The 56,097-nt window shown below is 56.6% G+C and carries 53 protein-coding genes, 4 tRNA genes and 3 rRNA genes (1 of these 60 running past the window's edge); 42 read left to right on the top strand and 18 right to left on the bottom strand.

The window, feature by feature from the left end; all coding sequences use genetic code 11:
- The 3 genes in view from AC1M2H_RS22385 to nlpE are tightly spaced (at most 37 nt apart) and all read left to right on the top strand, a layout consistent with a single transcriptional unit that may run on beyond the window.
- Positions 1–414: the 3' portion of a YaeQ family protein gene (locus AC1M2H_RS22385; protein WP_480149104.1), read on the top strand. The gene continues 132 nt to the left of window position 1, outside the view; 414 of the gene's 546 nt are visible here — the last part of the coding sequence; the start codon falls outside the window, past its left edge; the stop codon is at positions 412–414.
- Positions 411–824, top strand: a complete 414-nt coding sequence (arfB, locus tag AC1M2H_RS22380; protein ID WP_480149103.1) for an alternative ribosome rescue aminoacyl-tRNA hydrolase ArfB — start codon at positions 411–413, stop codon at positions 822–824. The genes AC1M2H_RS22385 and arfB overlap by 4 nt, the downstream gene beginning before the upstream one ends.
- 37 nt (positions 825–861) lie before the next feature.
- On the top strand, positions 862–1,560 hold the full coding sequence (nlpE, locus tag AC1M2H_RS22375) for an envelope stress response activation lipoprotein NlpE (protein WP_480149102.1): 699 nt from the start codon (positions 862–864) through the stop codon (positions 1,558–1,560).
- Between the two features lie 63 nt (positions 1,561–1,623).
- On the opposite strand, the gene proS is transcribed toward nlpE, so the two are convergent.
- The 6 genes from proS to metN form a co-directional block, all read right to left on the bottom strand.
- On the bottom strand, positions 1,624–3,342 hold the full coding sequence (gene proS / locus AC1M2H_RS22370; protein WP_480149101.1) for a proline--tRNA ligase: 1,719 nt from the start codon (positions 3,340–3,342) through the stop codon (positions 1,624–1,626).
- A 112-nt stretch (positions 3,343–3,454) separates the two neighbouring features.
- Positions 3,455–4,162 carry a tRNA (N6-threonylcarbamoyladenosine(37)-N6)-methyltransferase TrmO gene (tsaA, locus tag AC1M2H_RS22365; RefSeq protein WP_480149100.1) on the bottom strand — a complete coding sequence of 236 codons (708 nt, stop codon included), beginning with the start codon at positions 4,160–4,162 and terminating at the stop codon, positions 3,455–3,457.
- Entirely contained in the window at positions 4,159–4,566 is a 408-nt protein-coding gene (gene rcsF / locus AC1M2H_RS22360; protein WP_480149099.1) for an Rcs stress response system protein RcsF, read from the bottom strand. The genes tsaA and rcsF overlap by 4 nt, the downstream gene beginning before the upstream one ends.
- A gap of 107 nt (positions 4,567–4,673) precedes the next feature.
- Positions 4,674–5,489, bottom strand: a complete 816-nt coding sequence (locus AC1M2H_RS22355; RefSeq protein WP_480149098.1) for a MetQ/NlpA family lipoprotein — start codon at positions 5,487–5,489, stop codon at positions 4,674–4,676.
- A gap of 75 nt (positions 5,490–5,564) precedes the next feature.
- Positions 5,565–6,218 (bottom strand): methionine ABC transporter permease MetI, encoded by a 654-nt coding sequence (locus tag AC1M2H_RS22350; RefSeq protein ID WP_041144154.1) that lies wholly within the window; start codon positions 6,216–6,218, stop codon positions 5,565–5,567.
- Positions 6,211–7,242 carry a methionine ABC transporter ATP-binding protein MetN gene (gene metN / locus AC1M2H_RS22345; RefSeq protein ID WP_480149097.1) on the bottom strand — a complete coding sequence of 344 codons (1,032 nt, stop codon included), beginning with the start codon at positions 7,240–7,242 and terminating at the stop codon, positions 6,211–6,213. Before metN ends, AC1M2H_RS22350 begins: the two co-directional genes overlap by 8 nt.
- 188 nt (positions 7,243–7,430) lie before the next feature.
- On the opposite strand from metN, the gene gmhB reads away from it, so the two are divergent.
- From gmhB to dkgB, 11 genes are all read left to right on the top strand, one after another.
- On the top strand, positions 7,431–7,997 hold the full coding sequence (gene gmhB, locus AC1M2H_RS22340) for a D-glycero-beta-D-manno-heptose 1,7-bisphosphate 7-phosphatase (RefSeq protein WP_480149096.1): 567 nt from the start codon (positions 7,431–7,433) through the stop codon (positions 7,995–7,997).
- 357 nt (positions 7,998–8,354) lie between these two features.
- Positions 8,355–9,894 (top strand): 16S ribosomal RNA (locus AC1M2H_RS22335).
- Between the two features lie 71 nt (positions 9,895–9,965).
- A tRNA-Ile gene (locus AC1M2H_RS22330) sits at positions 9,966–10,042 on the top strand.
- Between the two features lie 111 nt (positions 10,043–10,153).
- Positions 10,154–10,229: transfer RNA gene (locus AC1M2H_RS22325), tRNA-Ala, on the top strand.
- Positions 10,230–10,404: 175 nt separating this feature from the next.
- Positions 10,405–13,311 (top strand): 23S ribosomal RNA (locus AC1M2H_RS22320).
- A 196-nt stretch (positions 13,312–13,507) separates the two neighbouring features.
- A 5S ribosomal RNA gene (gene rrf / locus AC1M2H_RS22315) occupies positions 13,508–13,623 on the top strand.
- The 16S, 23S and 5S rRNA genes sit together here with 3 tRNA genes alongside, the layout of an rRNA operon.
- Positions 13,624–13,814: 191 nt before the next feature.
- A tRNA-Asp gene (locus tag AC1M2H_RS22310) sits at positions 13,815–13,891 on the top strand.
- Between the two features lie 149 nt (positions 13,892–14,040).
- Entirely contained in the window at positions 14,041–14,454 is a 414-nt protein-coding gene (gene tnpA / locus AC1M2H_RS22305; RefSeq protein WP_480148419.1) for an IS66-like element accessory protein TnpA, read from the top strand.
- Positions 14,451–14,801, top strand: coding sequence for an IS66 family insertion sequence element accessory protein TnpB (gene tnpB, locus AC1M2H_RS22300; RefSeq protein ID WP_191939720.1), 351 nt, complete (start codon positions 14,451–14,453; stop codon positions 14,799–14,801). Before tnpA ends, tnpB begins: the two co-directional genes overlap by 4 nt.
- Positions 14,802–14,831: 30 nt before the next feature.
- Positions 14,832–16,424: an IS66 family transposase gene (gene tnpC / locus AC1M2H_RS22295; RefSeq protein WP_480148900.1), complete on the top strand. Its 1,593-nt coding sequence runs from the start codon at positions 14,832–14,834 to the stop codon at positions 16,422–16,424.
- A gap of 156 nt (positions 16,425–16,580) precedes the next feature.
- Positions 16,581–17,384 carry a 2,5-didehydrogluconate reductase DkgB gene (dkgB, locus tag AC1M2H_RS22290; protein WP_480149095.1) on the top strand — a complete coding sequence of 268 codons (804 nt, stop codon included), beginning with the start codon at positions 16,581–16,583 and terminating at the stop codon, positions 17,382–17,384.
- 34 nt (positions 17,385–17,418) lie between these two features.
- Here the strand turns inward: dkgB and yafC are convergent, their stop codons facing one another.
- Entirely contained in the window at positions 17,419–18,321 is a 903-nt protein-coding gene (gene yafC, locus AC1M2H_RS22285; protein ID WP_480149094.1) for a DNA-binding transcriptional regulator YafC, read from the bottom strand.
- Positions 18,322–18,425: 104 nt separating this feature from the next.
- Between yafC and AC1M2H_RS22280 the strand changes: the two genes are divergently transcribed.
- The 3 genes from AC1M2H_RS22280 (at position 18,426) to AC1M2H_RS22270 (ending at position 21,369) form a co-directional block, all read left to right on the top strand.
- Positions 18,426–19,613, top strand: a complete 1,188-nt coding sequence (locus tag AC1M2H_RS22280; protein ID WP_480149093.1) for an MFS transporter — start codon at positions 18,426–18,428, stop codon at positions 19,611–19,613.
- 103 nt (positions 19,614–19,716) lie between these two features.
- Positions 19,717–20,514 carry an endonuclease/exonuclease/phosphatase family protein gene (locus tag AC1M2H_RS22275; protein WP_480152016.1) on the top strand — a complete coding sequence of 266 codons (798 nt, stop codon included), beginning with the start codon at positions 19,717–19,719 and terminating at the stop codon, positions 20,512–20,514.
- Positions 20,515–20,598: 84 nt separating this feature from the next.
- Positions 20,599–21,369, top strand: coding sequence for a class I SAM-dependent methyltransferase (locus tag AC1M2H_RS22270; RefSeq protein WP_480149092.1), 771 nt, complete (start codon positions 20,599–20,601; stop codon positions 21,367–21,369).
- Positions 21,370–21,410: 41 nt separating this feature from the next.
- Here AC1M2H_RS22270 and mltD read toward each other — a convergent pair whose 3' ends face one another.
- Both mltD and gloB read right to left on the bottom strand, forming a co-directional pair.
- Positions 21,411–22,778, bottom strand: a complete 1,368-nt coding sequence (gene mltD / locus AC1M2H_RS22265) for a murein transglycosylase D (protein WP_480149091.1) — start codon at positions 22,776–22,778, stop codon at positions 21,411–21,413.
- A gap of 71 nt (positions 22,779–22,849) precedes the next feature.
- Positions 22,850–23,605, bottom strand: a complete 756-nt coding sequence (gloB, locus tag AC1M2H_RS22260; protein WP_480149090.1) for a hydroxyacylglutathione hydrolase — start codon at positions 23,603–23,605, stop codon at positions 22,850–22,852.
- Positions 23,606–23,638: 33 nt separating this feature from the next.
- Between gloB and AC1M2H_RS22255 the strand changes: the two genes are divergently transcribed.
- Complete coding sequence (locus AC1M2H_RS22255; RefSeq protein ID WP_480149089.1) at positions 23,639–24,361, top strand: class I SAM-dependent methyltransferase; 723 nt, start codon at positions 23,639–23,641, stop codon at positions 24,359–24,361.
- Here AC1M2H_RS22255 and rnhA read toward each other — a convergent pair.
- A complete protein-coding gene (rnhA, locus tag AC1M2H_RS22250; RefSeq protein ID WP_480149088.1) occupies positions 24,358–24,825 on the bottom strand; it encodes a ribonuclease HI in 468 nt (155 codons plus the stop codon). The genes AC1M2H_RS22255 and rnhA overlap by 4 nt on opposite strands.
- Before the next feature lie 64 nt (positions 24,826–24,889).
- Here rnhA and dnaQ point away from each other — a divergent pair, with 64 nt between their 5' ends.
- A complete protein-coding gene (gene dnaQ / locus AC1M2H_RS22245; protein WP_480149087.1) occupies positions 24,890–25,621 on the top strand; it encodes a DNA polymerase III subunit epsilon in 732 nt (243 codons plus the stop codon).
- Positions 25,622–25,756: 135 nt separating this feature from the next.
- Positions 25,757–25,833, top strand: a tRNA-Asp gene (locus AC1M2H_RS22240).
- A 286-nt stretch (positions 25,834–26,119) separates the two neighbouring features.
- On the opposite strand, the gene AC1M2H_RS22235 is transcribed toward AC1M2H_RS22240, so the two are convergent.
- Both AC1M2H_RS22235 and fadE read right to left on the bottom strand, forming a co-directional pair.
- Positions 26,120–26,890, bottom strand: coding sequence for an amidohydrolase (locus AC1M2H_RS22235; RefSeq protein WP_480149086.1), 771 nt, complete (start codon positions 26,888–26,890; stop codon positions 26,120–26,122).
- A 223-nt stretch (positions 26,891–27,113) separates the two neighbouring features.
- A complete protein-coding gene (fadE, locus tag AC1M2H_RS22230; protein WP_480149085.1) occupies positions 27,114–29,558 on the bottom strand; it encodes an acyl-CoA dehydrogenase FadE in 2,445 nt (814 codons plus the stop codon).
- 238 nt (positions 29,559–29,796) lie between these two features.
- On the opposite strand from fadE, the gene lpcA reads away from it, so the two are divergent.
- Both lpcA and AC1M2H_RS22220 read left to right on the top strand, forming a co-directional pair.
- A complete protein-coding gene (gene lpcA, locus AC1M2H_RS22225) occupies positions 29,797–30,378 on the top strand; it encodes a D-sedoheptulose 7-phosphate isomerase (RefSeq protein WP_480149084.1) in 582 nt (193 codons plus the stop codon).
- A 135-nt stretch (positions 30,379–30,513) separates the two neighbouring features.
- On the top strand, positions 30,514–31,281 hold the full coding sequence (locus AC1M2H_RS22220; RefSeq protein ID WP_480149083.1) for a class II glutamine amidotransferase: 768 nt from the start codon (positions 30,514–30,516) through the stop codon (positions 31,279–31,281).
- On the opposite strand, the gene dpaA is transcribed toward AC1M2H_RS22220, so the two are convergent.
- A complete protein-coding gene (gene dpaA / locus AC1M2H_RS22215; protein ID WP_480149082.1) occupies positions 31,252–31,992 on the bottom strand; it encodes a peptidoglycan meso-diaminopimelic acid protein amidase in 741 nt (246 codons plus the stop codon). The two genes, AC1M2H_RS22220 and dpaA, sit on opposite strands and share 30 nt — an antisense overlap.
- Before the next feature lie 411 nt (positions 31,993–32,403).
- On the opposite strand from dpaA, the gene AC1M2H_RS22210 reads away from it, so the two are divergent.
- From AC1M2H_RS22210 to AC1M2H_RS22170, 9 genes are all read left to right on the top strand, one after another.
- Entirely contained in the window at positions 32,404–33,747 is a 1,344-nt protein-coding gene (locus AC1M2H_RS22210; protein ID WP_480149081.1) for a Na(+)-translocating NADH-quinone reductase subunit A, read from the top strand.
- 3 nt (positions 33,748–33,750) lie between these two features.
- Complete coding sequence (locus AC1M2H_RS22205) at positions 33,751–34,989, top strand: NADH:ubiquinone reductase (Na(+)-transporting) subunit B (protein ID WP_480152015.1); 1,239 nt, start codon at positions 33,751–33,753, stop codon at positions 34,987–34,989.
- Positions 34,982–35,776 carry a Na(+)-translocating NADH-quinone reductase subunit C gene (locus AC1M2H_RS22200; RefSeq protein ID WP_480149080.1) on the top strand — a complete coding sequence of 265 codons (795 nt, stop codon included), beginning with the start codon at positions 34,982–34,984 and terminating at the stop codon, positions 35,774–35,776. Before AC1M2H_RS22205 ends, AC1M2H_RS22200 begins: the two co-directional genes overlap by 8 nt.
- On the top strand, positions 35,769–36,407 hold the full coding sequence (locus AC1M2H_RS22195) for an NADH:ubiquinone reductase (Na(+)-transporting) subunit D (RefSeq protein ID WP_480149079.1): 639 nt from the start codon (positions 35,769–35,771) through the stop codon (positions 36,405–36,407). The genes AC1M2H_RS22200 and AC1M2H_RS22195 overlap by 8 nt, the downstream gene beginning before the upstream one ends.
- A gap of 3 nt (positions 36,408–36,410) precedes the next feature.
- Entirely contained in the window at positions 36,411–37,010 is a 600-nt protein-coding gene (gene nqrE / locus AC1M2H_RS22190; RefSeq protein WP_480149078.1) for an NADH:ubiquinone reductase (Na(+)-transporting) subunit E, read from the top strand.
- 11 nt (positions 37,011–37,021) lie between these two features.
- Positions 37,022–38,245 (top strand): NADH:ubiquinone reductase (Na(+)-transporting) subunit F, encoded by a 1,224-nt coding sequence (gene nqrF / locus AC1M2H_RS22185; protein ID WP_480149077.1) that lies wholly within the window; start codon positions 37,022–37,024, stop codon positions 38,243–38,245.
- A 2-nt stretch (positions 38,246–38,247) separates the two neighbouring features.
- Positions 38,248–38,463 (top strand): (Na+)-NQR maturation NqrM, encoded by a 216-nt coding sequence (gene nqrM, locus AC1M2H_RS22180; RefSeq protein WP_480152014.1) that lies wholly within the window; start codon positions 38,248–38,250, stop codon positions 38,461–38,463.
- A gap of 128 nt (positions 38,464–38,591) precedes the next feature.
- Positions 38,592–39,647, top strand: coding sequence for a DNA polymerase IV (gene dinB, locus AC1M2H_RS22175; RefSeq protein ID WP_480149076.1), 1,056 nt, complete (start codon positions 38,592–38,594; stop codon positions 39,645–39,647).
- Positions 39,648–39,652: 5 nt separating this feature from the next.
- Positions 39,653–40,096 (top strand): GNAT family N-acetyltransferase, encoded by a 444-nt coding sequence (locus AC1M2H_RS22170; protein ID WP_480152013.1) that lies wholly within the window; start codon positions 39,653–39,655, stop codon positions 40,094–40,096.
- 92 nt (positions 40,097–40,188) lie between these two features.
- On the opposite strand, the gene pepD is transcribed toward AC1M2H_RS22170, so the two are convergent.
- Positions 40,189–41,646 (bottom strand): cytosol nonspecific dipeptidase, encoded by a 1,458-nt coding sequence (pepD, locus tag AC1M2H_RS22165; protein WP_480149075.1) that lies wholly within the window; start codon positions 41,644–41,646, stop codon positions 40,189–40,191.
- Between the two features lie 257 nt (positions 41,647–41,903).
- Between pepD and gpt the strand changes: the two genes are divergently transcribed.
- The 3 genes from gpt (at position 41,904) to crl (ending at position 44,169) form a co-directional block, all read left to right on the top strand.
- Positions 41,904–42,362 (top strand): xanthine phosphoribosyltransferase, encoded by a 459-nt coding sequence (gpt, locus tag AC1M2H_RS22160; RefSeq protein ID WP_480149074.1) that lies wholly within the window; start codon positions 41,904–41,906, stop codon positions 42,360–42,362.
- A gap of 106 nt (positions 42,363–42,468) precedes the next feature.
- Positions 42,469–43,713 carry an esterase FrsA gene (gene frsA / locus AC1M2H_RS22155; RefSeq protein WP_480149073.1) on the top strand — a complete coding sequence of 415 codons (1,245 nt, stop codon included), beginning with the start codon at positions 42,469–42,471 and terminating at the stop codon, positions 43,711–43,713.
- Between the two features lie 57 nt (positions 43,714–43,770).
- Positions 43,771–44,169, top strand: coding sequence for a sigma factor-binding protein Crl (gene crl / locus AC1M2H_RS22150; RefSeq protein WP_426812979.1), 399 nt, complete (start codon positions 43,771–43,773; stop codon positions 44,167–44,169).
- Between the two features lie 42 nt (positions 44,170–44,211).
- Here the strand turns inward: crl and gabD are convergent, their stop codons facing one another.
- The gene (gabD, locus tag AC1M2H_RS22145) at positions 44,212–45,660 is read right to left on the bottom strand and encodes an NADP-dependent succinate-semialdehyde dehydrogenase (protein WP_480149072.1); all 1,449 of its coding nucleotides are present in this window, start codon (positions 45,658–45,660) and stop codon (positions 44,212–44,214) included.
- Positions 45,661–46,122: 462 nt separating this feature from the next.
- On the opposite strand from gabD, the gene AC1M2H_RS22140 reads away from it, so the two are divergent.
- From AC1M2H_RS22140 to AC1M2H_RS22125, 4 genes are all read left to right on the top strand, one after another.
- Positions 46,123–47,157: a TRAP transporter substrate-binding protein gene (locus tag AC1M2H_RS22140; RefSeq protein ID WP_480149071.1), complete on the top strand. Its 1,035-nt coding sequence runs from the start codon at positions 46,123–46,125 to the stop codon at positions 47,155–47,157.
- 75 nt (positions 47,158–47,232) lie between these two features.
- A complete protein-coding gene (locus AC1M2H_RS22135; RefSeq protein WP_480149070.1) occupies positions 47,233–49,107 on the top strand; it encodes a TRAP transporter large permease in 1,875 nt (624 codons plus the stop codon).
- A gap of 167 nt (positions 49,108–49,274) precedes the next feature.
- Positions 49,275–50,039: an SDR family NAD(P)-dependent oxidoreductase gene (locus AC1M2H_RS22130; protein WP_480149069.1), complete on the top strand. Its 765-nt coding sequence runs from the start codon at positions 49,275–49,277 to the stop codon at positions 50,037–50,039.
- A 46-nt stretch (positions 50,040–50,085) separates the two neighbouring features.
- Positions 50,086–50,505 carry an RbsD/FucU family protein gene (locus tag AC1M2H_RS22125; RefSeq protein ID WP_480149068.1) on the top strand — a complete coding sequence of 140 codons (420 nt, stop codon included), beginning with the start codon at positions 50,086–50,088 and terminating at the stop codon, positions 50,503–50,505.
- A 43-nt stretch (positions 50,506–50,548) separates the two neighbouring features.
- Here AC1M2H_RS22125 and AC1M2H_RS22120 read toward each other — a convergent pair whose 3' ends face one another.
- Positions 50,549–51,616, bottom strand: coding sequence for a LacI family DNA-binding transcriptional regulator (locus tag AC1M2H_RS22120; RefSeq protein WP_480152304.1), 1,068 nt, complete (start codon positions 51,614–51,616; stop codon positions 50,549–50,551).
- Between the two features lie 150 nt (positions 51,617–51,766).
- Positions 51,767–52,504: a helix-turn-helix transcriptional regulator gene (locus tag AC1M2H_RS22115; protein ID WP_480149066.1), complete on the bottom strand. Its 738-nt coding sequence runs from the start codon at positions 52,502–52,504 to the stop codon at positions 51,767–51,769.
- A 222-nt stretch (positions 52,505–52,726) separates the two neighbouring features.
- Between AC1M2H_RS22115 and AC1M2H_RS22110 the strand changes: the two genes are divergently transcribed.
- From AC1M2H_RS22110 to AC1M2H_RS22100, 3 genes are all read left to right on the top strand, one after another.
- A complete protein-coding gene (locus AC1M2H_RS22110) occupies positions 52,727–53,008 on the top strand; it encodes a nuclear transport factor 2 family protein (RefSeq protein WP_480149065.1) in 282 nt (93 codons plus the stop codon).
- Between the two features lie 58 nt (positions 53,009–53,066).
- On the top strand, positions 53,067–53,453 hold the full coding sequence (locus AC1M2H_RS22105; protein WP_480149064.1) for a VOC family protein: 387 nt from the start codon (positions 53,067–53,069) through the stop codon (positions 53,451–53,453).
- A 126-nt stretch (positions 53,454–53,579) separates the two neighbouring features.
- On the top strand, positions 53,580–53,912 hold the full coding sequence (locus AC1M2H_RS22100; RefSeq protein WP_480149063.1) for a DUF1294 domain-containing protein: 333 nt from the start codon (positions 53,580–53,582) through the stop codon (positions 53,910–53,912).
- Positions 53,913–53,916: 4 nt separating this feature from the next.
- On the opposite strand, the gene AC1M2H_RS22095 is transcribed toward AC1M2H_RS22100, so the two are convergent.
- Positions 53,917–54,798: a LysR family transcriptional regulator gene (locus AC1M2H_RS22095; protein WP_480149062.1), complete on the bottom strand. Its 882-nt coding sequence runs from the start codon at positions 54,796–54,798 to the stop codon at positions 53,917–53,919.
- A gap of 94 nt (positions 54,799–54,892) precedes the next feature.
- Between AC1M2H_RS22095 and nagA the strand changes: the two genes are divergently transcribed.
- Positions 54,893–55,990: an N-acetylglucosamine-6-phosphate deacetylase gene (gene nagA / locus AC1M2H_RS22090; RefSeq protein ID WP_480149061.1), complete on the top strand. Its 1,098-nt coding sequence runs from the start codon at positions 54,893–54,895 to the stop codon at positions 55,988–55,990.
- Positions 55,991–56,097 lie beyond the last annotated feature (107 nt).

The following is a 56,097-nucleotide window of genomic DNA, read 5'->3' as shown; positions in this document are numbered from 1 at the left end:
CTGGCATGGATTAAGTATGCCGACGAGCGGCTGCAGTTTACCCGTGGACTCTCCTCGGATGACGAGGCCGAGCTGTGGCTGCTCAACGATCATCTGGGCGTTGACCTGTGGATTGAGCTCGGATTACCGGACGACAAGCGGATTAAAAAAGCCTGCTCGCGCGCGCAGGAGGTGGCGTTATTTGCCTACAATAGTCGGGCGGCCGAGATTTGGTGGCAGCAGAATAAGAGCAGGATGGCGCAGTTCAGCAAGCTGACGGTCTGGTATCTGGATGATGCGCAGCTGGAGCAGCTCAGTGCCTTTGCCGACCGCACGATGATCCTGCAGGCCACCATTCAGGACGGCAGCATCTGGTTATCCGACGCTAAGAATAATCTGGAAATTCATTTAACGGCCTGGCAGCCGGCGGCATGATTACCCTTAGCCGCAGCGTCTCCATTGCGGACGATGAAATCTCCCTCATCGGGATCCGCGCGCAGGGTGCGGGCGGGCAGCACGTGAACAAAGCGTCAACCGCGATCCACCTGCGTTTTGACATTAAGGCGTCGAGCCTGCCTGAGTACTACAAGGAGCGCCTGCTCGCCGCCAGTCACCACTTAATTTCTGCCGACGGTGTGGTTATCATTAAGGCTCAGGAATACCGCAGCCAGGAGATGAATCGCGAAGCTGCGATTGCCCGCCTGATTGCGCTGATACAAGAATTAACCGTAGCGCAAAAAAGCCGCCGGGAAACGCGGCCGACCCGGGCATCAAAAGAGCGTCGGCTGGCTTCTAAGTCGCAAAAGTCATCGGTCAAAGCGCTGCGTGGGAAAGTTCGTCAGTAGGCGACGAGCGGGTGGCATGGATTATAAGGAATTTACAGTGAAGAAAATCATATTCTCAGTGGCGGCGGCCTGTTCGCTCTTCGCGCTGTTTGGCTGCAACCATCGTGCCGAAGTTGAGACGCTGCAGCCGGCGGCGATGACGGAGCTGAAGCCGATGCAGCAGAGCTGGCGCGGGATACTACCGTGCGCCGATTGTGAAGGTATCGAAACCTCGCTGTTTCTCGAAAAAGATGGCAGCTGGGTGATGAATGAGCGCTACCAGGGCGTGACTCGCGAGCCGTCATCGTTCGCGTCGTACGGTACCTGGGCCCGCACCGCGGATAAGCTGGTATTGACCGATAGCAAAGGGGAGAAATCCTACTATCGGGCGAAGGGGGAGAAGCTGGAGATGCTCGATCGCGAAGGCAACCCGATTGAGTCAACGCTGAACTATACCCTCGAGTCGGTGAAGGCCAGCCTGCCGACCACGCCGATGGCGATGCGCGGCATGTATTTCTATATGGCGGACGCGGCAACCTTTACCGATTGCGCCACCGGCAAACGAACTGCGGTTGCCAATAACGCCCAGCTGGAACGTGACTATGCCGCCGCGCGCGGAACGGATACCCGTCCGGTGCTGCTGGTGGTGGAAGGGCACTTTACCCTCGAGCCTAACCCTGACAGCGGTGAAATGGTGAAAACGCTGATGGCGGATAAGGACGTGAAATTTATTCCCGGCAAAGATTGTAGCCAGTAAAAGAATCGCTCCGATAAAAAAAGGCCTCGCAGATGCGAGGCCTTTTGGCATTCAGGTGCGGAATTAACCTTTAATGGCGTTAACCAGGTAATTCACGATATCGCCCGTTTTAATCAGCTGTTTTTCACCGACGCGACGATGCTTATATTCGATATCGTCGTTATCGAGGTTGCGGTCGCCCAGCACGATGGTGTGCGGAATACCGATCAGCTCCATATCGGCAAACATCACGCCCGGACGCTCTTTGCGGTCGTCCATCAGGACGTCAATGCCGTGGGCGCGCAGTTCGCTATACAGCTTCTCGGCCAGCTCCTGCACGCGGTAGGATTTGTGCATGTTCATCGGCAGAATCGCCACCTGGAAAGGCGCGATAGCTTCCGGCCAGATGATGCCGCGATCGTCAAAATTCTGCTCGATAGCCGCGGCCACCACGCGGGTTACCCCGATGCCGTAACAGCCCATCGTCAGCACCTGGTTGCGGCCATCTTCGCCCTGCACCGACGCGTTCAGCGCCTGGGAGTACTTGGTGCCCAGTTGGAAGATGTGGCCGACTTCGATGCCGCGTTTGATCAGCAGCGTACCTTGACCGTCCGGGCTCGGGTCGCCGGCGACAACGTTGCGGATGTCGGCCACTTCCGGGGTGGCAACGTCGCGATCCCAGTTGATGCCGAAGTAGTGTTTGCCGTCAACGTTAGCGCCAGCGGCGAAATCGCTCATCGCCGCAACGGTGCGGTCGATAACGACCGGAACCGGCATGTTGACCGGACCGAGAGAGCCAGGGCCCGCTTTGACGATCGCGCGGATCTCTTCTTCGCTGGCGAAAGTCAGCGGGCTGGCAACCTGCGGCAGTTTCTCAGCTTTGACTTCGTTCAGCTCGTGGTCGCCGCGAACCAGCAGGGCAACCAGCGGATAAGCGCTGCCTTCCACCGCTTTAACCAGCAGCGTTTTCACGGTCTTCTCAACCGGCAGATTGAACTGTTCAACCAGCTCGGCGATGGTTTTGGCGTTCGGCGTATCGACCAGCGTCATTTCCTGAGCTGCTGCAGCGCGCGGCTCTTTCGGCGCAATGGCTTCGGCAAATTCGATATTGGCGGCAAAGTCAGAGCTGTCGGAGAAGATCACGTCATCTTCGCCGCTCTGCGCCAGAACCTGGAACTCGTGCGATGCGCTACCGCCGATAGAGCCGGTGTCAGCCTGTACCGCGCGGAAATCGAGACCCATACGGGAGAAGATTTTGCTGTAGGCGGCATACATCGCGTCGTAGGTTTCCTGCAGCGATTCCTGAGTGGTATGGAAAGAGTAGGCATCTTTCATCAGGAACTCGCGCGAACGCATCACGCCAAAGCGCGGACGAACTTCGTCGCGGAACTTGGTCTGAATCTGGAAGAAGTTCAGCGGCAGCTGCTTATAAGAGTTCAGCTCGTTGCGGATCAGGTCAGTGATCACCTCTTCATGCGTTGGGCCGAGGACGAACGGGCGATCGCCGCGATCGACGAAGCGCAGCAGTTCCGGGCCATATTGCTCCCAGCGGCCGCTCTCCTGCCACAGGTCTGCCGGCTGAACGACCGGCATAGACACCTCGATAGCACCGGCGTTGTTCATCTCTTCACGCACGATGTTTTCGACTTTTTTCAGAACGCGCAGGCCGGTTGGCAGCCAGATGTATAATCCGGAGGCCAGCTTGCGGATCATCCCGGCGCGCAGCATCAGCTGATGGCTGATGACTTCGGCGTCGGCAGGTGTCTCCTTTTGGGTGGAGAGCAGATATTGGCTAGTACGCATGTTGTTACGGTTCCATTTGAACGATCGGAACAGGCTGGCGGGCCAGCCTGACACAAAAAAAGTGGTTTAGTTTACCAGTGTGGCAAAGATGCCAAAAGAGAGGAAAATAAAATTAGCGCGGTTCCAGAGAAAAGACTTCAAAACCGGACGCTATCACGCGCCAGCGCACGTTAAAATCGAGCAGCCAGACGGCGTAAGTTTTTCCTGCTTCTTCTTCCTTACGATAGGCCGGGCGCGGGTCCTGTGCCAGAACTTCGCCAATAAACGCTTTAAGCCGCGGATAGCGCTTTTCCAGCAGCGCCAGCTGCGCGTCTATTTCAGGCGTAAAGCTCACGGTCATTTCAGCCGGCGGCGCCTGCTGGGCGTAGCTGGCGCTGGCATCCGGCAGCGCTTCGGCAAACGGCAGATAGGGTTTGATATCAACGACCGGCGTACCGTCGACCAGGTCGAGGCTGCCGAGCTGGAGTATCAGCCGATCTTTCTGGCTGCTAATGCCCTTAAGCTCGACCAGCGACATGCCGATCGGGTTTGGTCGGAAGGTTGAGCGGGTGGCGAAAACGCCCATTCGCGCGTTGCCGCCAAGGCGGGGAGGGCGCACGGTAGGCCGCCAGCCGCCGTCCATGGTTTGATGAAAAACAAACAAGACCCACAGATGGCTGAAGCTTTCCAGACCGCGCACGGCGTCGGCCTGGTTATAGGGGGGCAGCAGGTGCAGTTCGCCGCCGCCGTTTTTGACCAGCCCGGGCTGGCGAGGTACGGCAAATTTTTCTTTATACGGCGAGCGAATAACGCCTATCTGCGCAAACTGAAAAGCACTCATTGCGCCGAAACGTTAAGCGCGGAGCCAAGGCAAACGGCCTGGCGATAGCATCCTGGCGTACCGCTGGTGACTTCGCAGCTGTGCAGCAGGACCGCGTTAGCTTTCATTTTCGCGGCATTAATTTGCAGACGCTTGCGGGCGGTAGGGATGTTCGGCGGTGAATCCTGATTTGAGGCCTGGCACGACTCACCGGTGACTTCGCCCAGATCGCGGAAAGGCTTGCCGACCAGCGCTGACGCATCGGTATAGATTCTTACCGGCGCCGGGCGCGTGACTTTGGGTTTTGCCGGTTCCGATTTGACAGGTGCCGTTGCCGTGCTTTGTACAGGTTCGACGGGAGATCTGCTTAGCATAGAGCAACCGCTTAACATGAGTGCTAACAAACAGACCGGTAAAGCACGCATAGTATTTCCTCAATGAATAATAAACAGGGCGCTATTGAATCAGGTGCTTGCATAAATGACAAGACGGGCATAAAGCCCGTCCTGAATGATATTACGGTGAAAAAAGATTACCAGCCTTTCACCGCGCCGCCGTTAAAGATTTTATTCGCGGCTTCGTTAACTTCATCGCTCTGGTAAGCCTGAACGAATTTCTTAACATTTTCCGCGTCCTTGTTGTCTTCGCGAGCAACAATCAGGTTGACGTACGGAGAATCTTTATCTTCGACAAAAATACCGTCTTTTGCCGGAGTCAGGCCAATCTGGCTCGCATAGGTGGTATTGATAACCGCCAGGGCAATCTGCGCATCGTCGAGGGAACGCGGCAGCTGCGGCGCTTCCAGCTCAACAATCTTCAGGTTTTTCGGGTTCTCAGTAATATCCAGAGCGGTTGGCAGCAGGCCAACGCCTTCTTTCAGCTTGATCAGGCCCGCCTGCTGCAGCAGCAGCAGGGAACGGCCGAGGTTAGTCGGGTCGTTAGGAATGGCAATTTGGGAACCCGGCTGCAGTTCGTCGAGGGTTTTAATTTTCTTGGAGTAGCCGGCAATCGGATAAACAAAGGAGTTGCCGACGGCAACCAGCTTGTAGCCGCGGTCTTTAATTTGCTGGTCGAGATAAGGTTTGTGCTGGAAGGCGTTAACGTCGATGTCGCCTTTGCTCAGCGCTTCGTTCGGCAGAACGTAGTCGTTGAAGGTGACCAGCTCAACGTCGAGGCCATACTTCTCTTTCGCGACTTTCTGCGCCACTTCAGCAACCTGCTGTTCAGCACCGACAATAACGCCAACTTTAATATGGTTCGGATCTTTTTCATCCTGGCCGCAGCCCACCAGAGCCAGAGAACCGATCAACGCACCTACTGCCGCAAAGGTTTTAAAATTAAAGGCCATGCTATTTCCTTCCTGTAAGAGTCTGTGTGTACACGCGTCGTTCGGGTCGCCCCGCACGATGTTGTGTTGATAATGTTATTTGTGAGTCACAGCCCGGACGATACGGTCGCCAGAGAATTGAATTAAATAAACCAGAATAACCAGTAATACCAGCACGGTATTCATTACCGTGGCGTTGTAGCCGATGTAGCCATACTGATAGCCAATCTGCCCCAGACCACCGGCGCCGACCGCGCCGCCCATGGCGGAGTAGCCGACCAGGGTAATGAGCGTAATCGTCGCGGCGTTCACCAGACCCGGCAGCGCTTCAGGCAGCAGGACCTTACGCACGATCTGCATCGGCGTGGCGCCCATCGCGCGGGAGGCTTCGATCAGACCCGTTGGGATCTCAAGCAGCGCGTTCTCCACCATGCGGGCGATAAACGGCGCGGCGCCAACGGTCAGCGGCACAATGGCCGCCTGCAGGCCGATGGAGGTGCCGACAATCACGCGGGTAAAGGGAATCATCCACACCAGCAGGATAATAAACGGTATCGAGCGGAAGATGTTCACCAGCGCCGACAGGGTCCGGTACAGCTTGGCGTTCGCGGCAATCTGCCCGGGACGGGTGACGTACAGCAGCACGCCTACCGGCAGGCCGAGGACAAAACCGAAAAAGCCGGAGACAAAGGTCATTGCCAGCGTTTCCCACACGCCGCGCAACAGCAGCCAGATCATTGCCTCAGACATATCCCAGTACCTCTATTTTTACATGATTTTCCTGCAGCCAGGCGATAGCCGCCCGGGTGTCTTCCTGCGTGCCGTGCATCTCGGTCAGCATAATGCCGAACTTCACGCCGCCGGCGTAATCCATCTGCGCGCTGATAATGTTGTTATTCACGTTAAAGCGGCGGGCGGTTTCAGAGAGCAGCGGAGCATCGACGGAGTGGCCGGTAAACTCCATGCGCAGCATCGGTACGCTATCCGGGAGCGCGGTTGGCTTCAGGCGCGCCTGATAGTCATCCGGAATATCCAGATGCAGCGTTGATTGAATAAACTGCTGCGCCAGCGGGGTTTTGGGATGCGAGAAGACTTCGCTCACCGTATCCTGCTCGATCAGCTGCCCGTTGCTGATGACCGCCACGCAGTCGCAGATGCGTTTAACGACGTCCATCTCGTGAGTGATCAGCAGAATCGTCAGGCCGAGGCGGCGGTTGATATCCTTCAGCAGTTCCAGAATGGAGCGGGTGGTTGCCGGATCGAGGGCGCTGGTGGCTTCGTCACACAGCAGAACCTTCGGGTTACTGGCCAGCGCGCGGGCAATCGCCACGCGCTGCTTCTGCCCGCCAGAGAGGTTGGCCGGGTAGCTATCATGCTTATCGGCCAGGCCGACGAGATCCAGCAGCTCGGTCACGCGGCGCTTAATCTCCGCCTGCGGGGTGTTATCCAGCTCCAGTGGAAGCGCCACGTTGCCGAAAACGGTACGCGATGACAGCAGATTAAAGTGCTGGAAAATCATGCCTATCTGGCGGCGTGCGCGGGTGAGTTCCTTTTCAGAAAGCGCGGTAAGCTCCTGCCCGCCCACCTGTACGCTGCCCTGAGTCGGGCGCTCAAGCAGGTTTACGCAGCGAATCAGCGTACTCTTACCGGCGCCGGATGCGCCGATAACGCCGTAAATCTGCCCGGCAGGAACATGCAGGCTGACATCGTTCAGCGCCTGTATGGTGTGGTTTCCCTGCTGGAACACTTTGGTGATATGCGAAAGTTTAATCATCAGTTATTTATTATCGTTTAGCCGTTTGCCGTGGCATTTTCTTCTGCCGTGTGCAGGCGATGCCTGTCAATGAAATGGATGTTAAGGCATCCAGACGTCTAAATCAATCTGACTCTGTATAATGAGCACTTTCTTGCATCAGGAAACATGCGATACTAATCGGACTAGCCTTTATCAGGAGTAAACCGGTGGCACAGTCAGTACCCGCAATTTTTCTCGACCGTGATGGCACGATTAATGTCGATCACGGCTATGTCCACGAAATCGATAATTTTGAGTTTATCGCTGGCGTCATTGATGCGATGCGTCAATTAAAGGAAATGGGCTTCGCGCTGGTGGTGGTCACCAACCAGTCCGGTATCGCGCGCGGTAAGTTTAGCGAAGCGCAGTTTGAAACCCTGACCGAATGGATGGACTGGTCGCTGGCCGATCGCGGCGTCGATCTGGACGGTATCTACTATTGTCCGCATCACCCGCAGGGTACCGTTGAAGAGTACCGTCAGGCCTGCGATTGCCGTAAGCCGCATCCGGGAATGCTTATCTCCGCGCGCGACTACCTTAATATAGATATGGCCGCTTCTTATATGGTCGGCGACAAAGTGGAAGATATGCAGGCCGCGCTGGCGGCGGATATTGGCACCAAAGTGCTGGTGCGCACCGGCAAGCCGGTCACGGCGGATGCGGAAAATGCCGCCGACTGGGTGCTTAATAGCCTTGCAGACCTGCCGGCAGCCATCAAAAAGCAGCAAAAATAGGCGTTGCGTATAAAAGATGAGCGGTTGAAATAAAATTGTATTTTTCCGCTTGTCATTCCCGGCGGGCTCCCTATAATGCGCCTCCATCGACACGGAACAACGGCAAACAAGCCGCCGGGTTGACGGAGAAACTTCTGAAATTCAGGGTTGACTCTGCAAGAGGAAAGCGTATTATACGCCACCTCGCAACGGTGAGCGAAAGCCGCGTTGCACTGCTCTTTAACAATTTATCAGACAATCTGTGTGGGCACTCAAAGTGACATGGATTCTTAACGTCTTCGGACGAAAAATGAATACCAAGTCTCTGAGTGAACATACGTAATTCATTACGAAGTTTAATTCAAGAGCATCAAACTTAAATTGAAGAGTTTGATCATGGCTCAGATTGAACGCTGGCGGCAGGCCTAACACATGCAAGTCGGGCGGTAGCACAGAGAGCTTGCTCTCGGGTGACGAGCGGCGGACGGGTGAGTAATGTCTGGGAAACTGCCTGATGGAGGGGGATAACTACTGGAAACGGTAGCTAATACCGCATAACGTCGCAAGACCAAAGTGGGGGACCTTCGGGCCTCATGCCATCAGATGTGCCCAGATGGGATTAGCTTGTAGGTGAGGTAACGGCTCACCTAGGCGACGATCCCTAGCTGGTCTGAGAGGATGACCAGCCACACTGGAACTGAGACACGGTCCAGACTCCTACGGGAGGCAGCAGTGGGGAATATTGCACAATGGGCGCAAGCCTGATGCAGCCATGCCGCGTGTATGAAGAAGGCCTTCGGGTTGTAAAGTACTTTCAGCGAGGAGGAAGGTGTTGAGGTTAATAACCTCAGCAATTGACGTTACTCGCAGAAGAAGCACCGGCTAACTCCGTGCCAGCAGCCGCGGTAATACGGAGGGTGCAAGCGTTAATCGGAATTACTGGGCGTAAAGCGCACGCAGGCGGTCTGTTAAGTCAGATGTGAAATCCCCGGGCTCAACCTGGGAACTGCATTTGAAACTGGCAGGCTTGAGTCTTGTAGAGGGGGGTAGAATTCCAGGTGTAGCGGTGAAATGCGTAGAGATCTGGAGGAATACCGGTGGCGAAGGCGGCCCCCTGGACAAAGACTGACGCTCAGGTGCGAAAGCGTGGGGAGCAAACAGGATTAGATACCCTGGTAGTCCACGCTGTAAACGATGTCGACTTGGAGGTTGTTCCCTTGAGGAGTGGCTTCCGGAGCTAACGCGTTAAGTCGACCGCCTGGGGAGTACGGCCGCAAGGTTAAAACTCAAATGAATTGACGGGGGCCCGCACAAGCGGTGGAGCATGTGGTTTAATTCGATGCAACGCGAAGAACCTTACCTGGTCTTGACATCCACGGAATTCAGCAGAGATGCTTTAGTGCCTTCGGGAACCGTGAGACAGGTGCTGCATGGCTGTCGTCAGCTCGTGTTGTGAAATGTTGGGTTAAGTCCCGCAACGAGCGCAACCCTTATCCTTTGTTGCCAGCGGTTAGGCCGGGAACTCAAAGGAGACTGCCAGTGATAAACTGGAGGAAGGTGGGGATGACGTCAAGTCATCATGGCCCTTACGACCAGGGCTACACACGTGCTACAATGGCATATACAAAGAGAAGCGACCTCGCGAGAGCAAGCGGACCTCATAAAGTATGTCGTAGTCCGGATCGGAGTCTGCAACTCGACTCCGTGAAGTCGGAATCGCTAGTAATCGTGGATCAGAATGCCACGGTGAATACGTTCCCGGGCCTTGTACACACCGCCCGTCACACCATGGGAGTGGGTTGCAAAAGAAGTAGGTAGCTTAAGCTTCGGGAGGGCGCTTACCACTTTGTGATTCATGACTGGGGTGAAGTCGTAACAAGGTAACCGTAGGGGAACCTGCGGTTGGATCACCTCCTTACCTGAAAGAACCTGCCTTTGTAGTGTCCACACAGATTGTCTGATGAAAAATAAGCAGTAAAAAATCTCTGCAGGCTTGTAGCTCAGGTGGTTAGAGCGCACCCCTGATAAGGGTGAGGTCGGTGGTTCAAGTCCACTCAGGCCTACCAAATTCATCCTGAATACTGCGTTGTGAAACGACTCGCATACCTCAGTATGCTTCGTCCTTCCACGCCTTGTCTCAGTCTGAATTACCGGTACAAGAGATTAGCAATTACGATGGGGTTATAGCTCAGCTGGGAGAGCGCCTGCCTTGCACGCAGGAGGTCTGCGGTTCGATCCCGCATAGCTCCACCATCCTTTACTGCCCGAAACAAGAAAACTTCCGAGTGTTCCTGAAAAGGTGCACTGCGAAGTTTTGCTCTTTAAAAATCTGGATCAAGCTGAAAATTGAAACGACACACGTTGAGTGTGTTCGAGTCTCTCAAATTTTCGCAACGCGACTGTTTTACGAAACAGCTTCGGGTTGTGAGGTTAAGCGACTAAGCGTACACGGTGGATGCCCTGGCAGTCAGAGGCGATGAAGGACGTGCTAATCTGCGATAAGCGTCGGTAAGGTGATATGAACCGTTATAGCCGGCGATTTCCGAATGGGGAAACCCAGTGCAATTCGTTGCACTATCGTTAAGTGAATACATAGCTTAACGAAGCGAACCGGGGGAACTGAAACATCTAAGTACCCCGAGGAAAAGAAATCAACCGAGATTCCCCCAGTAGCGGCGAGCGAACGGGGAGCAGCCCGGAACCTGAATCAGTTTGTGTGTTAGTGGAAGCGTCTGGAAAGTCGCAGGGTACAGGGTGATACTCCCGTACACTAAAATGCACATTCTGTGAGTTCGAAGAGTAGGGCGGGACACGTGGTATCCTGTCTGAATATGGGGGGACCATCCTCCAAGGCTAAATACTCCTGACTGACCGATAGTGAACCAGTACCGTGAGGGAAAGGCGAAAAGAACCCCGGCGAGGGGAGTGAAAAAGAACCTGAAACCGTGTACGTACAAGCAGTGGGAGCCTCTTTTATGGGGTGACTGCGTACCTTTTGTATAATGGGTCAGCGACTTATATTCTGTAGCAAGGTTAACCGTATAGGGGAGCCGCAGGGAAACCGAGTCTTAACTGGGCGTTAAGTTGCAGGGTATAGACCCGAAACCCGGTGATCTAGCCATGGGCAGGTTGAAGGTTGGGTAACACTAACTGGAGGACCGAACCGACTAATGTTGAAAAATTAGCGGATGACTTGTGGCTGGGGGTGAAAGGCCAATCAAACCGGGAGATAGCTGGTTCTCCCCGAAAGCTATTTAGGTAGCGCCTCGTGAACTCATCTTCGGGGGTAGAGCACTGTTTCGGCTAGGGGGTCATCCCGACTTACCAACCCGATGCAAACTACGAATACCGAAGAATGTTATCACGGGAGACACACGGCGGGTGCTAACGTCCGTCGTGAAGAGGGAAACAACCCAGACCGCCAGCTAAGGTCCCAAAGTCATGGTTAAGTGGGAAACGATGTGGGAAGGCCCAGACAGCCAGGATGTTGGCTTAGAAGCAGCCATCATTTAAAGAAAGCGTAATAGCTCACTGGTCGAGTCGGCCTGCGCGGAAGATGTAACGGGGCTAAACCATGCACCGAAGCTGCGGCAGCGACGCGTATGCGTTGTTGGGTAGGGGAGCGTTCTGTAAGCCGTTGAAGGTGGCCTGTGAGGGTTGCTGGAGGTATCAGAAGTGCGAATGCTGACATAAGTAACGATAAAGCGGGTGAAAAGCCCGCTCGCCGGAAGACCAAGGGTTCCTGTCCAACGTTAATCGGGGCAGGGTGAGTCGACCCCTAAGGCGAGGCCGAAAGGCGTAGTCGATGGGAAACAGGTTAATATTCCTGTACTCGGTGTTACTGCGAAGGGGGGACGGAGAAGGCTATGTTAGCCGGGCGACGGTTGTCCCGGTTTAAGCATGTAGGCGGAGGTTCCAGGTAAATCCGGAACCTTTTAACGCTGAGGTGTGACGACGAGGCACTACGGTGCTGAAGTAACAAATGCCCTGCTTCCAGGAAAAGCCTCTAAGCATCAGGTAACATCAAATCGTACCCCAAACCGACACAGGTGGTCAGGTAGAGAATACCAAGGCGCTTGAGAGAACTCGGGTGAAGGAACTAGGCAAAATGGTGCCGTAACTTCGGGAGAAGGCACGCTGATGGTAAGTGAAGCGACTCGCTCGTGGAGCTGAACTCAGTCGAAGATACCAGCTGGCTGCAACTGTTTATTAAAAACACAGCACTGTGCAAACACGAAAGTGGACGTATACGGTGTGACGCCTGCCCGGTGCCGGAAGGTTAATTGATGGGGTTATCCGTAAGGAGAAGCTCTTGATCGAAGCCCCGGTAAACGGCGGCCGTAACTATAACGGTCCTAAGGTAGCGAAATTCCTTGTCGGGTAAGTTCCGACCTGCACGAATGGCGTAATGATGGCCAGGCTGTCTCCACCCGAGACTCAGTGAAATTGAACTCGCTGTGAAGATGCAGTGTACCCGCGGCAAGACGGAAAGACCCCGTGAACCTTTACTATAGCTTGACACTGAACACTGGTCCTTGATGTGTAGGATAGGTGGGAGGCTTTGAAGCGTGGACGCCAGTCTGCGTGGAGCCATCCTTGAAATACCACCCTTTAATGGCTGGTGTTCTAACGTGGGCCCGTAATCCGGGTTGCGGACAGTGTCTGGTGGGTAGTTTGACTGGGGCGGTCTCCTCCCAAAGAGTAACGGAGGAGCACGAAGGTTAGCTAATCCTGGTCGGACATCAGGAGGTTAGTGCAATGGCATAAGCTAGCTTGACTGCGAGCGTGACGGCGCGAGCAGGTGCGAAAGCAGGTCATAGTGATCCGGTGGTTCTGAATGGAAGGGCCATCGCTCAACGGATAAAAGGTACTCCGGGGATAACAGGCTGATACCGCCCAAGAGTTCATATCGACGGCGGTGTTTGGCACCTCGATGTCGGCTCATCACATCCTGGGGCTGAAGTAGGTCCCAAGGGTACGGCTGTTCGCCGTTTAAAGTGGTACGCGAGCTGGGTTTAGAACGTCGTGAGACAGTTCGGTCCCTATCTGCCGTGGGCGCTGGAGAATTGAGGGGGGCTGCTCCTAGTACGAGAGGACCGGAGTGGACGCATCACTGGTGTTCGGGTTGTCATGCCAATGGCATTGCCCGGTAGCTAAATGCGGAAAAGATAAGTGCTGAAAGCATCTAAGCACGAAACTTGCCCCGAGATGAGTTCTCCCTGACTCCTTGAGAGTCCTGAAGGAACGTTGAAGACGACGACGTTGATAGGTCGGGTGTGTAAGCGTAGCGATACGTTGAGCTAACCGATACTAATGAACCGTGAGGCTTAACCTTACAACGCCGAAGCTGTTTTGGCGGATTTGAGAAGATTTTCAGCACTGATTCAGAGTTGAGTACGCAATAATTTGCGCAGTAGTAAGGCGGCAAGCGAAGGAAAAGAAGGAGCATACTGGAGTATGTGACTGAGTTTACGAGCGCAGGCAACGCAGCTGATGCGATAAAGAATGGCGTACTGAGCACAAAGAATTTGCCTGGCGGCAACAGCGCGGTGGTCCCACCTGACCCCATGCCGAACTCAGAAGTGAAACGCCGTAGCGCCGATGGTAGTGTGGGGTCTCCCCATGTGAGAGTAGGGAACTGCCAGGCATCAAATTAGCAGTATGGCACTGACTTTCGTGGCAGTTCACTACTCGACAGAGAGTAGGACAAAAGCGAATGCTTTTGAATGTTGCGAAGCAACGGCCCGAAGGGTGAATCACAAAGTGATTCATAAACTGCCAGGCATCAAATTAGCAGTGAACCGGGGCAATAAACCGGTAGTTGTAAAGAAATTCGGTGGAGCGGTAGTTCAGTCGGTTAGAATACCTGCCTGTCACGCAGGGGGTCGCGGGTTCGAGTCCCGTCCGTTCCGCCACTTATTAAAAGCCCTGAGCATTTGCTCAGGGCTTTTTCTTTTTCCGCCATAGCCGTTTTCCATCGTAAGCGTAAACCCAGTGCCGTATGTAGCCATTAAACCAGTACTGGTAACTTAGACGCCCACTTGTTACAGACGGACATCTAAGTATGGAATCCCAATACTGGCGAAAAGAACCCCGCAAGAATTATTCGAATGACTTCAAGCTCCGTATGGTTGAACTGGCTTCCCGTCCCGGCGCCTGCGTTGCTCAGATTGCCCGTGAAAACGGCGTTAATGATAACGTCATCTTCAAATGGCTGCGGCTCTGGCAGAATGAAGGCCGCATATCGCGCCGCCTTCCGGCTACCGTAGTGACTTCATCACTACCAACGATACTACCTGTTGAGGTTGTACCTGATCCGACTCCATCTGGCAGGATGAACACTGAGCCAGCTCAGTTCTCAGCGCTGAACGCCTCCTCCTGTTGCGTCGAGTTCCGCCACGGCAAAATGACGCTTGAGAACCCGTCACCGGAGTTGCTGGCCGTGCTGCTCCGCGAGCTGACCGGGAGAAGCCAATGATATCCCTCCCGTCAGGCACCCGTATCTGGCTGGTTGCTGGCGTCACGGATATGCGTAAATCGTTCAATGGACTGGGCGAGCTGGTACAGCATGCACTTGATGAAAATCCGTTCTCCGGGCACCTGTTTATCTTCCGTGGCCGCAAAGGTGACACCGTGAAGATCCTCTGGGCTGATGCTGACGGTCTGTGCCTGTTTACCAAACGGCTGGAGGAAGGCCAGTTCATCTGGCCTGCTGTACGCGAGGGTAAAATCGCCATCACCCGCTCACAACTCGCCATGCTCCTCGATAAGCTGGACTGGCGTCAGCCAAAAACAGCCCGACTTAACTCACTGACAATGTTGTAAAAAGAGCATGACCGCATTATAAATGAGGTCATGAGTCAGGACTATATCGCCCGTATCGCCGCGCTGGAAGACGCGCTTCGCCAGAAAGACAGTCGGCTCAGCCTCGTTGCAGAGACTGAGTCGTTCCTGCGTTCTGCGCTGGCCCGCGCAGAAGAGAAAATAGAGAACGAAGAGCGCGAAATAGAGCATCTGCGGGCACAGATAGAAAAACTACGGCGGATGCTGTTCGGTACCCGCTCCGAAAAACTTCGCCGACAGGTTGAAGACGCCGAAGCCCTGCTGAAACAGCAGGAGCAGCAAAGCGATCGTTACAACGGCCGGGATAACGATCAGCAGGTTCCGCGTCAGCTTCGACAGTCGCGCCATCGCCGTCCTCTGCCTGACCATCTTCCACGCGAAATAAACAGGCTGGAGCCCGCCGAAACCTGCTGTCCGGACTGCGGCAGCGATATGGCATACCTCAGAGAAGTCAGCGCAGAGCAACTGGAGCTGGTCTCCAGCGCTCTGAAAGTGATCCGCACGGTCAGGGTGAAAAAGGCCTGCACCCGATGCGACTGCATCGTTGAAGCGCCTGCGCCATCACGCCCTATCGATCGGGGTATCGCCGGTCCGGGTCTGCTGGCCCGGGTGTTAACGGCCAAATACTGTGAACACCTGCCGCTATATCGCCAGTGCGAAATCTTTGCCCGTCAGGGCGTGGATCTGAGCCGGGCTCTGCTCTCCAACTGGGTGGATGCCTGTTGCCGGTTGATGATCCCGCTGGATGAGGCTCTTTACCGCTACGTGATGGACTGCCGCAAACTGCATACGGATGACACTCCGGTGCCGGTACTGGCACCGGGCAGAAAGAAGACGAAAACCGGGCGCATCTGGACGTACGTTCGCAATGACCGGAACGCGGGGTCGTCAGACCCGCCCGCAGCGTGGTTCGCCTTCTCGCCGGATCGGCAGGGGAAACATCCTCAACAACATCTTCGCCATTACCATGGCGTTCTGCAGGCCGATGCCTTCGCTGGTTACGACAGGTTGTTCAGTGCAGAGCGTGACGGCGGCCCGCTAACAGAAGCAGCCTGCTGGGCCCACGCGCGCCGAAAAATCCACGACGTCTATATAAGTACTCAGACGGTCACAGCAGAGGAAGCCCTGAAACGTATCGGTGAACTGTACGCGGTAGAAGAGGAAATACGCGGCCTCCCGGCAACTGAGCGGCTGGCAGCCAGGCAGTCCCGGAGTAAGCCGCTGCTGGCATCCCTGCATGTGTGGTTGGAGGAGAAAAGCGCAACGCTGTCGAAAAAATCCCGGCTGGGGGAGGCGTTCGCATATGCCCTGAACCAGTGGGATGCGCTGTGCTACTACTGCGATGATGGCCTGGCAGAGCCTGATAACAACGTGGCAGAACGCGCGCTGCGAGCTGTCTGCCTTGGCAAGAAAAATTATATCTTCTTCGGGAGCGATCACGGTGGTGAGCGTGGAGCCCTGCTGTACGGTCTGATCGGTACGTGCAGGCTGAATGGCATCGACCCGGAGGCTTACCTACGCCATATCCTGAGCGTTCTGCCGGAGTGGCCCAGCAACAAAGTGGCTGAACTTCTGCCCTGGAACGTGGATCTCACCAATAAATAGCCGTCAATACGGCACTCGCTGAACGCTTACTTTCCATCGAACTATTATTGCCGTTTTAGCAAAAATCCTCTGCATTTATCAATCTATTTCCCCTCCTTCTAATCGGCCATAATGCTCTCAATGAGTTAACCCTAAGTAAAAAGAGGCATTTTATTTATGGCAATCCCTGCATTTGGTCTTGGAACCTTCCGTCTGAAAGATGATGTGGTTATCGCATCGGTAAAAACCGCGCTGGAACTGGGCTACCGTACGATTGATACCGCTCAGATCTATGATAATGAAGCGGCCGTTGGCCAGGCCATCGCCGAAAGCGGCGTGGCGCGTGATGAGCTGTTTATCACCACCAAGATCTGGATCGAAAACCTGAATAAGGGCTCGCTTATCGCCAGCCTGAAAGAGAGCCTAAAAAAGCTGCGTACGGATTATGTCGATCTGACGCTGATCCACTGGCCTTCTCCGGGCGATGCCGTTGCCGTTGAAGAGTTCATGCCGGCGCTGCTGGAAGCGAAGGCGCTGGGGCTGACTCGCCAGATCGGGATCTCAAACTTCACCATTCCGCTGATGGAACGCGCTATCGCTGCCGTCGGTGCTGAAAACATTGCTACCAATCAGATCGAGCTGTCTCCGTACCTGCAGAACCGCAAAGTCGTGGATTGGGCGAAAGCGCACGGTATCCATATCACGTCATATATGACGTTAGCGTATGGTAAGGCGCTGAAAGATGAAGTGATTTCGGGTATTGCCGCTAAGCACAACGCAACCCCTGCGCAGGTGATTCTGGCCTGGGCTATGGGTGAGGGCTTCGCGGTGATCCCGTCTTCCACTAAACGTGAAAACCTGGCGAGCAACCTGAAAGCTCAGGATCTGCAGCTGGACGAGGAAGATCGTAAAGCGATCGCCGCGCTGGATTGCAACGATCGCCTGGTTAGCCCGGAAGGTCTTGCCCCAGAGTGGGATTAAAATAAACAGCCCTCTGTAGCCCTTATTTAACCCTCTACAGCTCCTTCGGGAGCTGTTTTACGTGCTCGCTGAGAAAATCAATAAAAGCCCTAATCCGGGTGCTGACCGCTCTGTCACTATAGTAAACGGCGCTAAACGGCATCTCTACCGGCAGCCGCTTGTCGGCAAGAAGCTCGACAAACTCCCCGCTCGCAATTTCCTGATCCACCATATAATCCGATAAACAGGCGATACCGTTACCGGCAAGGCACAGCTGCTTGAGCGTTTCCCCGCTATTTGAGGATATCTCGCAGCTAACCTCCAGCAGCTGACCGTCGCAGCAGGAGACAGGCCAGGTATTTAATGAAAGAGGCTCAGTAAAACCCAAACACTGGTGATCTTTAAGGCTGGCGACATCCTGCGGCGTGCCGTGGCGGGCGAGGTAGTCTGGTGAGGCGATGATTTTGCGGTAGCTGTAAAACAGCGGCCGAGCGCGCAGGCTGGAATCCGTCAACGTTCCTGCGCGGATCGCAACGTCAACCTTACGTTCAATCAGGTTGATGAAGGTTTCCGACGAAACCAGCGCGAGGGTCATTTCTGGATAGCGCTCGCGAAAAGGCTTCACCAGCGGCATCAGGAAGTGCAGCATCACCGGCGTAGCGGCATCCACGCGCAGCAATCCTCTTGGCGTCGTTCGCGTCTCCAGAAGCTCATTTTCCGCCGCCGCCATTTCCTGAAGCACCACCTGCATACGGCGAAAGTAGCGTTCTCCCTCCTCGGTCAGGCTTAGCTGGCGGGTTGTCCGGTTAAGCAGGCTGACGCCAAGCTTTGATTCCAGCTTTTTCACCGCCCGGCTGACGGCGGAGTTTGCCTGCCCCAGCTGCTCTGCCGCCCGACTAAAGCTTCCGCTTTCGACCACGGCGACAAAGATGGCAATCTCTTCTGATGTCGCTCTCATTATTGCACCTGTAGCAAAATTCTATTGAGACTTTGATAGTTTTTGTTATTTAAGCATCCCTGCATACTACCTGTCATCTTAATCCTGATGATACGGAGTAAATTATGCCACTGGCGCTACTTGCCCTAACTATCGGTGCCTTTGCGATTGGCACCACCGAGTTTGTGATTGTCGGCCTGGTGCCGACAATCGCCGAACAGCTGGCCATCTCGCTGCCTTCCGCGGGTCTGCTGGTTTCTATCTATGCGCTGGGCGTAGCGATCGGTGCCCCGGTGCTGACGGCGCTGGCCGGCCGCATGCCGCGCAAACAGCTGCTGCTGGCGCTGATGGTGCTGTTCACTGCCGGCAACCTGCTTGCCTGGCAGGCGCCGGGCTATGAAACACTGATTTTCGCCCGCTTGCTTACCGGCCTGGCCCACGGCGTGTTCTTCTCGATTGGTTCGACCATTGCGACCAGCCTGGTGCCTAAAGAGAAAGCCGCATCGGCGATTGCCATTATGTTTGGCGGCCTCACCGTGGCACTGGTCACCGGAGTGCCGATCGGTACCTTTATTGGCCAGCATTTCGGCTGGCGCGAAACCTTCCTTGCGGTTTCCATTCTCGGCGTGATTGCGCTGGTGAGTAGTCTGATTCTGGTGCCGAACAATATTCCGGGACGCGCCAGCGCCAGCCTGCGCGATCGGGTGAAGGTATTAACCCACCCGCGCCTGCTGATCATCTATGCGATTACCGCCCTGGGATACGGCGGCGTCTTCACGGCGTTTACCTTCCTCGCGCCAATGATGCAGGACCTGGCCGGGTTTAGCCCGTCAGCGGTGAGCTGGATTTTACTGGGCTACGGCGTCTCTGTGGCGATCGGTAACGTCTGGGGCGGCAAACTGGCCGACAGGCGCGGGGCGGTACCCGCGCTGAAGATTATCTTTGCCGCGCTGGTTGTGCTGCTGCTGGTATTCCAGATTACCGCCAGCATCCAGTATGCCGCGCTGGCAACGGTGCTGGTGATGGGGATTTTTGCCTTCGGCAACGTGCCGGGTCTGCAGGTCTACGTTGTACAGAAAGCGGAGCAATATACGCCCGGCGCCGTAGACGTTGCCTCCGGCCTCAACATCGCCGCTTTTAACGTCGGTATTGCGTTGGGTTCTGTGATTGGCGGACAAACCGTAGAGCGCTATGGCCTGGCCGAGACGCCGTGGATTGGCGCGGTGATTGTGTTTGCTGCGCTGCTGCTGGTTATACTGAGCGGTCGTCTGGATAAATCTCATCCGGCAAAGGCGGTTTCCGTCGCAGGATAAAGGTTTCTGGCGAATTGCATTGAAAGTGCATACGAAAATCCCTATAACAGAATAACCGGCCGCAGTCAGGCCGGTTTCATGTTATCGAGGTTTGATGCCTAAATTGCGAAAGAATACTTATGCTATGCGCTATGTCGCCGGACAGCCTGTGGAGAGAATTATGCCTCCAGGCTCGTTTGCAGGCATTAGCCATGGATTCCCGGCAGGCGTCCCTTTAAGCAGCGATGAGAAGATCCGCGTGCTGGTGTGGAATATTTTTAAACAGCAGCGGGCCGAGTGGAAGTCAGTGCTGAATAATTTCGGTAAAGACGCCCATCTGGTACTGTTACAGGAAGCGCAAACGACGCCCGAGCTGGTCAGATTCGCCACGAGCAACTATCTGGCCGCCGATCAGGTTCCCGCATTAGTGCTGCCGCAGCACCCTTCTGGCGTCATGACGCTGGCTTCAACCCATCCGGTTTACTGCTGCCCTCTGCGCGAGCGCGAGCCGATTTTGCGTCTGGCTAAATCGGCGTTGGTGACCGTCTATCCGCTGCCAGATATGCGTTTGCTGATGGTGGTGAACATCCATGCGGTCAACTTCAGCCTTGGGGTTGATGTCTACAGCAAGCAGCTGTTACCTATCGGCGATCAGATAGCTCACCACAGCGGCCCGGTTATTATGGCCGGTGATTTTAATGCCTGGAGCCGACCGCGCATGAATGCGCTCTATCGCTTTGCCCGCGAAATGTCGCTGCGCGAGGTTCGTTTTTCTGACGATCAGCGCCGCCGCGCTTTTGGTCGTCCGCTCGATTTTGTGTTCTATCGGGGGTTAAGCGTGCACGATGCCTCCGTACTGGTCACCCGCGCCTCCGATCACAACCCGCTACTAGTCGAATTCAGTCCCGGCAAGCCTGATTAATTAAGGTACGTCAGGCCTGCCATGGGGTAGGCCTGCGCAAGCAAGGTGCTGCCCTTATTATTCAAACAACCGAAGGACATCACAATGACAACACGCTCTCACCATGACAACGTCGAAAAACAGTTTGGCTCACAGGCCAGCGCCTACCTGACCAGCGCCGTACACGCTTCCGGACGCGATCTGCAGCGGCTGGCCGAGCGACTGGCCGATTTCCCTGCCGCGCGGGTCCTCGATATGGGCTGCGGCGCCGGGCATGCCAGCTTTGCTGCGGCCGGGCAGGTGGCAGAGGTCACGGCATATGATTTATCCAGCCAGATGCTGGACGTTGTGGCTCAGGCTGCTCAGGATAAGGGTTTTGCAAATATAAAGACCCAGCAGGGTTATGCGGAAACCTTGCCCTTTGCGGCGGACAGCTTCGACGTGGTGATTAGCCGCTATTCCGCCCATCACTGGCATGATGTCGGCCAGGCGCTGCGGGAGGTCAAACGCGTTCTCAAGCCGGGCGGGGTGCTGATTATTATGGACGTCATGTCGCCGGGCCATCCGGTTCGCGACGTGTGGCTGCAAACGGTTGAAGCGCTGCGCGACACCTCTCACGTGCGCAACTATTCCAGCGGAGAGTGGCTGGCACTGACGAACGATGCCGGGCTGATCACGAATAATTTATCGACCGACCGCCTGCCGCTGGAGTTCAGCTCATGGGTGGCGCGTATGCGTACGCCAGAGGCGCTGGTGGCGGCGATTCGTCTCTATCAGGATAGCGCGTCGGCAGAGGTAAAAGCCTACTTTGCTTTACAGGAAGATGGCTCCTTTACCAGCGATACCATCATGTTTGAAGCGCATAAAGCGATATAAAAGAAAAAGGCACCGGGAGACGGTGCCTTTTTTAGGCTAGATCAGGAATCTGGCCTGTCGCTATTTTTTACAAACAACGTGAGCTGATCGCCCGGTTTCAGAACATTGGTGCCGCTGTTCCAGCGCATCACATCACGAGTATTCACGCCATGACGTTTTGCGATGCTCGACAGCGAGTCGCCTTTGCGCACGCGATAGGTGATGCTATCGCTGTTGTTCGCAAGACGCGTCGCGCTGCTGCCGGCGCCAACGACCAGATCCTGGCCTACTTTCAGCCCCGATCCGCGCAGGCTATTCCACTGCTGCAAATCTTTCGTCGATACGCCGAGACGCGAGGCGATCCCGGAAATCGTATCGCCTGAGCGAACCTTATAGCTGCGGCTGGTCAACGGCGCGTTGGCCGCGAGCTGCGTTGGCTGTACGGCTGCAATATCGCCAGAGGCCAGAGACTCACGCAGCTGAGCCGCATGTTTCTGTGGCACCATCACGTACTTTGGCCCGTTCGCACCCAGGGTTGATCCCTTTACTCCGGCGTTGAATGCCTTCAGCTTGCCGACGGGCATTCCTGCCATATCGGCCAACTGGCTAATATCAACCGGGCTATCGAGGCGAACTCGCGCCAGCGCACGGCTTTCGTCTGCCGTTGGCAGCTTCACGCCGTAGCGCTTGCTGTTTTTGAGAATATCGCTCAAAGCCAGCATTTTAGGTACGTAAATCCGGGTTTCCTGTGGTAATGAAAGCGACCAAAAATCAGTGGGCTTGCTGCGTGATTTATTCGCTTTCATTGCCTTCAGCACCCGGCCTTCACCGCTGTTATAGGCCGCGACGGTCAACAGCCAGTCGCCGTCAAACATCTTATTCAGACGCTGCATCATATCCAGCGCCGCCGTCGTCGAGGCGACGACGTCACGACGCGCGTCGTAGCTGCGGGTCTGCTTCAGACCATAATTGCGCCCGGTGCTCGGAATGATCTGCCAGATGCCTGCGGCATTGGCGCCAGACGTTGCATGCGGGTTAAAAGCGCTCTCCACTATGGGTAGTAATACCAGTTCCATTGGCATGTTACGTTTCTTAACTTGCCCGGCTATCCAGTACATATACGGCTCTGCCCGTAAAGTTACATCGTGGAGATAGCTCTTATTACGTAAGTACTTCTGTTTCTGTTCGCGAATCCGGGTATTTTCCGGAATTCCCATCTTTAGCTCGTCGCCTATGGAAGTCCACAGATCCTGGTCTTGCGCGTAGAAGGTTCCATCATCTAACCAGCGCGCTTGACTTGTGAACTTACCTGCTTCCCCTTGACCAGCTGCAGAAAGGCTCTGTGCGTGCTGCTGAACGTTGCCATCGTGCTTAGACGACTGGCACCCCACCAGCAGGACAGAGACGAGTAAAATCGCTCGTGCCTTCATGTGTGTGTCAATAGTTGCTTAAAAGACGAGCAAGAATAACGGTGAAGTTAGCGAATGACAAGAATTAAATGTCAGAAGTCATCTTTCTTTGACCTTAACCAGGCAAATCGCTGCGCTGAGTGTTGCAAATTTGTTTCTCTGGATATTTCTCTAATTAAATCATCGTCATCCGTGCGTAAAAATAAATTTATACGGCGCTCATTTTTCAGAATTACCGGGAGTGTCATTTGGTTTTTTGCACGTAACTCATTAACTTTATGGTAGTAATCATTTATCGCCATATCCTGTGGCAGGATACTCCGCGCAAACTTCATGTTTGCTAAAGTGTACTCATGTGCGCAACATATCACTGTATCATCGGGGAGCGCCGCTATTTTCTTAAATGATTGATACATCTGCTCTGCCGTGCCTTCGAAGAGCCTGCCGCAGCCGCCGGAAAACATTGTATCGCCACAAAATAGATAAGGTTCGCTGTAGAAACAGACGTGTCCTAAAGTGTGACCTGGCGTAGAGAAAATAGAAAATTCGTGACCTAAAACAACGACCCGATCGCCGTCGGCAACGAGGTGGGTGGTTCCCTTATCCTGGGTTTCTGCCGGTCCGTAAACCACGATGTTGGGGAATTTTTCGCGTAGTTGTTTTACCCCGCCAACGTGATCGTGGTGGTGGTGCGTAAGAAAAATGGCCTCCGGCTGCCAGCCGCGTTCCGCGATAGCCGCCAGTACGGGCGCCGCTTCGCCTGGGTCGACGATCAGGCAGCGGTCGTTATCCGCGCTAAGAACCCAGATGTAGTTGTCCTGAAAGGCGGGAATGCTGATAAGATTCATTTATTACCTCTAAAAGCGTAGCGGAAGGTTGCGATGAAGCCGGCAAGGATATCTCAGATAGTCACAGCGCCAGAGCATTGGGCCAGTATGCCCTGGGGCGAATACTATCGCGAATCGCTGGAGCGGCAGATGAAACCGTGGCTGGCTAAGCTCTATGGCTTTCATTTACTTAAGATTGGCAATCTGAGCGCGGAAATCAATACCGAATCATGCGCTATCTCGCATCAGGTGAACGTTTCGCTTCAGGGGACGCCGGTTCAGGTCAAGGCCGATCCCCTCCATCTGCCTTTTGCCGAAAAGTCGGTTGACGCCTGCCTGCTGGCGCACACCTTGCCCTGGTGCAGCGATCCTCACCGCCTGCTGCGCGAAGCCGACAGGGTGCTGATTGATGACGGCTGGATAATTATGACCGGCTTTAACCCGGTGAGCCTGATGGGGCTGCGCAAGCTGATGCCGGTATTGCGTAAAACTGTGCCGTACAGCAGCCGGATGTTTACGCTAACGCGCCAGCTGGACTGGCTGGCGCTGCTCAATTTTGAGGTTCTGCACTACGGCCGCTATCAGGTGCTGCCCTGGTCCCGACACGGCGGTAAGATGCTCAGTACCCATCTGCCGGCGCTGGGCTGTCTGCAGATGATTGTGGCCCGCAAGCGCACGATCCCGTTAACGCTAAATCCGCTGAGGTCGGGAAAAGCGAAGACGCGGCTGCGCCAGGCGGTAGGAGCCACGCGACAGTCGCGAAACGGGCATAATTAACGTTCCGGCTGATAGCCGATATCGTCCTGGGTAGGGTTGGAGGCGGCAGCGCGCGCCAGCTCGTCGCAGCGTTCGTTTTCCGGATGGCCGGCGTGACCTTTAACCCACTCCCACCTGATCCGGTGCTGGCCAAGCGCGATATCCAGGCGCTGCCACAGATCGACGTTTTTGACCGGCTTTTTATCCGCCGTTTTCCAGCCGCGCTTTTTCCAGTTGTGGATCCACTGGGTGATCCCCTGACGCACGTACTGGCTGTCGGTGCTCAGTATGACTTCGCACTGCTCCTTCAGCGCTTCCAGCGCAACGATGGCCGCCATCATCTCCATGCGGTTGTTAGTCGTGAGGTTATAGCCTTCGCTAAAGATTTTTTCCTTGCCACGATAGCGTAAAATAGCGCCGTAGCCGCCGGGTCCTGGATTTCCCAGGCATGAACCGTCGGTGAAAATTTCTACCTGTTTAAGCATCTCTGGTAGACTTCCTGTAATTGACATCGATAGGTAAACGGCAAGTCTGACATAAATGACTGATATGAGCACTGCAATTACGCGACAGATTGTTCTCGATACTGAAACCACCGGTATGAACCAGATCGGCGCGCATTACGAAGGACATAAAATCATCGAGATTGGTGCGGTGGAGGTGATCAACCGCCGTCTTACCGGGAATAACTTCCATGTCTATCTCAAGCCGGACCGGCTGGTGGACCCTGAAGCCTTTGGCGTTCACGGGATTGCCGATGAGTTTTTGATGGACAAGCCGGTGTTTGCTGACGTAGTCGATGAGTTCATGGACTATATCCGCGGGGCGGAACTGGTCATCCATAACGCATCGTTCGATATCGGCTTTATGGATTATGAGTTTGGCAAGCTAAAGCGTGATATTCCCAAGACCAATACCTTCTGCAAGGTCACCGATAGCCTGGCGCTGGCGCGGAAAATGTTCCCCGGCAAGCGTAACAGCCTCGATGCGCTGTGCTCGCGTTATGAAATAGATAACAGCAAGCGAACGCTGCACGGAGCGCTGCTCGATGCCCAGATTCTGGCCGACGTCTATCTGATGATGACCGGCGGCCAGACGACGCTGGCGTTTTTGACGGAAGGCGAAGGGCAGATGCAGGCTGGAGAGATGGGAATACAGCGCGTTGTTCGGGCTGCCAGCAGGCTGCGCGTCGTTTACGCCTCTGATGACGAGCTGCTAAACCATGAATCGCGGCTCGACCTGGTCCAAAAGAAAGGCGGAAGCTGTCTGTGGCGGAGCTGATACGGCGCAATACGCTGTAAAAATAGGCGGGTGGGTGATTTTTACAGCAAACGGTTCAAAAGTGAAGAAAAAGCGTTGACGGAGTTAGCGGTAGTCCGTAATATTCGCCTCGTTCCCCAAGGGGACAGTGAAAGTGGAGCGGTAGTTCAGTCGGTTAGAATACCTGCCTGTCACGCAGGGGGTCGCGGGTTCGAGTCCCGTCCGTTCCGCCACTATTCAGAAAGCCTGAATCAGCGATGATTCAGGCTTTCGTCGTTTTAGCGACGCCACCTTACTCATTCCATCTATTTCAATCGCTTGCGAATATGATGCTGCGGGCCGCCAGCATGCATGCCCGGACAGGCCACACTCGTTTGTTTCGCCGAACCTATTGCTCTTTATCGTTGGCAAAGCCGAACGCCGGTTTATCGACTCTGCAGTCCCCTGAATATGAAGCATCACTCAATTACGGGGACTCAGGGCGGAAGCGCTCCCCCCGATGATGAGGGGGAGGGGAGATTAATCCAGGCTAAACGGATCGGCATCCTGCCAGGCGGGGAATTTCTCGCGATATTCGTTGAGCGCGCTGAGCGACAGCTCCGCATCAAGGCGCGTGGCCTGATGAGGCTCCGCCGTTGCCAGAATCTCTCCCTGCGGGCTGATAATGCGGCTATCGCCCCGATAGTGGTGGCCGTTACCGTCGGTACCGACCCGATTGCAGCCGGCAACGTAGGCCTGGTTTTCAATAGCCCGGGCGACCAGCAGCGACTGCCAGTGTAGCGAGCGCGGCGCCGGCCAGTTGGCTACGTACAGCGCTAAATCGTAGTCGTTATGGTTGCGTGACCACACCGGGAAGCGCAGGTCGTAGCAAACCAGCGGCAGGATCCGCCAGCCGCGCCACTCGAAAACAACCCGCTCGCTGCCCGCCGTATAATGATGATGCTCTTCCGCCATGCGGAACAGGTGTCGCTTATCATAGAAATGGGCTTTACCTCCAGGCTCCACCAGCAGGAAGCGGTTAACCGGGCCGCGTTCGGTTTGTAGCGCAGCGCTACCCGCAATAAGGGCATTGGTCTGCGCCGCTTTCGCCAGCATCCAGTCGATGACCTCTTCCTGAGGCAGCGACTGTTTCGCAGCTTCCATGGCGAAGCCGGTGGTAAACATTTCCGGCAAAACAATCAGGTCACGCCCGCTGATGCCTTCCAGCTGGCGATCGAAATGGCGTAGGTTGGCGGGACCGTCCATCCACACCAGCGGTTGTTGCAATAGCGTAATTTTCAGGCCAGACACGGTGGTGAACTCCATTATCATTAGGCTGTTATAGTCACTTTAACACCATATCAGTCTCTGGATAGTCAGCGGAATATTTTGTTAAAAAAATGCTAATGCTGGAAACGATTTGTGCGGGAAAGGGGCCGCCAGAGGTACAAGGGCGCAGCAGGAGGGCTGCACGGGACAAAAAAAGAGGCGGAGGAAAACCCCCGCCCCGATCGTGATGTGATTAATTTACTCTTCAGGCCGCTTCAATCTTGCGGACTTTCTCCGGCAGCTTTACCGGCCGGGTGGCCAGCTCATCCGGGGCGAAGTTGTCAACGTTGATACTGCGCAGGCGGCTGGTTTCAGCCCGGGTAAGAAGCGTGGCTTCTTCCTCATTGATTAACCCTTTCGCCAGCGCGTTGCGGGCCAGTTCATCAAGGCGGGTGAACGGCAGGTTTTTGCCCAGTTCTTTACAGATACGCTGGTGGATCGGGTCGGCGGCCATGACGTCCAGCAGCGCCTCTTCCAGCAGACCGACCGGGTTGTGCTCGCTCGGGGTCAGGTACTGGCCGCGGCCAATACGCGAACGCGTTGCGCTCGGGATCTGCAGGATTTTGGCGACCTTATGGTCCAGCTTATCGGACGGCGCATCGTAGTGGCGGCCGGTCGGGAAGATGGCAACGCGCAGGACGCCGGCGACAAAGCCGTTGGGGAAGTTTTTCAGCAGGTCGTCAATGGCCTGCTCCGCCTGATACAGCGCATCCTGAACGCCCCAGTGAACCAGCGGCAGATCGGCTTCGTTACGCCCCTCGTCGTCATAGCGTTTCAGCACCGCCGAGGCGAGGTACAGCTGGCTTAAAACGTCGCCCAGTCGGGCGGAAATACGCTCGCGACGCTTCAGGCTGCCGCCAAGCACCGCCATTGAGACGTCAGAGAGCAGCGCCAGGTTGGCGCTCAGGCGGTTCATATGCTGATAGTAGCGGCGGGTCGCGTCACGGGTTGGCGTGCTGCTGGTCAGCCCGCGGGTCAGGCCCAGCCAGAAGCTGCGGACCTTATTGCTGCCGACGTGGCCGATGTGTTTGAACAGCAGGGTGTCGAAAGCGTTAACGTCGTTGTTCTGCGCGGCGGCCATTTCGTCCAGCACGTACGGATGGCAGCGGATTGCGCCCTGGCCGAAGATCATCATGCTGCGGGTCAGGATGTTGGCGCCTTCGACGGTGATAGCGATCGGCGCTCCTTGATAGGCGCGGGCGAGGAAATTGCCTTCACCCAGCATGATGCCTTTCCCGCCGGTGATATCCATTGCGTCGATGATGGAACGCTGGCCGCGGTGGGTGCAGTGATACTTCACGATAGCTGACAGAACCGCCGGCTTCTCACCGAGCATGATGCCGTAAGTAATCAGCGACGCGGCGGCGTCCATCACGTAGGCGTTACCGGCAATACGCGCCAGCGGCTCTTCGATGCCTTCCATTTTACCGATTGAGATCTTGAACTGGCGGCGAATATGGGCGTAGGCGCCGGTGGCCATCGCCACGGACTTCAGGCCGCCGGTGGCGTTGGACGGCAGGGTGATGCCGCGACCGACGGACAGGCACTCCACCAGCATCCGCCAGCCCTGGCCGGCCATCGTTGGGCCGCCGATGATGTAATCGATCGGGACGAAAATGTCTTTACCCTGGGTCGGGCCGTTCTGGAACGGTACGTTAAGCGGGAAGTGGCGGCGGCCGATTTCAACCCCAGGCGTCGAGGTTGGGATCAGCGCACAGGTGATGCCCAGCTCCTCTTCTCCCCCCAGCAGACGGTCAGGGTCGGAGAGTTTAAACGCCAGCCCCAGCACGGTGGCGATTGGCGCCAGGGTAATGTAGCGCTTGTTCCAGGTCAGGCGCATGCCCAGGACCTGTTCGCCCTGCCATTCGCCCATGCACACCACGCCGGTATCCGGAATGGCGCCGGCGTCGGAACCCGCTTCCGGGCTGGTCAGCGCAAAGCAGGGGATCTCCTGGCCACGCGCGAGGCGCGGCAGATAGTGATTTTTCTGTTCATCGGTACCGTAATGATGCAGCAGTTCGCCCGGGCCTAACGAGTTGGGTACGCCCACGGTAATCGCCAGGATACCGGAAACGCCGGACATTTTTTGCAGCACGCGGGACTGAGCGTAGGCGGAGAACTCCAGACCGCCGTACTCTTTCTTAATGATCATCGCAAAGAAGCGATGCTCTTTCAGGTAGTCCCACAGCTGTGGAGGCAGGTCGGCCATTTCGTGGGTAATTTCAAAATCGTTCGCCATGCGGCAGGCTTCTTCTACCGGGCCGTCTAGAAATGCCTGCTCTTCGGCGGTCAGGCGCGGCTGCGGATAGTTATGCAGCTTTTGCCAGTCCGGGTTGCCGCGAAACAGATCGCCTTCCCACCAGGTGGTTCCCGCATCAATAGCTTCTTTTTCCGTCCGCGACATCGGCGGCATCACCTTGCGGAACGCGCGGAACGCGGGCGCGGAAAAAATAGATTTACGCATCGGCGCAAAGTTAAACGGCAGCAGGACGATCGCTAACGGCAGCAGCAGCCAGATATTCCACAGCCCGGCGACGCTAAGGGCGGCGGTCCAGGCGAGCAAAATCACGCTGCTGAGCAGGAGATTGATTCGGTGATAGAAGAGCGCACCGAGCAAAACAACGGTTGCAACAATACTCAAAATCATCATAACGAAATGCTCCCTGTCTTGTAGGAGGTCTGACCACTTGTGATGATATGGTTGTAGTGGATGTAATTTGTTTTAGCAATGTGTTTACAAAATAATTACAACCTTGCTCACATTGTTGTAGGCAAATGCGGCACGTAAAAGCAAAACCTCAGGGGATAACCGCGCCTTCTGCTTCTCGCTTTAGCGGCTATCCGGTACACTGCCAGGGTTATTCCACCAATACTGAAGGATTATCCTCATGTACCAGGATCTTATTCGTAACGAACTGAACGAAGCAGCGGAAACGCTGGCTAACTTTCTGCAGGACGAAGCCAATATTCACGCTATCCAGCGTGCCGCGGTGCTGCTGGCAGATAGCTTTAAGGTGGGCGGTAAAGTCCTCTCCTGCGGTAACGGCGGTTCCCACTGCGATGCGATGCATTTTGCCGAAGAACTGACCGGGCGCTATCGTGAAAACCGTCCGGGCTACCCGGCAATTGCGATTTCAGACGTCAGCCACCTTTCCTGCGTCAGCAATGATTTTGGCTACGAGTACGTTTTCTCCCGCTACGTTGAATCGGTTGGCCGCGCCGGCGACGTGCTGCTAGGGATCTCCACCTCCGGTAATTCAGGTAACGTTATCAAAGCGATCGACGCCGCCCGCGCGCAGGGGATGAAGGTGATCACCCTCACCGGTAAAGACGGCGGTAAAATGGCCGGTTCCGCCGATGTTGAAATCCGCGTGCCGCATTTTGGCTATGCCGACCGTATTCAGGAAATTCACATCAAAGTGATTCATATTCTGATTATGCTGATCGAAAAAGAGATGGTTAAAGCTTAACGGGCCGTTTTGCCGGCGGCGTTAAGCCAGGGCAGCGCTCAATTTCCTGACGTACATCAGGTACGATTCGGTTTTTGCGCGCTGGCCGCCGCAGTGAAGCCTTTGGTATTTAAGCCGCGTGGTATGAGGTGAGATATGTGCGAACTGCTCGGGATGAGCGCGAATGTGCCAACAGATATTTGCTTTAGCTTTACCGGGCTGGTTCAGCGCGGTGGCGGCACCGGGCCGCATAAAGACGGCTGGGGTATCACCTTCTATGAAGGCAAGGGCTGTCGCACATTTAAAGATCCGCAGCCCAGCTTTCAGTCGCCCATCGCTAAGCTGGTGCAGGATTATCCCATCAAATCCTGCTCGGTCGTCGCCCATATTCGCCAGGCTAACCGCGGCATCGTGGCGCTGGAAAATACCCACCCCTTTACTCGTGAGCTGTGGGGACGCAACTGGACCTACGCGCATAACGGCCAGCTGGAAGGATATGAGACTCTCGACACCGGGAATCTTCATCCGGTCGGCGAAACAGACAGCGAAAAGGCGTTCTGCTGGCTGCTGCATCGCCTTACCGAGCGCTATCCCGGTACCCCTGACTCGATACCTGAAATCTTCGGCTATATCGCCGAACTGGCGGGCGAGCTGCGGGAGAAGGGCGTCTTCAACATGCTGCTCTCTGACGGCCGTTACGTGATGGCATACTGCTCGACGAATTTATACTGGATTACGCGAAGGGCGCCGTTTGGCGTCGCGACGTTGCTGGATCAGGATGTGGAGATCGACTTTCAGCGGGAGACCACACCGAACGATGTGGTCACCGTTATCGCCACTCAGCCTTTAACCGGCAATGAGACCTGGCATAAAATCATGCCGGGCGAGTGGGCGCTATTTTGCCTGGGGGAGCGTGTAGTTTGACGCCAGCTGCGGGTGGATAAGCTCGTGGCTAAGCGGCTTGCTCACCACGTAGCGGCCGTCCGCTACCGAGATAACCGGCGGCTTGTGGGTTTGCTGGAAATAGTCGTAGCCTGGCTTCAGCTGTTTCCAGAAATCCGCATAGTAGGCGTATTTGTGGCGTTCCATGTTGGCATCGGTCATGCGGAATGGATAAATGCTGACCTGCACGTTGGGCTGGCCGAACACTAACGCGCCGGTAACGAACTGGAAAATCTCATCAATGCCGGTATCGGTCATGGCGTAGCAGCCGATAGATACGCAGGCGCCGTGGATCATCAGGTATTTACCTTCATAGCCGTGCGCGCGGTCGTAGGCGTTCGGGAAGCCGATATTAATGGCTTTATAGAAGCGGCTATCCGGTTTTAGCTGATTACGCGTCACGCTGTAGAACCCTTCCGGACTCTTGAAGTCGCCCTGACGCTGCTTCGGCCCCAGTCCGCCGGAGTAGTTGCAGATCCGGTAGCTGTCGAGGAGCTGAAATTTTTCGCCCATTTTGACGTAAAGATCGAGCGTACGCTCTTCTTTAAAGATCTCAATGTAGACCGGGGAACCCATTAATTGCTGTTTATATTCTTTGCTAACCGGCGTCGTCGAGCTGTTATTGCTGAGAAGCCCAGCAAATGAAACGCACGGCAACAAAAGCATCGCAATAAATAATGCGATTTTGCGCATACTGCTTGTTCCTTGATAAAACTCAAACCACATTGCCAGGACGGCAAGAGAGACCCAAAATCAGAGTTTTCTGGATTTAGAGCGCTCACATTAGCATCACGGCATTTTTTCGCAAGCGCGGCGTCGCGCGTTTACAATTTAGTTGTCCTTTATAACGAATCTGACGGCAAAGCGCAGTGAGAACTTTGCGCAATAGCTCGCATTTTAGAACCGCTTAACGGGGTTTACCTACAGCCACCGCTAACAAAATGTTACACTTACACCGCTTAGTGACCAGGGTAAGAAAGGATGCTTCTCTCCCGTCTTGTAAACGTTCAGGACCTTCGCTTTTCCTTTTTTCTCTGACTTTCCATCAATGTTGCTGGCCGCGGCCTGATGCCGGGGTTTCGGTTACGGATACCTGCTAACGATATGATTAAAATTAAAAAAGGTCTGGATCTGCCCATTGCTGGCATGCCAATACAGCAGATAGCTTCTCCGATTGCCGTCAAACGCGTTGCGCTGTTGGGCGAGGAGTACGTCGGTATGCGCCCCTCGATGGCGGTGCAGGAAGGCGACCGGGTGCAGAAAGGCCAGCCGCTGTTCGAAGATAAAAAGAACCCTGGCGTCTACTTTACCGCGCCTGCGAGCGGCGTGATCGGCGCGATTCACCGCGGCGAACGCCGGGTGCTGCAGTCGGTGGTGATTGATATCGACGGCAGTGACGCCGTGCGGTTTCCCCGCTACACGCCGGACGACCTTGCCGGGCTGTCGCGCGAAACCGTCCAGCATCAGCTGCTGGCGTCCGGCCAGTGGACGGCGCTGCGCACCCGGCCTTTCAGCAAAACGCCGGCGCCGGGCAGCGTGCCGGCGGCGATTTTCGTCACCGCAATGGATACCAACCCGCTGGCCGCCGATCCTCAGCCCATTATTCTCGCCCGGCGCGAGGCCTTTGACGCTGGCCTTACGCTGCTGACCCGTCTCACCGACGGCAAAATCCACGTCTGCCAGGCCAGCGGCGGCAAGCTGGGGGGCCATCGTTCAGGGCAGGTGACCTTCAACCAGTTCTCCGGTCCGCATCCGGCGGGGCTGGCAGGGACCCACATCCACTTCCTCGAGCCGGTGAGCCTGACGAAACAGGTCTGGTACCTGAACTATCAGGAGGTCATCGCCATCGGTCGGCTGTTCCTCGACGGGGAGCTCTACAGCGAGCGCGTGATTGCGCTAGGCGGCCCGCAGGTCAGGGAGCCGCGGCTGGTGCAAACCTGCTGCGGCGCCAGCCTGGATGAGCTGCTGGCGGGGGAGCTACGCGAAGGTGAAAACCGGGTCATTTCCGGCTCCGTGCTGAGCGGTACCCGCGCCTTTGGCCCGCGCGCTTTTCTCGGCCGTTTCCACCTGCAGGTGAGCGTGGTTAAAGAGGGGCGTGACAAAGAGCTGCTGGGCTGGGTGATGCCGGGGAAAGATAAATTCTCCATTACCCGGACCACCCTGGGGCACTTCCTGAAGCATAAGTTATTCAACTTTTCGACCGATACCCACGGCGGCGAGCGGGCGATGGTGCCGATTGGCAACTACGAAAGGGTAATGCCGCTGGATATTCTCCCCACCTTGCTGCTGCGCGATCTGCTGGCGGGCGATAGCGACAGCGCCCAGGCGCTGGGTTGCCTTGAGCTGGATGAGGAAGATCTCGCGCTTTGTACCTACGTGTGCCCCGGCAAGTATGAATACGGCCCGGCGCTGCGCAGCGTGTTAACCCGGATTGAGCAGGAAGGATAGGTGATGGGCTTAAAGCAGCTGTTTGACAAAATTGAGCCGCACTTTACGCACGGCGGCAAGCTGGAAAAGTACTACCCGCTGTTCGAAGCGACGGCGACGCTATTCTACACCCCCGGTCAGGTGACGCGCGGCGCCGCTCACGTGCGCGACGCCATCGACCTGAAGCGCATGATGATCCTGGTCTGGCTCGCCGTATTCCCGGCCATGTTCTGGGGCATGTATAACGTGGGCCTGCAAACGCTCCAGGCGCTGCACAAGCTGTACGGCGCGGAGCAGCTGCAGCAGATTATTGCCAGCGACTGGCACTACGGTCTGGCCCAGTGGCTGGGGGCGAGCTTCGCCGCGGATGCGGGCTGGCTCAGCATGATGACCCTCGGCGCGGCGTTTTTCCTGCCTATTTATATGACGGTGTTTATCGTCGGCGGCTTCTGGGAAGTGCTGTTTGCCATTGTGCGCAGGCACGAGATCAACGAAGGATTTTTCGTCACCTCGATCCTCTTCGCGCTGATCGTCCCGCCTACGCTGCCGCTGTGGCAGGCCGCTCTGGGCATCTCCTTCGGCGTGGTTATCGCCAAAGAGATTTTTGGCGGCACCGGGCGTAACTTCCTGAACCCGGCGCTGGCGGGGCGCGCGTTCCTGTTCTTTGCCTGGCCGGCGCAAATCTCCGGCGACCTGGTATGGACCGCTGCGGACGGTTTTTCCGGCGCGACGCCGCTGTCCCAGTGGGCGAGCGGCGGCGGTGAAGCGCTGGTGAACGTCACCAGCGGCCAGCCGGTTAGCTGGATGGACGCCTTCCTCGGCAACATTCCCGGCTCCATCGGCGAAGTTTCAACGCTGATGATCCTGATTGGCGGCGCGCTCATTATCTTCGGGCGCATTGCCTCGTGGCGCATCGTTGCCGGCGTGATGATCGGTATGGCGGCGACCGCGACGCTGTTTAATTTCATCGGCTCGGATACTAACCCGCTATTTGCCATGCCGTGGTACTGGCATCTGGTGCTCGGCGGTTTTGCCTTCGGCATGATGTTTATGGCGACGGATCCGGTATCGGCGTCGTTTACCGATAAAGGCAAATGGAGCTATGGCCTGCTGATCGGCGCGATGTGCGTGCTGATTCGGGTGGCCAACCCGGCCTATCCGGAAGGGATGATGCTGGCGATCCTCTTCGCCAACCTCTTTGCGCCGCTATTCGATTACCTGGTGGTACAGGCCAATATTAAGCGGAGGAAGTCGCGTGGCTGAGAATAAAGGTAACGATAGCATCGGCAAAACGCTGCTGGTGGTGCTGGTGCTGTGCCTGGTCTGCTCTATCGTGGTTGCCGGCTCCGCCGTGGGCCTGAAGTCGCGCCAGCAGGAGCAGCGCGAGCTGGATAAACAGCGCAATATCCTCGCCGTATCCGGGCTGAGAACGCCGAAGATGAGCGCCGAGGAGGTGGAACGCGTTTTTGCCGCCCGTATCTCGCCGCGGCTGGTGGATTTAGCCAGCGGCGAGCTGCTGGATAAAGACCCGGGTAAGTTCAATCAGGCGCGGGCGCTGAAGGATCCTGAGCAAAGCATCTCGCTGGACGTCAGCCAGGACCCGGCGGGCATCAAACATCGTAGCAATATTGTCGAAATTTACCTGGTGCGCGATGAGCAGCGGCAGATTCAGGAAGTGATCCTGCCGATTTACGGCAACGGTCTGTGGTCGATGATGTACGCCTTCGTGGCGCTGGGGACCGACGGCCGTACGATTAAGGGCCTGACCTATTACGATCATGGCGAAACGCCGGGGCTGGGCGGTGAGGTGGAAAACCCCAACTGGCGGCAGCAGTTTATCGGCAAGCAGGTGCTTGACGATAGCGGCCATCCGGCGCTGAAGGTGGTGAAGGGCGGGGCGCATCCGGGAGATATCCACGCCGTTGACGGCCTGTCCGGAGCGACGCTGACCTCCAACGGCGTGCAGCATAGCTTTGATTTCTGGATGGGCGAGCTGGGCTTCGGCCCGTTTTTGCAAAGAGTGCGTGACGGAGAGCTGAATAATGGCTGAAACAGGCGATACGCAAGAGATGAAGCGCGTATTGGTGGGGCCGCTGCTGGCCAATAACCCCATTACGCTGCAGGTGCTGGGGGTCTGTTCGGCGCTGGCCGTGACCACTAAGCTGGAAACTGCGCTGGTGATGACCCTCGCGGTCACGCTGGTGACGGCCTTTTCCAGCATGTTTATCTCGATGATCCGCCACCATATTCCCAACAGCGTGCGGATGATCGTGCAGATGACGATCGTCGCCTCGCTGGTGATTGTGGTGGACCAGCTGCTGCGCGCCTTTGCCTATGAGACCTCCCGGCAGCTGTCGGTATTTGTCGGGCTGATCATCACCAACTGCATCGTGATGGGCCGGGCGGAAGGGTACGCCATGAAGTCGCCGCCGCTGGCCAGCTTTATGGACGGTATCGGCAACGGACTGGGATATGGCGCCATTCTGATCGTGGTCGGCTTCCTGCGCGAGCTTATCGGCAGCGGCAAGCTCTTTGGCATAACCGTGCTGGAGACGGTGCAGAACGGCGGCTGGTATCAGCCGAACGGCCTGTTCCTGCTGGCGCCGAGCGCCTTCTTTATTATCGGTTTGCTGATTTGGGCGCTGCGCAGCTGGAAGCCGGAACAGCAGGAAAAGGAGTAAACGATGGCGGCTCACTATATCAGCCTGTTTGTCCGCGCCGTATTCGTTGAAAATATGGCACTGGCCTTCTTCCTCGGGATGTGCACCTTCCTCGCGGTATCGAAAAAGGTCTCCACCGCCTTTGGTCTCGGCCTGACGGTGACCATCGTGCTTGGGCTGGCGGTACCGATCAATAACCTGATCTATAACCTGGTGCTGCGCGACGGGGCGCTGGCGGAGGGCGTCGATTTAAGTTTTCTCAACTTTATTTCCTTTATCGGCGTGATCGCCGCGCTGGTGCAGATCCTCGAGATGATCCTCGATAAGTATTTCCCGGCGTTATACCACGCGCTGGGGATCTTCCTGCCGCTGATTGCCGTGCACTGTGCGATCTTTGGCGGCGTCTCCTTCATGGTGCAGCGTGACTACAACTTCCCGGAATCCATTGTTTATGGCTTCGGTTCCGGTATCGGCTGGACGCTGGCGATTGTCGCCCTGGCGGGCATCCGGGAGAGAATGAAATATGCCAACGTACCTGCCGGCCTGCGCGGGTTAGGGATCACCTTTATTACCACCGGTCTGATGGCGCTGGGCTTTATGTCATTCTCCGGCGTGCAGCTATAAGGGCGGAAAGTATGGAAATTATTCTTGGCGTCATGATGTTCACCCTGATTGTGCTGGTGCTTTCGGGGCTGATTCTCGCCGCGCGTTCAAAGCTGGTCAACGCCGGTGAGGTGGTTATTGAGATCAATAACGAAGCGGATAAACAGATCCGCACATCGGCGGGCGATAAGCTGCTCAATACGCTGTCCAGCAACGGAATCTTTGTCTCCTCCGCCTGCGGCGGCGGCGGTTCCTGCGGCCAGTGTCGGGTGACGGTGAAAGAGGGCGGCGGCGATATCCTGTCGACCGAGCTTTCCCATATCACCAAACGTGAGGCGAAAGAGGGCTGCCGGCTGGCCTGTCAGGTGGCGGTGAAGCAAAACATGAAGATCGAGCTGCCGGAAGAGATCTTCGGGGTCAAAAAATGGCATTGCGAAGTGATCTCCAATGATAACAAAGCGACGTTTATCAAAGAGCTGAAGCTGCGCGTGCCGGACGGCGAAGTTGTACCGTTCCGCGCTGGGGGATATGTCCAGATCGAGTGCCCGTCGCACAAGGTGGCGTATGCTGACTTCGACGTGCCGGATGAGTACCGCGCCGACTGGGATAAGTTTAACCTGTTCCGCTATGTCTCCGAGGTAAAAGAGCCCACCCTGCGCGCCTACTCGATGGCTAACTACCCGGACGAAAAGGGCATGATTATGCTCAACGTGCGTATTGCCACACCGCCGCCGAAGGTGCCGGACGCGCCGCCGGGCATTATGTCTTCCTATATCTGGTCGCTGAAGGCCGGTGATGAGGTGACGATTTCCGGGCCGTTCGGCGAATTTTTTGCCAAAGATACCGACGCTGAAATGGTCTTTATCGGCGGTGGGGCCGGCATGGCGCCGATGCGTTCGCATATTTTCGATCAGCTCAAGCGGCTGTACAGCGGGCGTAAAATCAGCTTCTGGTACGGCGCGCGCTCGCTGCGCGAAATGTTCTACGACGATGAATTCGCACAGCTGGCGCGGGAAAATCCTAACTTTACCTTCCACGTGGCGCTGTCCGATCCGCTGCCGGAAGATAGCTGGAATGGTCATACCGGCTTCATCCACAACGTGCTCTATGAGAACTACCTGCGCGATCATCCGGCGCCGGAGGAGTGCGAGTTTTATATGTGCGGGCCGCCGGTGATGAACGCCGCGGTCATTAAAATGCTGAAAGATCTCGGCGTTGAGGATGAAAACATCTTGCTGGATGACTTTGGAGGCTGATGATGTGGACCCTGTTTCTCGCTACCTTTGTGATTTTCGCCCTGGTTATCCTCGGGATGTCGGTGGGGTATCTGGTGAAGCGCAAAAGCCTGCAGGGGAGCTGCGGCGGGATCGCCTCGCTGGGTCTGGAAAAGGTCTGCGACTGCCCGGAGCCGTGCGACGCGCGCAAAAAGCGTCTGGCGCGGGCAGCGCAGCGCCAGCGGGACCGGATCCTTTAATCACCTCTGGCTAATCCGCTAAACGCCCCGGCGCCGCCGGGGCTTCGCTTCCGCGCATTTTTCCCCCTTCTCTTCTCATTAGACAGAATTGTGCTGTATACTTGTCCAGTGGTCAGTGAGGGCTAGCTATGCGCAAAATCATCCATGTTGATATGGACTGCTTCTTTGCCGCGGTCGAAATGCGCGATAACCCGGCGTTGCGGGATATTCCCATCGCCATCGGCGGCAGCCGGGTCCAGCGGGGGGTCATCAGTACCGCCAACTATCCGGCGCGTAAGTTTGGCGTGCGTAGCGCCATGCCAACGGCGATGGCGCTGAAGCTTTGCCCGCATCTGACGCTGCTGCCGGGGCGCTTTGACGCCTACAAAGAGGCATCGGCCCATATCCGGGAAATTTTCTCGCGCTACACCTCGCTGATTGAACCCCTCTCGCTCGATGAGGCGTTTCTTGACGTGACCGACAGCGTCCACTGCCAGGGCTCGGCGACGCTGATGGCGGAGGAGATCCGCCAGACCATTCAGCGTGAGCTGCAGCTCACCGCCTCCGCCGGCATCGCTCCGGTGAAATTTCTCGCCAAAATCGCCTCCGATATGAATAAACCCAACGGCCAGTTTGTGATTGCGCCGCATCAGGTCGCAGAATTCGTCAGAACCCTGCCGCTGGCGAAAATACCCGGCGTGGGAAAAGTCTCCGCGGCAAAGCTGGAGAATATGGGGCTACGTACCTGCGAAGATGTGCAGAAAAGCGATCTGGCGATGCTGCTCAAGCGCTTTGGCAAATTCGGCCGCATCCTCTGGGAGAGGAGCCAGGGCATCGACGAGCGGGAAATCAACAATACGCGGCAGCGTAAATCGGTGGGCGTCGAGCGTACGCTGGCGGAGGATATTCACCGATGGGGCGACTGTGAGGCGATTATCGAGAACCTCTACCAGGAGCTGGAGCGGCGGCTGATTAAGGTTAAGCCGGATCTGCTGATTGCCCGCCAGGGGGTAAAGCTCAAGTTTAATGATTTTCAGCAAACCACCCAGGAGCACGTCTGGCCGCGGCTGAGTAAAGACGATTTGCTCGCCACGGCCTACAAAGCCTGGCATGAGCGGCGCGGCGGCCGCGGGGTGCGGCTGGTGGGGCTGCACGTTACGTTACTCGATCCCCAGCTGGAGCGGCAGCTGGTTCTGGGACTATAGCGATGCTGCAGATTAGAGACTACCGGGATGACGATTTTTCCGCGCTGTGCGCCATCTTCCTGCGTGCGGTTCGGCAGACCGCCAGCCGCGACTATTCGCCGCGGCAAATCGCCGCCTGGGCGCAGGTCGACGAGGACCGCTGGCGGCAAAAAATGCGCGACTCCCGGGTGCTGGTGGCGGAGATTGAGCGGCAGCCGGTCGGCTTTATTAGCGCCATCGGCGGCGATATCGATCTCCTGTTTGTCGCGCCCGAACGCGCCCGTCAGGGAGTTGCTGGGGCGCTGCTCGCCGAGCTGTTCAGGCAAATTCCGCGAGGGACGCTGCGGGTGGAGGCCAGCATCACGGCAAAAGCCTGCTTTATGCGTCATGGCTTCACGGTCATAGCAGAGCAGCAGGTAGTCGCGCGCGGGGAGACGTTTACTAATTATCGCATGGAGAAGGTGAGGTAGGTACTGGCTTTCGCCGGGGTTAGATTTGCGGGCGACGAGGCCGCCGCCCGCATCCGGGAGAACCCGGAGAGATCAAATCCGTAGCTGGCCGCTTATTTTGCCGGAATCGCTTTCAGCAGTTCAGTCAGCAGCGTCCAGTACTGGCCAACGCTTTCGATATGCACCTGCTCATCCGGAGAGTGCGGCCCGGTAATGGTCGGCCCAATAGAAACCATATCCATATCCGGGTACGGCTTCTTGAACAGCCCGCACTCCAGGCCGGCGTGAATAATCTGGATATTCGGCGTTTTATTAAACAGACGCTGATAGGTTTCGCGGACCAGATGCATCACCGGCGAGTTTGCATCCGGCTGCCAGCCCGGGTAGGCGCCCCTGGCTTCGGTTTTCGCTCCCGCCAGCTTGCCTAACGAGTCCAGCATGCTGACGACGTAGTCTTTGCCGCTGTCGATCAGGGAGCGGATCAGGCAGTGGATTTCGACGTTATCATCGGTCATGGTGACCACGCCGACGTTGAGGGAGGTTTCGACCACGCCCTTCGCCACGTCGGAGTTACGGATCACGCCGTTTGGCGTCGCGTTCAGCAGACGAACAAAGCCGTCACGGGATTGCGCCGTTAGCGCCGCTTTATCATTAGCGGCCGCATCCAGCAACAGCACCAGATTCTTCTCTTTTACCGCCAGCTCGTTTTTAAGGATCGCCTCGTAGGCGCTGACCTGCGCCTTCAGTGCATCGACTTTCTCTGCCGCGACGGCAACGGTGGCGAAGGCTTCACGCGGAATGGCGTTGCGCAGGGTGCCGCCGTTGAAATCGACCAGGCGCAGATCCAGCTCGACGGCGTGAGCGGCGAGGAAGCGGGCCAGCAGCTTGTTGGCATTCCCCAGGCCGACGTGAATTTCACCGCCGGAGTGGCCGCCTTTCAGCCCTTTTAGCGTCAGCTTAAAGCTGTGGAAACCGGCCGGGATCGCTTCGCGCGCCAGCGGCAGGTTGGAGGTGAAGTCGATACCGCCGGCGCAACCCATATAGATTTCGCCTTCTTCTTCCGAGTCGGTATTAATCAGGATATCGGCCTGCAGCCAGTTGGCCTGTAGGCCAAACGCGCCGTCCATACCGGCTTCTTCGGTCATGGTCAGCAGCACTTCCAGCGGACCGTGTTCGACAGAGTCATCGGCCAGCACCGCCAGAGCGGAAGCCATGCCGATGCCGTTATCCGCGCCCAGGGTGGTCCCGCGGGCCTTGACCCACGCACCGTCGATATACGGCTGAATCGGATCTTTAGTAAAGTCGTGAACGGTATCGTTGTTTTTCTGCGGCACCATATCGAGGTGCGCCTGCAGCACGACCGGTTTACGATTTTCCATCCCGGCGGTAGCGGCTTTACGAATCAGAATGTTGCCAACCTGGTCGCGTTCTGCATGTAAGCCTTTTTCTTTTGCCCAGCCCATGATGTGTTCAGCGAGTTGTTCTTCTTGATAGGAAGGGTGGGGAATGGAGCAGATTTTGGCAAAAATATCCCACAGCGGCTGTGGGGATAATTGAGACAGTTCAGACACGATGAGTCTCCTTACAATCGCCTGCAAAATTCTTTTGCAGGTCGAGGGTTAGCAATAGAATACACGACAAGCGGGAGCTTGCGCGGTGGGGTTGAGAATACCACTTTCCACGCTAACGGGTAGTGGAAACAACGCAAAAAGCGTCGCCAGGGCCGCTTAATACTGGTTTTTAGCGCTTCAGATCTCTATAATCTCGCGCAACCATTTTCCCCCTCGAACATCATTTAAGCCGTATAACACAGGCTGGGACACTTCACATGAGCGAAAAATACGTCGTCACCTGGGACATGTTGCAGATTCACGCCCGCAAGCTGGCAAGTCGCCTGATGCCTTCTGAACAATGGAAAGGCATTATTGCCGTTAGCCGCGGTGGTCTGGTGCCGGGCGCGCTGCTGGCGCGTGAGCTGGGTATTCGTCATGTTGATACCGTTTGTATCTCCAGCTATGACCACGATAACCAGCGTGAGCTGACCGTCCTTAAGCGTGCTGAAGGTGATGGTGAAGGGTTCATCGTGATTGATGACCTGGTTGATACCGGCGGCACCGCGGTCGCCATCCGCGAAATGTACCCAAAAGCACACTTCGTTACTATTTTCGCCAAGCCGGCCGGTCGTCCGCTGGTTGACGATTACGTAGTTGATATTCCTCAGGATACCTGGATTGAACAGCCGTGGGATATGGGCGTGGTCTTCGTACCGCCGATCTCAGGCCGTTAATTTTCAAGGCAAGTGCTATTTACCACGCCCGGTTTTGCCGGGCGTGGTTTTTTTTGCCTGTTAGCAGGTTACAATAGCCGTGGTGGCGACACGATGGAGACTGCACATGGCACAGGCTAACCTTAGCGAAACGCTGTTTAAACCTCGATTCAAACATCCAGAAACCTCTACGTTGGTGCGTCGGTTTGCCTCCGGCTCGCAGCAGCCGATCCACTCCGCGCTTGATGGCAGCAACGTCGATCGCTGGTATCGCCTGATCAATCGCCTGATGTGGATCCGCCGCGGCGTGACGCCGCAGGAGATCCTTGACGTGCAGGCGCGCATCGTCATGAGCGATGCGGAACGCACCAATCCGGAGCTGTACGACACCGTCGTGGGGTATCGCGGCGGCAACTGGATTTTCGAATGGTCTAAACAGGCCATGATTTGGCAGCAAATGGCGGGCCAGGAAATGGACCTCGAACTCAGCGGCCGCCGCTGGCTGCACGCGTCCAACCTCTACAGTATTGCCGCCTATCCGCATATTAAAGGCGATGAGCTTGCCGATCAGGCACAGGCGCTGGCCAACCGGGCCTATGAAGAGGCCGCGCAGCGCCTGCCCGGCGAGCTGCGCGAGATCGAATTCCCGGTTCCCGGCGGTCTGCCGGTGAGCGGTTTTTTACATCTGCCAAAAGGCGAAGGTCCGTTCCCGGTGGTCATGATGTGCGGCGGCCTGGACTCGCTGCAGACCGATTACTACAGCCTGTATGAAGACTATTTTGCCCCGCTGGGGATAGCGATGCTGACCCTCGATCTGCCTTCCATCGGCTTTTCATCGAAATGGAAGCTAACCCAGGACACCAGCCTGCTGCACCAGCATGCGCTGCGGCATCTGCAAAACGTTCCGTGGGTCGACCATACCCGGGTTGCGGCGTTCGGCTTCCGCTTTGGCGCCAATATTGCCGTTCGGCTCGGCTACCTGGAGTCGCAGCGTCTGAAGGCCATTGCCTGTCTGGGGCCGGTGGTGCATAACCTGCTGGTTGACCCGTTGCATCAGGGACGAGTCCCTGAAATGTATCTTGACGTGCTGGCGTCGCGCCTGGGGATGCACGATGCCTCTGACGAAGCGCTGCGCATTGAGCTGAACCGTTATTCGTTAAAAACGCAGGGACTGCTGGGACGCCGCTGCCCGACGCCGATGTTCTCAGGCTACTGGAAAAACGATCCTTTCAGCCCGGAAGAAGAGTCGCGTTTAATTGCCTCGTCATCTGCCGATGGCAAGCTGCTCGAGATCCCATCGAAGCCGATTTACCGCAATTTCGATCACGCATTGCGACAGATTAGCGGGTGGATCAATCATAGATTTAGTTAATTTATTGCTAAATTTTATTGATTTGGTAAAACAGTTGCATCACTAAAGGAGATCGCAATGACGTTACCGAGTGGACACCTGAAGAGTAAGCTGATTAAGAAATTCACGGCTCTTGGCCCCTATATCCGCGAAGAGCAGTGTGAAGATAACCGCTTCTTTTTCGATTGCCTGGCAGTTTGCGTCAACGTTAAACCGGCGCCGGAAAAACGAGAGTTTTGGGGATGGTGGATGGAGATGGAAGCGCAGGCGTCGCGCTTCACATACAGCTATCAGTTTGGTTTGTTCGATAAAGAAGGGGTGTGGCGGCCGGTGGCTATCGACGATCCCGAAGTTAGCGAGCGGCTTGAAAAAACGCTGCGTGATTTCCACACCAGGGCCAACGCGCTGCTGGCGACGTTCAGCCTGAAGCTTGAACCGGCTGATGACTTTAGCGAACCCGTCAGGCTGCGTGCCTGATATCTGCCCCATCCGTCCGGTTCCCCCTGCCGGCCGATGCGCCTATAGGCTAATACACATGTATTTAATTTCTAAGTAATCTTCGATGCCGTACTTCGAGCCTTCGCGCCCCAGGCCGGAGGCTTTTACCCCGCCAAACGGCGCCACTTCGTTGGAGATGAGCCCGGTATTGATGCCGACGATCCCGTACTCCAGCGCCTCGCCGACGCGGAAGACGCGGCTCAAATCGCGGGCATAGAAATAGGCCGCCAGGCCGAATTCGGTATCGTTGGCCTGATGGATAACGTCCGCCTCATCGGTGAAACGAAACAGGGGGGCCAGCGGACCGAAGGTCTCTTCCTTCGCGACTTTCGCATCGCCGGGAACATCGACCAGAATGGTCGGCTGGAAGAAGTTACCGCCGAGCTCGTGCACCTTGCCGCCGGTCGCGATCCGCGCGCCTTTGCCGACGGCGTCGGCGATGTGCTCTTGCACCTTGGCGACCGCTTTCTCATCGATCAGCGGCCCGGTCGTTACCCCTTCCTGCAGGCCGTCGCCGAGGCGCAGCTTCTCCACCGCCTGCTGAAGCTTTTCGGCAAAACGTTCATACACTCCGTCCTGGACGTACAGGCGGTTGGCGCAGACGCAGGTCTGCCCGGCGTTACGAAACTTGGAGGCCATCGCCCCTTCCACCGCCTTATCCAGATCGGCATCATCGAAGACGATAAACGGCGCGTTGCCGCCGAGCTCCAGCGAGACTTTTTTGATGTCCTGGGCGCACTGCGCCATCAGCTGACGGCCAATTTCCGTTGAACCGGTAAACGACAGTTTGCGCACCAGAGGATTGCCGGTGAGGGCGTTCCCGACCTCGCTGGCGGACCCGGTCACCACGTTGAACACCCCGGCAGGGATCCCGGCGCGCTTCGCCAGCTCGCCCAGCGCCAGCGCGGAAAAAGGCGTCTGGCTGGCCGGTTTTAGCACCATGGTACAGCCAGCGGCTAATGCCGGCCCGGCCTTGCGGGTGATCATCGCCGCCGGAAAATTCCACGGGGTGATGGCGGCGGTGACGCCGATCGGCTGTTTGATGACGATCAGCCGCTTATCGGCCTGATGGCCGGGAATGGTGTCGCCGTAGATGCGTTTGCCCTCTTCGGCGAACCACTCGATGAACGAGGCCGCATAGCCGATCTCTCCCTTCGCTTCGGCCAGCGGTTTACCCTGTTCGAGGGTCATCAGCCGCGCCAGGTCGTCCTGGTTCTCCATCATCAGATCGAACCAGCGGCGCAGAATCCCGGCGCGCTCTTTGGCGGTCAAGGCACGCCAGGCGGGAAGAGCGCGGCTGGCGGTTTCGATGGCCTCGTGGGTCTCATCGGCGCCCATTTTCGGCACCGAACCCAGCGGCTGGCCGTTGGCCGGATTGCTCACCGTAATGACATCGCCGCTGATGGCGTCTCGCCACTCGCCATTGATCAATGCCTGCTGGCGAAACAGGGTTAAATCAGTAAGTTGCATGGTCATTTCCTGTTTTATAACGTTTAACGAGTGAATGAAGTGCTCCAGCGTAGCGGAGAATGAAAAGTCGCGTTTGCGATAGCCTTCACGTTTACCGGCGCTTTTCGCGTCGGGGTTGAGACAGACCTGTGCTGGCTTTGCACTCCTCAGCCGTTAAGTGTAGACGCCGGACCGCCTGGCCGCGGCGGCTAAACAGTGACTAAACAGCAACGATTCCGTTCCGATGGCGTGACTCTTCGCGCTAATTTCGCGATATCAGCCACAAAATTAGCACATCGCCGGTCATCAACCCGGGAAGCAACTTGCTTTTATTCGGGGAGGTGGATACTTTCTGTAACGTTACACTAAAACGTTACAGAAAGCGTTAACCACCCGATTATGAGTGAAGTCCCTGGCGATTTAGCGAGGCCCAAAGGTGCTATAGACACCTCAACGGTACGTGAAAGGATCATGATGATGAAAATGAAACAGTTTTGTTCGACCAGACGTATTTTAGCGTGCGCCTGTTTAAGCACGGCCCTGCTGGCGGGGAGCGCGGTGAGCGCAGTGGCCCACGCGGCGCTTAATTTCCGCGTTTACTCCTCTCTGCCGGGGGACGACTCCTCCGCCCACTACATTTGGTACAGCCGTTTTCAGGAAAACCTCAACAACAACCCGAAGCTGAAGGGGCAGATCAAGCTGAACTATTTCGCCAACGGCATGCTGGGGAAAGAGGCTGACGCCACGCAGCAGGTGCGTATTGGCGCAATTAATATGATGATCTCCGGGACATCTATCTGGGCCACGCTGGTGCCGGAAATTGGCGTGCTGGATCTCGGCTACCTGTTTAAAGATTACGATCAGGTCGGTAAAACCCTCGACGGCAAGGCGGGGGAAAAGCTGTCTGCTTTAATGATGGAGAAGGCCAACGTGATGGTGCTGGGCTACGGCTATAACCTCGGCTCGCGCAACATTTACACCAAAAAGGCCATTGAAAAACCGGAAGATTTAAAGAATCTGAAAATTCGCGTTTTGCCGGTACCTAACTTTATCGCCACCCTGAACCATATGGGGGCGGTGGCCATTCCCATGCCGGGGGGAGAGGTCTATTCCAGCCTGCAGATGGGGGTGATTGACGGCGTAGAGCATGACGCCCCGACGATCTACTCGAGTAAATATTATGAAATTGTCAAAAACGGCACCCTGACCCGCCATAGCTACAACCCGCTGATGAGCGCCATGAATAAGAAAAGCTTCGAGCAGATCCCGGCGGAGCTGCGCGGCGAGGTGCTGGCCGCGGCAAAAGAGGCGACCGACTACGAACGCCAGCAGGCCGGTAAAAAAGAGCAGGAGGCCATTAAGAACCTCGAGGCGAAAGGCGTGACGTTCCGCGAAATCGATCGCCGCTACTTCTATCAGCAGGTGCAGCCAGTCTGGCAGGCGTTCCTTGGCCAGTATCCGGATATGAAACCTATCGTCGATGAGATTACCGCCGCGGCGCCGGACAAGCAGCAGTAGCGGGGGCCGCCGGCTTGCCCGCCCTTCAGAGGTGGGCCGGCGGTGATATCCATGACCTTACACAGAGAGTTCAAGATGGCTGATATCTCTATTAAAGCAAAGGATGAGTGCCTCGCGCTGGCGCTGCTCGGTAGGTTAAGCCGGTTTTTGACGACCCTGACCGCCTGGGCCGGGGCGCTGGCGCTGTTTATCAACGTGCTGGTGGTTTTCGCTTCGGTTATCTGGCGCTACGCGCTGCACTCCCCGATTCACTGGGCGGAAGAGGTGGCGCGAGCGCTGATGATTGCGCTGGTCTTTTTTGGCGTCGCAACATCGACGGCAAAAGGCGGGCATATTGGCGTCGATCTGTTCCTGCGCTTTCTGCCGCAGCACGTCCGGCCGTACGTGGTGCACGCCAGCCGCTGGGTCCTGTTTCTGGTTTCCGTTGGGCTGGTTGTCTCCAGCTATGACCTGTTGCAGGCCGCGCGGGTGCAGACCACTGAAACCGGCTTGCCGCAGATTATCTACGTTATTCCGGTGCTGATTGGCTCGCTGGTGATGATGGTCGCCGCGCTGGAGCTGGCCTTGCGCGAACGCGCCAGGGTCGTTCTGCTCAGCGGGCTGGGCATCGTGGCGCTGGCGGCCCTCGGCTACGCCAAACTCTCGCTGATGGCCGATCCGGCCAGCGCGGCGGCGGGGCTGATGCTTATCTGCTTCGCCCTCGGTATTCTCGCCGGCGTGCCGATCGCCTTCACCCTCGGCATGTCGGCGATGGTGTTCTTCATCTGCGATCCGTCGCTGCCGTTTGTCTTCTTCTCCCAGCAGGTGGCGGCCGGAGTCGACCACTTTGTCCTGCTGGCGATCCCCTTCTTCCTGCTCGCCGGCGCGGCGATGGAGATCAACGGCATGTCCACGCGCCTCGTTGAGCTTATCGTGCGGGGAATGGGGCGCTTTCGCGGCGGTTTAAACATGACCACCGTGCTGTCGATGGCTTTCTTCTCGGGTATTTCAGGCTCCAAGCTGGCGGACGTCGCCGCGGTTGGCGGCGTGCTGATGCCGGCGGTACGGCGGGCGAAGCAGGATGGCGAGGAGGCGGCCGGCGTTTTCGCCGCCTCGGCGGTGATGGCCGAAACCATTCCACCGTGCGTAAACCTGATCGTGATGGGCTTTGTGGCCAATATCTCGATCGGGGCGCTGTTTATTGCCGGGCTGGTGCCTGCGGCCTGCCTGCTGGTGCTGCTGCTGATCGCCGCCAACCGCTTTGGCGGCAAAATCAACGTCAGCGAGGCCTATCCCGTGCTGCGCCCGCGCGCCCAGCTCTATCTTGGCGCCGCCGTCGGGCTGGTGATGATCTTTATGATCGGCCGCGGCGTAATGATGGGGATCGCTACCTCGACCGAGATCTCCGCCTTCGCGGTGATCTACGCCATCGTGGTCGGGCGCCTGGCCTTCCGCGAGCTGACGTTTAAAGCCACGGTGAAGATGTTTATTGATATCGCCGCGATGTCCGGAGTGCTGCTGTTTATCGTCGCCTGCGCCACCAGCCTCTCCTATGCGCTGACCATCCAGATGATCCCGCAGCAAATTGCCGGGCTGCTGGTCGGTATTGGCGTTGAGCAGGGGGCGTGGCTATTTCTGCTGCTCACCATCGTTTTTTTAATTATTTTCGGCGCGGTGCTGGAAGGCGCGCCGGCCCTGATTATCTTTGCCCCGATTCTGGTGCCGATTGCCGTTCAGCTTGGATTTAATCCGCTACATTTCGGCATCATCATGATTATGGCAATGGGCTTCGGGCTATTTTCACCGCCCATCGGCCTGGGCCTCTATACCACCTGCGCCATTTGCGGCGTGGAGATGAAGTACGTGATCCGACCGATGGCGAAATACCTGACGGTGGTGCTGGTCGGCATCATTATCGTGGCGATGGTGCCGCCGCTCACCACCTGGCTGCCGGGTCTGGCGGGTTACTAAGCGTTACGTTAATCGCAGTACAAGGCGGCATGAGCGTCATGCCGCCGGAATCATTGCCCGGAAGCAGAAATTAACTATGCCAGGGGCAGGGACGTCCACGTCCAAAATTGGCCCTGGCGATAAATATTATCTCTGGTGGTATCGAGTCTGAATAACAGGAGTCTGAAATGGGATCGTTAACGGCAAAAAAAGTATTTATTACCGGTGCTGAGCAAGGTATTGGAAAAGAGACCGCCAGAAAGTTAATTGAGGCGGGATGCGATATTTATATTCACTATTTCAGCGGCGAAGAGGGCCCCAAAGAGCTGATGGCGATTGCCGAACAAAAAGGAGGCAAGGCGGCCTGCGGCCACGCTGATTTAACGGATGAAGCGGAAGCGGCCCGCTGCGTGGCGGCGGCGGCGGAGTTTTTAGGCGGTATCGATATTGTGATCAACAACGTCGGCGGCATCATCGGCCGCAAGTGGCTCGGTGAGATCGACGGCCAATTCTGGCGTACCGTGATTGACGTCAATATGACCACCATGCTCAACGTGACCCAGCAGGCGCTGCCGTGGCTGAAGTCCGCCCCGGAGGGCGCCAGCATCGTCAATCTGGCCTCGCTGGCCGGACGCTCCGGCGGCCACTCGGGATCGCTGGTTTACTCCACCACAAAGGGGGCGGTGCTGACGTGGACGCGATCGCTTGCCGCGGAGCTGGGGGAGTTTGGCATTCGGGTCAATGCGGTCGCTCCGGGCCTGATTCTGGGAACGCGTTTCCATAACCAGCACACCACCCAGGAATCTGCCGACCGCACGGTCCAGGAGATCCCTCTGGGACGGGCGGGCACGCCTGAGGATGTCTCAAGAGCCATCTGTTTCCTCGCCTCCGAGTACGATGGCTTTATTTCCGGGGCGACGATTGATATTAACGGCGGTATTTACCGCGCGTAAGGGAGAGGCGGGCGGTTAGCGCCGCCCGCATGAAGAGAGCCTATTGATGATTAAGTCCGATATTATCCATCCTGATTTACTCCAGGCGCTGGCGCTGTGCGGGCATAAGGCCAATATTCTTATTGCCGATGCTAATTATTCTATTTTGACCAACACCGCGGTACAGGCGCGGATTGTGTACCTGAACTTTTCTCCCGGCTTAATCGACAGCGTGACGATCCTGCAGAAAATTCTCGGCTACCTGAATGTTGAAAAAGCGACGCTGATGGCCAGCCCGCCTGAGTTCGATAATACTATCGAGCGCGAATATCGCCGCGTTTTGCCCGCGGCGATCGAGCTTGAGTATATTGAGCGCAACGCCTTTTACGCGCAGGCAAAATCGTCGGATACGCTGTTGGCCATCGCTTCTGGTGAAACCCGACGTTTTGCCAATATTCTGCTTACCGTCGGGCCGACGCTGGTATAAAAACGGGCTCTTCTCTTTATTCTTCCCAACGAACGCGTCTGCTTCAGGAAGCGGGCGCCTCGCGCACCGATTGCCGGCAGACCAGCGCGGGAGGGAATAAAAACTCCGCGGGGGCAAGCGCCGGATTTTCTATCCGCTCAATTAACCGCTCGACCATCACCTCGGCCATCTCCGCCAGCGGCGGCATGATGGAGGTCAGCCCGGGATAGACCAGCCCGGAGAGCGGGATATTATCGATGCCTATAATCGAAATTTCCCCCGGCACGCTGATGCCGGCCTCGTGCAGGCCGGCCATCAGCCCAATGCCCAGCGCGTCGTTAATGGCCACAACCCCGTCGGGGCGCTGCGGCTGCTGGCAGATCTTTTTCGCCAGCGAGCGGCCGAGTTCGGTCATTTCGGTGTCGCCGTAGGCCGCCATCGTTTGCTCTTCGACGATCATCCCGTCGTAAAAAAGGCCGTGGCGGCGCGCCGCGCTAAGAAAACCTTCAATTTTGTGCGCCCGGCTGGAGGTCATGCCGGCGACGGTGGTGAAGATCAGGCGCCGGCACCCGCGGGCAATAAGATGCTCCGCGGCCATACGGCCCGCCGCGAAGTTGTCCATCGAGACGCTGTCGAGCGCCAGGCCGCCGGATTCGGCGCCGGTGGGCATGCGGCTGTCATAGTTGACCATCATCATGCCCTGCGCGCCGGCCTGGGCAAAATGCGGTTTTTCAATGTCGCAGGCGGCCACGATAATCCCGCGCACGCCGTGGGCAAACATATCGGCAATAAAGGCTTCTTCTTCTTCAATCTGCCGATAGGTGTTGCCAATCAGCACCCGATAGAAGCGCTTTTTCGCGGCCAGATCGACCTCGCGCACCAGCGAGGCAAAGCTGGGGTTGACGATCGAGGGCACCAGCAGGCCAATCATTTTCGCCTGTCCCGTTTTGAGCTGCTGGGCGACCCGGTTCGGCAGGTAATTCAGCGCCTGCATGCTGTGCTGGATACGCGCCAGGGTTTCAACGCGCATTTGGTCGGTGCGCCCGTTAAGCACGTTGGATACGGTACTCACCGACACGCCGGCGTGCTTTGCGACATCGCGAATGTTTGCCATACATCTCCTTTGCAGCAATTTGTGAATGGCAGAGTCTTTGTCGCATTCAGCATCGCTTTTTTGATGGGATTCATAAACTACAACGGTTTAGTGTAACGTTACAGCTGGCGCTGTCAATGACGTAAAGCGCCAGTGGGACTCGCCGCGGGCGTTCGCGATCGTCACGGGCTATTTAGCGCTACTGAGCCGTAGCTGACCGGGGGTTTTGCCAAACCGCTGGCGAAATACCTCGATAAAGGCGCTGACGTTGGCGTAGCCGCTGCGTGCGGCGACCTCGACAACCGGCTCGCCTGCCAGCACCCACTGGAGCGATGTCACTACCCTGGCCTGCTGGCGCCACTGGCAAAAGCTCAGGCCGGTTTGGTCGCGGAACAGGCGGCTGAGAGAGCGAACGCTGATACCCCAGCGCTGGGCCAGCTGCGCCTGGGTCAGCGGGCTATCCGGATGGGCGAGCAGCTGGTCGGCAACGTTGCGCGCGCGGCGATCGGTCGGCAGCAGCAGCTGCAGCGGAAGTTCGACCGCATTCGCCATTTCAGCCACAAGCAGCGACAGCATATTTGACGCGTAATCGGCGGGAAAGCCCGGACGGGGGCCGGCGCACAGGCGATCCAACAGGGCCTGAATAAAGCTGTCGGAGCCAAAGATCCCGGGCGCTGGCGGCAGCCTCGCGCAGGTCGCCAGGTGCAGATAGAGGCTGCTCCCGCCGAGCTGGCCCGGCACCTGGGCGCGGTGGCGAATGCCGGCGGGAAACCATCCCACCGAGCCCGGCGTCACCGTCCACTGCGCCTGTTCGGTCTCGACGATCATGATGCCGGTTTTAAGCCAGTAGATCTGGCCCTCGTCATGCTCATGCCACTCCGTGACGTGGCCCCGCGGGTAATCAAAGGTTTCGGTGCGCATCATCATGGCTGATTAACCGTATATAATGTCCAGATACGGCTATCGTACCACGGCCGCGATCTTCTAACCTTAATTCAGCCCGGCGCCGCGCGCCGCATCGATGAATTAAGGAATAAAATGCACAAAGAAAGTCAGATCGTTATTGATGCCCTGCGGGAAATCATTACCCATCCGCAGCACGATGAGGAGAAGATTGCCCGCTATTTCTCGCCTGACTATTAGCAGCAGGTGGACGGAAAGTGCCTCGACTATCGCGGATTCGTCGGGCATATGGCGTTACTTAAGTCGCTGACGGCAAAAATGAGCCTGACGGTTTTGGCCATTGCCGGCGATGGCAATACGGTGTTCACCCATCACCATGTCAAAGTCGATAAAAAGAGCGGCCAGCAGAGCGAAGTCGCGGTGATGGCGCGTTTTACCCTGGCATCCGGGCGTATCGTGCGCTGCGATGAGCTGACCCACCTTCTCGTTGGGGAGCAGGAGGATCGCGATTTAGGCAGCCGCGGCTAGCGCGTCTCCGTCGTTGAGACATGACAGGATTACTTTTTGAATTAAGGGATTATTTATCATGAAGTCAGACATTGACTACGTATTTCATCACTTTGGCATCCCTCTGCAGGACGGTAAGCAGGAGGGCGCATTCAGCGAAAAGGCGGGGATGTACACCAGCGACAACCCGGGAAAGTTCCGCGTCCAGTGGCACCGGTTTACGCCGGACTCGCCGCTGCATATTCTGCTTAAAACGGTCCCGCACGTGGCGTTTAAGGTCAATGATCTGGCTGCCGCCATACGCGGAGAGGAGGTGATTCTCGGGCCGTATGAGCCCGTCGACGACTATTTTGTGGCGGTTATTAACGATAACGGCGTGCCGATAGAGCTTATTCAAACCACGTTGTCGGACGATGAGCTGTGGAGCAGGGCGCGTGCGGGTAAAGGAAGCCTGTATCGTCAGTAAAAATCGCCATCCTGGCCATTAACCGCAGATCGAAAGTCGCGCGTCGAATATTGCGCCTTACCGCTTCTGAGCAGGAAGAGGTATAGTGGCCCTCCTGTTTCGGCTTATCAACGTTACCTCGGATCAATGAACCTCAATCGCTTTTGCTATCTTCTTCTCGGCTTAGCGGCCTTGGGCTGCTTATTTCTTCCCCACGCTTTGGCGATGTGGTTCTTACTGGTTAACGCGCTGACGCTGGCGATTTACGGCGTCGATAAAATGGCGGCCCGCAGGGCCTGGCGTAGGGTTCCCGAGCTGACGCTGCTCATCTTTGGGCTGGTGGGCGGATGGCCGGGGGCGATGCTCGGCCAGCAGCTCTTTCGCCATAAGACGCAAAAGCAGCCCTTCAGGCGCTATTTCTTTGTCAGCGTGCTGCTGAATGTCGCGGCGCTGGTGGCGCTATATCGGTTCTATCCTTGACCTATCAACTGGGTTTAGATGCCCGGATCGTACCGGCTTGGGTTTTTATTTGCGCTATAAAATTCATTAACGCCTGCCGATGCGGCTGGGGGCGCCACATAATACCGAGATCCCAGTTGGCGTCATCCACGGGGGCGCTTTGAAGTTCAGGCATAATAGCTAACAGAGATGACATGCTTTGCGGAATGATGGTGACCGCATTGCCGGTTGCCGCCCATGCGATTGCCGAATGGAACTCGTTCACCGTCTGGATCAGCTGCGGTATCTGCTTTTGTCCGGCAAAATAGCTCTGCACCTGCAGCCAGAAATCCGGAGCGCAGGCCTGGCTCATCAGTACCAGCGGCGCCGCGTGAAGTGAGGATGGCTGCGACGTCAGCTCAGATGAAAAAACGAATAGCAGGCCATCCTGCTGCAGCGCGAGATGGGAAAGGCCTTCGCAGGGTCTTAGCCGCATAAAGCCAATATCCAGCGTCCCCTCGTTCAGGGCAGTGAACTGATCCAGACTCGACATATCCCGCAGCTCCAGGCTTACGGCGGGGAAACGTTGGCGAAAGCTGGCGGCGAAACGGGCTACCTCTTTTATTGCCCAGAAACCAAAACCTATCCGCAGCTGGTCGTTGATCCCCTGGCGATAAAGCCGGGCAGCGGATTCAAGCTTCTGCGCATGGAGCATCGTTTCACGCGCCTGGGACAGCATCCTTGCGCCAAAAAGCGTCAGCTCGCTGCCGTGGCGCCCGCGGGTAAACAGGCTACCGCCAAGGCTCTCTTCCAGCCGCTGGATTTGCCTCGTCAGGGTGGGCTGGCTGACCGCAAGCACCTCAGCGCTGCGGCTAATCGATCCCAATTCGGCAATGGTTACAAATGCTTTCAGTAGATGAGTTTCCATGCGTATACCGTATATATCACGTCATTAAATGCATTATACCTATGCTTTTTATCCTTTCTAAACTGATGAAATACCCAATCAAGAGGCGAGTCTTATGTGGAATATCATCACCCCTGGCGGCAGGTTAACCGGCACTCTGGAAGTCGATTCGCAGGGCAGGATAAGCGCGATAAAGCAGGAGCAGGGAGAGCCTGAAGGCTGGCTTCTGCCGGGATTTATTGATTTGCATGTTCACGGCGGCGGCGGGAAGGACCTGATGGAGGGAGGCGATGCGCTTCGAACGCTGGCGCGGGCGCATGCCCGCTGTGGGACGACCAGCCTGCTGGCGACGACCGTAACGGCGAAACCTGAATCGCTGACTTCTGTACTGAATGATGTCCGGGAATTTATGGCGCGACCGCGCAGCGCCGATACCGGCCGGGTGCTCGGCGTGCACCTTGAAGGGCCGTTTGTAAACCCGGAAAAACTTGGCGCCCAGCCGCCCGAGTCGCGGCCGGCGAGCCGGCAGGAAATTGACTATCTGCTGGCGCTGGCCGATATCCGTTTGATAACGCTGGCGACAGAATTTGCCGAAAACCTGGAAATGATACCTTATCTCACAGAAAGGGGCGTTCGCGTTCAGCAGGGGCATACGCTGGCGACCTATGAGCAGAGCCTCCATGCTCTGCGCCAGGGAGCAACGGGATTTGCGCATCTGTTTAATGCCATGAGCGGAATACATCATCGTGAACCCGGCGTGCTGGCCGCCGCGCTGGCGCATGCTGAATTTGCGGAAATTATCCCCGATTTTGAACACGTGCATCCCGGCGCGCTGCTGGCTGCCCGGCGGGCGATTCCAAAACTTTACGCCGTTACTGACGTCTGTTCTGCAATGGGAATGCCGGATGGAGAATACCGGCTGGGAGCGCACACGATTTATAAATATCCCTGCATGTCAGCGGCCCGTCTTAAGGATGGCAATCTGGCGGCGAGTACGTTCGGTATGGATCGGGCGCTGCGTAATTTCCTCCAGCTGGGGATGACGCCGGAGGAAGCGTCCGCCCGCGTTTCTCTTTACCCTGCTGAATTCCTCGGGTTGAGCGACCGCGGACGTATAGAGCCGGGCGCCTGGGCCGATTACGTTATCCTCGACCATGAATTCAGGCTTTGTAAGGTGGTTATCGAAGGGGTTCCGGTTCCCTCTACCCCCTAAAGCAGGGGCGCCCCTTTTGCATAACACCGGCAATCAATTTAATAAACCTGACGGTTTTGTCATATCGCGGTCAGCCTGATGACAGCTAAGCACGGTATATTTATTGG

It is taken from the genome of Klebsiella sp. F11 (assembly GCF_056712265.1).
The sequence above is the reverse complement of the archived record's forward strand: the minus strand, read 5'-3'. Positions and strand labels throughout refer to the sequence as shown.

Coding starts and splice junctions, on each gene's coding strand:
- dpaA (WP_480149082.1), bottom strand. CDS start 31,992: ATGCGCAAAATCGCATTATTTATTGCGATGCTTTTGTTGCCGTGCGTT.
- AC1M2H_RS22255 (WP_480149089.1), top strand. CDS start 23,639: ATGAAGCCGGCAAGGATATCTCAGATAGTCACAGCGCCAGAGCATTGG.
- tnpA (WP_480148419.1), top strand. CDS start 14,041: ATGGAATCCCAATACTGGCGAAAAGAACCCCGCAAGAATTATTCGAAT.
- dinB (WP_480149076.1), top strand. CDS start 38,592: ATGCGCAAAATCATCCATGTTGATATGGACTGCTTCTTTGCCGCGGTC.
- fadE (WP_480149085.1), bottom strand. CDS start 29,558: ATGATGATTTTGAGTATTGTTGCAACCGTTGTTTTGCTCGGTGCGCTC.
- nagA (WP_480149061.1), top strand. CDS start 54,893: ATGTGGAATATCATCACCCCTGGCGGCAGGTTAACCGGCACTCTGGAA.
- nqrF (WP_480149077.1), top strand. CDS start 37,022: ATGGAAATTATTCTTGGCGTCATGATGTTCACCCTGATTGTGCTGGTG.
- AC1M2H_RS22125 (WP_480149068.1), top strand. CDS start 50,086: ATGATTAAGTCCGATATTATCCATCCTGATTTACTCCAGGCGCTGGCG.
- AC1M2H_RS22280 (WP_480149093.1), top strand. CDS start 18,426: ATGCCACTGGCGCTACTTGCCCTAACTATCGGTGCCTTTGCGATTGGC.
- rnhA (WP_480149088.1), bottom strand. CDS start 24,825: ATGCTTAAACAGGTAGAAATTTTCACCGACGGTTCATGCCTGGGAAAT.
- frsA (WP_480149073.1), top strand. CDS start 42,469: ATGGCACAGGCTAACCTTAGCGAAACGCTGTTTAAACCTCGATTCAAA.
- AC1M2H_RS22135 (WP_480149070.1), top strand. CDS start 47,233: ATGGCTGATATCTCTATTAAAGCAAAGGATGAGTGCCTCGCGCTGGCG.
- AC1M2H_RS22195 (WP_480149079.1), top strand. CDS start 35,769: ATGGCTGAAACAGGCGATACGCAAGAGATGAAGCGCGTATTGGTGGGG.
- tnpC (WP_480148900.1), top strand. CDS start 14,832: ATGAGTCAGGACTATATCGCCCGTATCGCCGCGCTGGAAGACGCGCTT.
- mltD (WP_480149091.1), bottom strand. CDS start 22,778: ATGAAGGCACGAGCGATTTTACTCGTCTCTGTCCTGCTGGTGGGGTGC.
- metN (WP_480149097.1), bottom strand. CDS start 7,242: ATGATTAAACTTTCGCATATCACCAAAGTGTTCCAGCAGGGAAACCAC.
- AC1M2H_RS22220 (WP_480149083.1), top strand. CDS start 30,514: ATGTGCGAACTGCTCGGGATGAGCGCGAATGTGCCAACAGATATTTGC.
- AC1M2H_RS22105 (WP_480149064.1), top strand. CDS start 53,067: ATGAAGTCAGACATTGACTACGTATTTCATCACTTTGGCATCCCTCTG.
- gpt (WP_480149074.1), top strand. CDS start 41,904: ATGAGCGAAAAATACGTCGTCACCTGGGACATGTTGCAGATTCACGCC.
- AC1M2H_RS22210 (WP_480149081.1), top strand. CDS start 32,404: ATGATTAAAATTAAAAAAGGTCTGGATCTGCCCATTGCTGGCATGCCA.
- dkgB (WP_480149095.1), top strand. CDS start 16,581: ATGGCAATCCCTGCATTTGGTCTTGGAACCTTCCGTCTGAAAGATGAT.
- dnaQ (WP_480149087.1), top strand. CDS start 24,890: ATGAGCACTGCAATTACGCGACAGATTGTTCTCGATACTGAAACCACC.
- AC1M2H_RS22205 (WP_480152015.1), top strand. CDS start 33,751: ATGGGCTTAAAGCAGCTGTTTGACAAAATTGAGCCGCACTTTACGCAC.
- crl (WP_426812979.1), top strand. CDS start 43,771: ATGACGTTACCGAGTGGACACCTGAAGAGTAAGCTGATTAAGAAATTC.
- AC1M2H_RS22355 (WP_480149098.1), bottom strand. CDS start 5,489: ATGGCCTTTAATTTTAAAACCTTTGCGGCAGTAGGTGCGTTGATCGGT.
- AC1M2H_RS22140 (WP_480149071.1), top strand. CDS start 46,123: ATGAAACAGTTTTGTTCGACCAGACGTATTTTAGCGTGCGCCTGTTTA.
- AC1M2H_RS22350 (WP_041144154.1), bottom strand. CDS start 6,218: ATGTCTGAGGCAATGATCTGGCTGCTGTTGCGCGGCGTGTGGGAAACG.
- lpcA (WP_480149084.1), top strand. CDS start 29,797: ATGTACCAGGATCTTATTCGTAACGAACTGAACGAAGCAGCGGAAACG.
- AC1M2H_RS22100 (WP_480149063.1), top strand. CDS start 53,580: ATGAACCTCAATCGCTTTTGCTATCTTCTTCTCGGCTTAGCGGCCTTG.
- rcsF (WP_480149099.1), bottom strand. CDS start 4,566: ATGCGTGCTTTACCGGTCTGTTTGTTAGCACTCATGTTAAGCGGTTGC.
- proS (WP_480149101.1), bottom strand. CDS start 3,342: ATGCGTACTAGCCAATATCTGCTCTCCACCCAAAAGGAGACACCTGCC.
- nqrE (WP_480149078.1), top strand. CDS start 36,411: ATGGCGGCTCACTATATCAGCCTGTTTGTCCGCGCCGTATTCGTTGAA.
- AC1M2H_RS22115 (WP_480149066.1), bottom strand. CDS start 52,504: ATGATGATGCGCACCGAAACCTTTGATTACCCGCGGGGCCACGTCACG.
- AC1M2H_RS22095 (WP_480149062.1), bottom strand. CDS start 54,798: ATGGAAACTCATCTACTGAAAGCATTTGTAACCATTGCCGAATTGGGA.
- AC1M2H_RS22270 (WP_480149092.1), top strand. CDS start 20,599: ATGACAACACGCTCTCACCATGACAACGTCGAAAAACAGTTTGGCTCA.
- gloB (WP_480149090.1), bottom strand. CDS start 23,605: ATGAATCTTATCAGCATTCCCGCCTTTCAGGACAACTACATCTGGGTT.
- nqrM (WP_480152014.1), top strand. CDS start 38,248: ATGTGGACCCTGTTTCTCGCTACCTTTGTGATTTTCGCCCTGGTTATC.
- tsaA (WP_480149100.1), bottom strand. CDS start 4,162: ATGAGTGCTTTTCAGTTTGCGCAGATAGGCGTTATTCGCTCGCCGTAT.
- arfB (WP_480149103.1), top strand. CDS start 411: ATGATTACCCTTAGCCGCAGCGTCTCCATTGCGGACGATGAAATCTCC.
- tnpB (WP_191939720.1), top strand. CDS start 14,451: ATGATATCCCTCCCGTCAGGCACCCGTATCTGGCTGGTTGCTGGCGTC.
- AC1M2H_RS22130 (WP_480149069.1), top strand. CDS start 49,275: ATGGGATCGTTAACGGCAAAAAAAGTATTTATTACCGGTGCTGAGCAA.
- yafC (WP_480149094.1), bottom strand. CDS start 18,321: ATGAGAGCGACATCAGAAGAGATTGCCATCTTTGTCGCCGTGGTCGAA.
- gabD (WP_480149072.1), bottom strand. CDS start 45,660: ATGCAACTTACTGATTTAACCCTGTTTCGCCAGCAGGCATTGATCAAT.